The organism is Streptomyces marianii, assembly GCF_005795905.1.
GTDB classification, from domain to species: domain Bacteria; phylum Actinomycetota; class Actinomycetes; order Streptomycetales; family Streptomycetaceae; genus Streptomyces; species Streptomyces marianii.
In genome coordinates, this window is sequence record NZ_VAWE01000001.1 from 743601 (window position 1) to 799320 (window position 55720).

Here is a 55720-nt window from a genome sequence, read left to right on the forward strand (position 1 = left end):
ACGGTCTCGTGCCCCTCACCGCCGGCGAGACCCGGTCGGGCGCGAACCGCTTCGCCGAGGGCGCGGGCCGCCACGGGTCCTTCACGGACTGATGTGCGCCCCGTGCGCCCGATGCGCCGCCGGGCGGAGCGGCACCGGCGGCGATCCGCCGCCCCCGGCGTCCGCCGCCTGCGCGACCCGGCCGTGCCACCCCGTGGACGGCGGGGCAGCCGGCCGGGGCCGCACCGCCGGTGCAGGCGGCGGCCCGGTCCCTAACGCTTCACCTTGCGCGCGGCGCGCAGCCACTCGCGGTTCATCGCGGTGATCGACGGGAGCGGGATGCCCTTCGGGCAGGCCGTCGCGCACTCGCCGGTGAGGGTGCAGCCGCCGAAGCCCTCGTCGTCCATGGCCGCGACCATGTCGAGGACCCGGGTCTCGCGTTCCGGCGCGCCCTGCGGCAGCACGTTGAGGTGGTTGACCTTCGCCGAGGTGAAGAGCATCGCCGAGCCGTTGGGGCAGGCTGCCACACACGCGCCGCAGCCGATGCACTCGGCGTGCTCGAAGGCGGAGTCGGCGTCGGCCTTGGGGACCGGCGTGGCGTGCGCCTCCGGCGCGGAGCCCGTCGGGACGGAGACGTAGCCGCCGGCCTGGATGATCCGGTCGAAGGCCGATCGGTCCACGACCAGGTCCCTCACCACCGGGAAGGCGGAGGCGCGCCAGGGCTCGACGTCGATCGTGTCGCCGTCCTCGAACGAGCGCATGTGGAGCTGACAGGTGGTGGTGCGCTCCGGGCCGTGCGCCTCGCCGTTGATGACGAGCGAGCATGCCCCGCAGATGCCCTCCCGGCAGTCGTGGTCGAAGGCGACCGGCTCCTCCCCGCGCAGGATGAGTTCCTCGTTGAGCGTGTCGAGCATCTCCAGGAACGACATGTCCCGGGAGATGCCGTCGACCTCGTAGGCGACCATGGCGCCGGGTGCGTCGGCGTTCTTCTGGCGCCAGACGCGCAGTCTGAGCTTCATGCGTAGCTCCGCTGGGTGGGATGGACGTACTCGAAGACGAGGTCTTCCCTGTGCAGGACGGGCGGGGCGCCGGTGCCGGTGAACTCCCAGGCGGCGGCGTAGGAGAACTCCTCGTCCCTGCGCTCCGCCTCGCCGTCCGCGGTCTGGGACTCCTCCCGGAAGTGGCCGCCGCAGGACTCCGACCGGTGCAGCGCGTCGAGGCACATCAGCTCGGCCAGTTCCAGGTAGTCGACGACGCGGTTCGCCTTCTCCAGCGACTGGTTGAACTCCTCTCCGGTACCGGGCACCCTGATCCGGCGCCAGAACTCCTCGCGTATCCGCGGGATCCGGTCGAGGGCCTTGCGCAACCCGGCGTCGGTGCGGGCCATTCCGCAGAACTCCCACATCAGCTCGCCGATCTCGCGGTGGAACGAGTCCGGCGTACGGTCTCCGTCGACGGAGAGCAGCAGGTTCAGCCGGTCCTCGGTCTCGGCGAGCACCCCGGCGACCTCCGGGTGCGCCGCGTCGACCGCCTGCGTGTGCGGATGGCGGGCCAGGTAGTCGTTGATGGTGGACGGCAGCACGAAGTAGCCGTCGGCGAGACCCTGCATCAGCGCGGAGGCACCGAGCCGGTTGGCGCCGTGGTCGGAGAAGTTGGCCTCCCCGATCGCGAACAGGCCGGGCACGGAGGTCTGGAGGTCGTAGTCGACCCACAGACCGCCCATGGTGTAGTGCACCGCGGGATAGATCCGCATCGGCACCTCGTACGGGTTCTCCGCGGTGATCCGCTCGTACATGTCGAAGAGGTTGCCGTACTTCTCCTCGACCTCGGCCCTGCCCATGCGGCGGACGGCGTCGGCGAAGTCGAGGTACACGCCCTGGCCGCCGGGTCCGACGCCGCGCCCCTCGTCGCAGACGTTCTTCGCCGCGCGCGAGGCGATGTCGCGCGGGACGAGGTTGCCGAAGGACGGATAGATGCGCTCGAGGTAGTAGTCGCGCTCGCCCTCGGGGATCTGGTCGGCGGGGCGGGTGTCGCCCTTGGCCTTCGGCACCCAGATCCGGCCGTCGTTGCGCAGCGACTCGCTCATCAGCGTCAGCTTGGACTGGTGGTCGCCGGTGCGCGGGATGCAGGTGGGGTGGATCTGGGTGAAGCAGGGGTTGGCGAAGTACGCGCCGCGCCGGTGGGCCCGCCACACGGCGGTGGCGTTGGAGTTCATCGCGTTCGTCGACAGGTAGAAGACGTTGCCGTAGCCGCCGGTGGCCAGGACGACGGCGTCGGCGAAGTACGTGTCGATCCGGCCCGTGATCAGGTCGCGGGCCACGATGCCGCGGGCCCGGCCGTCGACGACGACCAGGTCCAGCATCTCGGTGCGCGGGTGCATCTCGACGTTGCCCGCCGCGATCTGCCGGGACAGCGCCTGGTAGGCGCCGAGCAGCAGCTGCTGGCCCGTCTGGCCGCGGGCGTAGAACGTCCTGGAGACCTGGACGCCGCCGAAGGAGCGGGTGTCGAGGAGACCTCCGTACTCCCGGGCGAAGGGCACGCCCTGGGCGACGCACTGGTCGATGATCTCGAGGGAGATCTGCGCGAGGCGGTGGACGTTGGACTCCCGCGCCCGGAAGTCCCCTCCCTTGACGGTGTCGTAGAAGAGGCGGTGGACCGAGTCGCCGTCGTTGCGGTAGTTCTTGGCCGCGTTGATGCCGCCCTGGGCGGCGATGGAGTGGGCGCGTCGCGGCGAGTCCTGGTAGCAGAACTGGACGACGTGGTAGCCCTGTTCGGCGAGGGTCGCGCCGGCCGAGCCGCCGGCGAGTCCCGTGCCGACCACGATCACGGTGTGCTTGCGGCGGTTGGCCGGGTTGACCAGCCTGGCCCCGAAGCGGCGCCGGTCCCAGCGGTCGGCGATGGGGCCGTCGGGCGCCTTGGTGTCGGCGATCGGGGCGCCGGTCTCGTAGTTCGGGTAACTCATGTCAGCTCACGACTCCGGTCATGACGGCGACGGGTACCGAGACGAAGCCCACCGTCAGCACCAGCGCGAGGCCGTCGGCCGCGGCCTTGAGCGCGCTGTCGCGGCGTGCGCTGCCCGCCCCGAGGGTCTGGGCCGCGCTCCAGAACCCGTGGCGGACGTGCAGGCCGAGAGCGAGCATCGCGGTGAGGTAGACGGCGTTGCCGTAGGGGGTGGAGAAGGTCGCGACGACGTTCTCGTAGGGCCTGCCCGGCTGGGCGTTCTCGTTGACGGTGAGCGTGGTCAGGTCCAGCAGGTGCCAGACGATGAACAGCCCGAGGATGATGCCGCCCCAGCGCATGGTGCGGGTGGCGTAGCTCGCGCGCCGGCGCTTGTGGACGTACGTGCTCGGACGGGCCCGGATGTCCCGCCTGCTGAGCTGGTACGCCGACACGCCGTGCAGGACGACGGCCGCGAGGAGCACGAGGCGGACGATCCACAGCGCCCACTCGTGGTGGAGGAACGGCTCACCGAGCGTGCGCAGCCAGTGGGCGTAGCCGTTGAACTCGTCGGAGCCGAAGAAGATCTTGAGATTGCCCAGCATGTGGACGACCAGGTAGCCGAGCATGATCAGGCCGGTCACGGCCATCACGGTCTTCTTGCCGACGGTCGATCCCCAGATCGTGCGCGTCATGGACGGCCGTCGGTCCGTCCGGGTTGCCAGAGCCATGGACACAGACGCTAGGCGCGGAGGCACCGAGAGGTCCAAGACATGGTCCGGCTGATCTCGATAGGCAGGGACTATCGTGGAGGGCGTGCAGTTCCAGCAACTCCAGTACTTCGTGGCCGTCGCGGAGACCCGGCACTTCACCCGGGCCGCGGAGCGGGTGCACGTCTCCCAGCCCTCGCTCTCGCAGCAGATCCGGTCGCTGGAGAAGGAACTGGGGGCGGAGCTGTTCAGCCGGGCGCGCGGCAACATCGCCCTCACCGACGCGGGCGAGGCGCTGCTGCCGCTGGCCCGGCGGATCCTCGCCGACGCGGACACCGCCCGGCACGAGGTGCAGGAGCTGGCACAGCTGCGCCGGGGGCGGGTGCGTCTGGGGGCGACGCCGAGCGTGTGTACGGGGCTGCTCCCGGACGTGCTCCGGGCCTTCCACGATCTGCACCCGGGGATCGAGCTGCTGATCGAGGAGGGCGGCTCGCACGACCTGGTACGGGAGCTTGCGCGCGGCGCGCTCGATCTGGCGCTGGTGGTACTGCCGCTGCCGACTCCGTCACCGGCGCTGACGACGGTGGAGCTGCTTCAGGAGGATCTGGTGGTGGTCTCCTCGGCGGCGTCCCCGGCACCGCGCCGGCCGGTGCGGATCGCGGACCTCCAGGGCGAGCCGCTCGTGATGTTCCGGCACGGCTACGACCTGCGAGATCTCACGGTGGCGGCGTGCCGCGCGGAGGGCTTCGAGCCGGCGTTCACGGTGGAGGGCGGGGAGATGGACGCGGTGCTCGGCTTCGTACGGGCCGGGCTGGGCCTGGCGGTCGTCCCCCGCATGGTCGCGGCACGCGCGGGCCGCGACCTCCGGGTCACCGCACTCGCCCGCCCCGGCCTGCGCCGTACGATCGCGCTGGCCCACCGCAGCGACGTCGCGCCACCGCGTGCCGCCCGTGAACTCCAGCGCCTGCTCCTGCGGACGCGGTCGGCTGCTCCGCAGGAGCCGGGCTCGGACGGGTGAGGCGCGGGGTCCCGGTTCCGGTTCCCCACCCCCTGCCGCTGCCGCTACCGCTGCTCAGTCGAGCATCGCGGTGGCTTCGATCTCGACCAGGTGCTCGGGGACGTCCAGGGCCGCGACGCCCAGCAGGGTGGCCGGCGGCACCGGGGTCACCTCCAGCTTCGCGGCCGCACGGGCAATGCCCTCCATGAGCAGCGGCATCTTCTCGGGCGTCCAGTCGACGACGAACACCGTCAGCTTCGCCACGTCGTCGAACGAGGCCCCGACCCCGGCCAGCGCGGTGCCGACGTTGAGGTAGCACTGCTCGACCTGGGCGGCGAGATCGCCTTCCCCGACCGTGACCCCGTCGGCGTCCCAGGCGACCTGTCCGGCGACGAAGACCAGTCTCGACCCGGACGCGACCGACACCTGACGGTAGGCGTCGATCTCCGGCAGTCCGCCGGGGTTCACCAAACTGACGGCCATGCTGCCGCCTCCTTGTCCTGGCTCACGAGGACGCCCCGGCCCGGATCCACCGGACAGGGCTCCTTCGGTCTCTTGTGGTTACTCGGTAACCGTAGGAGAGTGGCCCCTGACATGGAAGAACGCACTTTTCAGTGACTGGGGAACCTGATGGTGACCAAGCAGTTCACGGGCTCGCCCGACGAAGCGGACCTCCGGCGCGCGGACTCCCTGGCACGGGAGATATTCGCGGACGTCGCCAACAAATGGGCTCTCCTGATCATCGAGGCTCTGGGTGAGCGCACTCTGCGCTTCAGCGAGCTGCTCGGCGAGGTGGAGGGCATCAGCCACAAGATGCTCACCCAGAACCTGCGCATGCTGGAGCGCAACGGTCTGGCCCACCGCAAGGTGCACCCCACCGTGCCGCCGCGGGTCGAGTACAGCCTCACCGAGCCAGGGCTGGCCCTGCGGCGGACCGTTGACACGATGTGCGACTGGACCCACCGGTACCTCGGGCACATCGAGGCCTCCCGCAGCCGTTTCGACGCCTGACGGTTCTGCCCGCCCCCACTCCTGCCGCCTGGTTCCGAACGCTCGGTTCCGAACGCTCGGTTCCGAAGTCTCGGTTCCCGGCTCGAACGGGAACCGCGCGAAGGGGGGTGATCGAGCGCCGCAGCGCGGACACGGATCGCCCCCGGCCCCTGACCGGTCCTTACGGCAATCGCCGCGGGCCAGGCGGCGTTCGGGCCGGGCCACCGGTGCCCCTGCCCCGAGCCCCGCGCCTCGGCGGCGTCGGGCCCCGGGGTGGGGCCCTCGCGGGCCACCCGGTCGGGGCTCCGCGCCGGTCCGGCGCGGCACCGGCCAAGGGCTGTCCCGCGATCCCCGGCGGGCGCGCGACGACAGCCATGACGCCTCGCCGCGTTGTCGGATCATCCGAACACACCCGGTACGAGGACGGCTCTCCGCCTCCCGACGCACCGCGTCCGACGCCGCGCGCCGGTCCCTCAGGGACTGCGGGACAGCCCTTAGACCGCGTCCGCGAGCGACAGCGTGTGCAGACGGTCCGGCGGGCCCGGCCGGGCGTAGTACCAGCCCTGCGCCGTGTCACAGCCCAGCTCGCGCAGTTGCTCGGCCTGGACGCCCGTCTCCACGCCTTCCACCGTCACCGCCAGCTCCAGGCTGTGGGCCAGCGAGACGATGCCCTCGACGATCTTCCGGTCCACCGGATCCGCCGGGTGCTGCTGCATGCCCCGGGTGAAGGAGCGGTCCAGCTTCAGCACCCTCACCGGGAGCCGCCTCAGATTGGCCAGGTTCGAGTAGCCCGTGCCGAAGTCGTCGAGCGCGATGTCGACGCCCATCTCCGCGAGTTGCCGCAGCGGCTTGAGCAGGTCCTCGTCCGCTCCGATCAGAGCGGACTCGGTGACCTCCAGGCACAGCGCGCCGGGCGGCAGACCCGAGCGTTCCAGTACGTCCACGGTGTCTGCGACCAGCCCCGGGTGGTGCAGCTGGGTCGGGGACAGATTGACGTTGATCCGCAACGGCGGTACCGAACAGCCCGGTTCGGCCTGCTCGTGCCAGAAGCGCGCCTGCCGCACGGCCTCCTGCAGGACCCACCGGCCGAGCGGCACGATCAGCCCGGTGTGCTCGGCGAGCGGGATGAAGTGGTCCGGCCCGAGGACCCCGTGTTGCGGGTGCAACCAGCGCACCAGCGCCTCCGCGCCGTGCACCCGGCCGTCGCCGAGGTGCACCAGCGGCTGGTACTCGATGAAGAACTCGCCCCGCTCCAGGGCCGCAGGGAGCGCCGTGGTGAGCCCGTGCCGGGTGATCGCGCGGGCGTCCGCCTCCGGGTCGGCGAGCTCGAAGCGGTTCCCACCCGCGGACTTGGCCCGGTACATGGTGATGTCCGCGCTGCGCAGCACCTCCGCCGAGGTACGCTCCCCGGCCGGCCCCTCGACGATCCCGATGCTGCCCCGGACGCTGATCTCCCGGCCTTCGAGGGTGATGGGCGCGGCCAGTGCGGCGAGGATCCGGGCGGCGAGCTCGGTCACCTCGCACTGGGTCTCCCGGCCGGTCGTCAGCGCGACGAACTCGTCACCGCCGAGCCTTGCCACCATCTCCCCGGGGGCCGTGGCGCAGCTCTGCAGCCGGTCGGCGACCTCGACGAGCAGCCGGTCGCCGGCCGAGTGGCCGAGGCTGTCGTTGATCGCCTTGAAGCCGTCGAGGTCGAGGTAGCAGAGCCCGAAGCGGGCGCCGTCGCCGGCCGCCAGCGCCTTCTCCAGGCGCTCGAAGAACAGGGTCCGGTTGGGCAGCCCGGTGAGCGCGTCGTGCGTCGCCTCGTAGCGCAGCCGGAGGTTCAGCAGCCGCCGTTCGGTGGTGTCCTCCATCAGCGCCAGCTGGTACTGGGGCAGACCGTCGGCGTCCCGCAGCAGCGAGACGGTGAGGTTCGTCCAGAGCACCGTGCCGTCGTTGCGGTAGAAGGGCTTCTCGACGCGGTAGTGCTCGCGTTCGCCGCGCACCAGCTCTTCGTACATGTTCCAGGTCTGCGGGCGGTCCTCCGGGTGTGCCCATTCGTTGACCTTGCGTCCGCGGACATGGTGCTCCAGTCCGCCGAACATCCGGGTGAGCGTGTCGTTGACCTCCAGGACGTTGCCGTCCAGGTCGGCGATGCCGATGCCGATCGCCGCGTCCTCGAACACCGCGCGGAAGCGCGTCTCGGTGGCGTGCAGGGCCTCCATGGCCACGCTGCGGGCCGACAGCGCCGACCTGGCGATGGCCTCCTGCTCGCTGAGGGTGCGCTCCCGCAGCGCGAGGGCGTACCCGGCGGCGAGGGCGTGCTGCAGTCTGGCGCAGCGGGCCCGGCTGTCGTCGGCGGGCTCCTGGTCGTTCCCGCAGTACAGGACCAGGTAGGCGTCGACGACGCCGAGCGTGCGGCTGAGGGCGTCCGGGTCCGTGCAGTGGACCTCGACGAGGGCGGCGCCGACCCGCTGGGCGGGGCCCGGGTCGAACGGGCGCGTGTGCAGTGCGTCACTCAACTGCCTCGCCAGCGGCAGCAGATGCCCCTCGAACTCGGGACGGGTCAGCGATGTGGCGGTGACCGGGAAGATCGCCCGGCTCCAGATGGTCGCGAACCGTCTGAGCCTGTCCTCCAGGTCGTCCGGGCCCGCCGTCGAGCCCGCTGCCTGCGACGGCGTCATCACGCCTTGCGCCCCACCCCTGCGTAGCCGGAGAACGCATATGGGTCCTCCTGCGCGTCCGGTGTCTCGGGCCGCCAGTCCGGCATCGAGACCAGTCCGGGCTCGACCGTCTCGAACCCGTCGAAGAACCGTGCGATCTCCTCCCGTGAACGCATCACGAGCGGGTTGCGGATGTCCTTGTAGACCCTGACGGCGCCGCCCGCCTGCTCCTTGGGCAGCGGGATGCCCTCGTACGAGGCGTGGGTGACGACGACGAGGCTGCCGGGGGCGAGCGCGTCCCGCAGTGCGGCGACGGACCGCTGCGGGTCGTCGGAGTCCTCCAGGAAGTGGAGGACGGCGACGAGCAGCAGGGCCACGGGCCGTTCGAGGTCCAGCAGCCGGATGGTCTCGGAGTCCGCGAGGATGTCGGCCGGCTTGCGCAGATCGGCCTGGACGATCCCGGCTCGCTCGTTCCCCTCCAGCACCGCCTGGCTGTGGGCGACGGCGACCGGGTCGTGGTCGACGTACACCACCCGCGCCTCGGGGTCGGCCTTCTGCGCAACCTCGTGGGTGTTGCCGAACGTGGGTATGCCGGAGCCGATGTCCAGGAACTGGTTGACGCCCTCGCTCACGGCGTAACGTACGGCACGGCGCATGAAGGCCCGGTTCGCCTGCATGATCTTGGGAAGGCCCGGGAGGAACTGCATGGCCTTCCGGGCGGCTTCACGATCGACCTCGAAGTTGTGCGAGCCGCCCAGGTAGTAGTCGTAAATGCGGGACACGCTCGGCACCGAGATGTCGATGCCCGGCGGGGCCCAGGCGGGACGCTCCATTGATGTCTCCAACAAGTCGCCACGGGGATTAACGGCCATTCGCACGGCCGGTGTTCGAGCCGAGGCTACTGATCGCCCGCCAAGAGAGCGAGCAGAAACGGAAATTAACGGTCCGTTCTTGGTCACACGCCACCGGCACGTGCTGGCAGGAACCACCCCAAACAGCCGGCCCGCCGTACGCGGGGGCGTGACGGCGGGCCGGTGGCCGGAGCGCTGCGTGGGGACCTACTTGGGCGCTCCGACCGGCTTGCCCTGGGGCGACACGGCGTACCAGGTGCCGCCCACTCCCTGGCCGTTGGTGTCACCGGGCTTCTTGTCGCCGGCGAAGGTGTAGATCGGCCAGCAGTCGATGGTCTGCTGCTTGATTCCGTCGGGACGGTCGAAGGTGACGAAGCCCTTCTTCAGAATGCCTTCGGTGTCGTTCTTGTCGACAGGCGCTACGACCGGCCACTTCTCCAGGCAGCCACCCGTGCAGGCGGTCTTCATCGGCCAGGCCGAGTCCTTCATGAAGCGGTAGACAGTCATTCCGTTCTTGTCCACGACGATCTCGCCGAGCTTCGGGTCCTTGCGGACGGAAAGGCCGGCGAGGTCCGAGGACCCGCCGCCGGCCACCTCGCCGCCGCCACCACCGAGCGCTGCCTTCTTGCCGTCGGGCGCCGAGGCGAACCACGTGCCGCCGACCCCCTGTCCGTTGGCGTCCCCGGGCTTGGTGTCCTTCGCGTAGCGGTACATCGGCCAGCCGCCGACGGTGAGCTGCTTGGTACCGTCGGCACGGGTGACCGAGCCGATCAGCGAGGCGTCGGTCCCGGGAGCCGGCGTGACATCGCCGGCGGCCACCACCGGCCATGCCTTCGCGCAGTCGCCGTTGCAGTTGGACGTCACCGGGTCGACGGAGTCCTTGTCGAAGCGGTAGAGGGTCAGGCCGTCGCTGTCGGTGAGCACCTCGCCGAGCTTCTTGCTCTCCCACACGGCGAGTTGGCCCGCCGTCTTCGGCTTGGCGTCCGCGGCACCGGCCTCCGCACCGTACCCGGATCCGGGTCCGTAGCCACTGTTGGCGGCGGGCTGCCCGGCGGGGTTGACCGCTCCGACGGCCTGGCCGTTCGGCTGCGCCTCCGTCTCCTGACCGCACGCCGTCGTCAGCGCGAGTACGGCCGCCGCGGTCACCGCGAGCGAGGCGTTCCGCCAGGTCTTCATGTCAACTCCCGTAGCCCGGTGTCCGTTGTGGCGCCCTTGGTGCGCCGTTCATGGCCCTAGGTACGCGCGGCGAGGCGGGGTGTGTTCAACGGCCGGCGGAAAAAATCTTCGCGGGGCCGCAAACACGATCCCCGAACATCCCCACCATCAGGCGAATCGCCCCTCCTCCGGGCGTGTCCGGCCCTGGCGTGGATCATGCTCACCAGCGTGTACGGATCGCTCGTCGCGCGGCTGCTGTCAGCCGCCGCACTCGCCTGGCTGCTGACGGCCCCGCTGCCCGCCGCGGCCGACTCCTGCTCGTACGCCTCGATCGGCCCCGGCGGGCCGAACGAGCCGAACGGGCCGAACTCCTCCGTCGCCATCGCCGGCGGCGCCCACTGCACCGCGGGCCCGGTCCTCATTCCCGAACCGCCGCCACCACCGCCGCCTCCGCCACCACCACCGCCTCCGCCACCACCGCCTCCACCGCCTCCACCGCCACCGCCACCGCCACCACCGCCACCGCCGGCACCCACACCGCCACGGATCGAGCCCGTTCCCCCGCCACCGCCGCCACCGCCGTCGCCGCCCCCGAAGACCCGCCCCGCACCGCCGAGGCCGACCCCGGTCGCCCTCCCCCACTACCGCAGGCCCCAGCGCGCGGAGCCGCGCGGCGGACCCTCGCTGGTCTCCCTCACGCTCCTGGTCACCGCCCCCGCCGTGCTCGCCGCGGCGTTCCTTCGCCCCCGATCCCGCTAGCTCCCGGAGGTTCACTTGTCGGAGTGGGTCGTACTGTCCCTCGCCATGGCCGCGGCGTGTGCGGTCGTCCTCGCCATCACCTTCATCAACCAGCGGCGGGTCGGCGACGACGACGATCCGTCGGAGACCCCGGACGTCATCGAGTACATGACGATGATGATCGGCGTGGTCTACGCGATCGTCCTCGGCCTCGCCATCGCGGGTGTCTGGGAGGCGCGCGGCGCGGCGGAGGACTCGGTACGCCAGGAGGCCCAGGCGCTGCACGAGGTGAGTGCGCGCGCCGAGGTCTACCCGGCCGAGGCGCGCGCCCGGATCCGGGGCAGCGTCGACGCCTATGTCTCGCACGTCGTGAACACGGAGTGGCGCCACATGGTCGAGAAGGGCGAGCTGACGGAGGAAGGCACACGGCGGCTCGAACAGGTGCGCAGGGACGTGACGGACTACGTACCCAGGAACGACCACGAGGGCCAGGCGTACCAGCCCCTCGTCGACCAGGTGGCGGCGGTGGACGACGCCCGTGGGGCCCGGGGGCAGGGCGCCGAGGCGACGATGCCCGGGGTGGTGTGGTTCGGCCTGGTCGCGGGGGCCGCGGTCACCGTCGGGCTGATCTTCACCCTGCAGATCCGCCGGACTTTCCGGGAACTGCTGCTGGCCGGCCTCTTCAGTGCGCTGATCGCGTTCCTGCTCTTCCTGATCTGGGATTTCGACGCGCCGTTCGGACGGGGCCTCTCAGCCGCCCCCGGGCCGTTCACGGAACTCTTCCCGCACGTCCTCGGCTGAGCACGCGTCTCCGGGTGGCGCAAGCCGGGGAGACCGCCGGTGCGCCACCCGGGGGACAAGCGTGCCCCATTCGCCCGTCTGAGATCGCGGGGGTGAATGCGCACTTCTAGCGTTTCGGTCATCGAGGTGCATTACCCGCCCTTGTGGAAAACCCTTCCGCAACTGCTCCTCGGGGACCCGGAGGATTGCCATGCGCGCGATACCCGTCGCGTCCGCCGCTCTCATGGGAGCGGCCGCCCTCGCCCTGACCCTTCCCACCGCGGCGGCCGACACCGCCGACGGCGCCGGCGGCAGCGTCCGCAAGCAGCCGTTCTCGTTCGCCGTCACCCCCTCGACCGTCGCCCCGGGCGGTACCGTCACTCTGGGCGTGTCCGGCTGCAACACCACGGCCACGGCCTCGTCGGGCGTGTTCGACACCGTGACCATCCCGCCGCGCCAGACCGGCACGGCGCGGGTCGACCTGGACGCACGGCGCGGTGCCGTGTACTCGGTCCAGTTCACGTGCAACAACCAGACCGGCACCACGGACCTCACCATCTCCGGCGGCAGTGGCGCGGCGGCCACGCCCACCATCCGCTCCACCAGCACGGCCGCATCCCAGCCCCGGGGCGTCAAGGGCGGTATGGGCGGCAGCATCAGCGCCATGAACGCGGTGGAGATCGCGGCAGGCGTCGTGCTCGTCCTGGCAGCGTCCGGTGGCGTCGTCTACGTCGTGCGCCGCCGCTCGGGCAGCCGACTGCACTGACTTCTCCCTGCCGGCTCCCCCGTCCCGTTCGGGTCGGCCCGCAAAGCCCGCGTCTCCCCGAGTCATCCTGGTTGTCAGGACTCGGGGAGACGGGCTTTGCGGGCCGACCAGGGGGATTGGGCCGTTCAGACCTCTCCGCCGCTCATGCTGCGGCGACGCCGGAGGAGGTACACGGCGCCACCTACGGCCGCAGTGGCGACGAGACCGCCGCCCACGGCCATCTCGGTGCTGGAAGGGCTCTGCGAGCCACCGAGACCACCCTGGGCGCCGCGGCCCGAGAGCACGATGAAGGTGCGTGTCGCGATCCGGTTGCTGTCGTGGCACCGGACGGCCAGGTTGTACTGGCCCGGGGTCGCACGGTCGAAGATGCGGGCCGTGGCGACGGCGACGCCCGCCCCGCCCCGGAAGTTGTCGAAGCGATCGCGGTCGTTGCGACGGTTGTTGTCGTTGCGGCCGTTGTCGTTCCGGCGGTTGTTGTCGTTCCGGCCTTCGTTGCCGCGGCCGTTGTCGTTCCGGCGGTTGTTGTCGTTACGACCGTTGTTGTTGCGACCGTTGTTGTTCCCGCCCTGGTCGTTACGACCGTTGTTGTTGCGACCGTTGTTGTTCCCGCCCTGGTCGTTACGACCGTTGTCGTTGCGACCGTTGTTGTTCCCGCCCTGGTCGTTACGACCGTTGTCGTTGCGACCGTTGTTGTTCCCGCCCTGGTCGTTACGACCGTTGTCGTTGCGACCGTTGTTGTTACCGCCCTGATCCTGGCCGTTCCCGTTGCCGTTCCCGTTGCCGTTGCCGTTCCCGTTGTTGTTCCCGTTGCCGTTCCCGTTGTTGTTCCCGTTGTTGTTCTGGTCCTGACCGAAGCTGTTCGCGTTCGCGTTCCCGTTGACGTTCGCGTGCCCGTTCACGTCGACCTCGTCCCCGCCCGCTTGCCACTCGGGCCGTAGAACCCGCCGCGGTCGGCACTGAGGTTCGCGGCGGGAAAGGCGTTGGACGACACCGTGCCACCGCGGTGGCAGCCGTCGACCAGGATGGTCAGGGTCGAGCCCTGGTGGACCTCGGACGGGGAGAGACGGACGTTGGCCGGACCGTTGCCACCTCCGGTGGCGGTGGCGGCGACCACGGGAGAAGTGGCGCCCATGGCCGCACACGCGGTGATCGCCACCGCGACAGCGCGTGAAGCACGCATGGTTGAACCTCCATCGGAGGTGCGCCCCGGAACGGTGCTCCGGAGATTTCGACGAGAACGCCCTCCATGACGAAACCCTCACCGGCTTGCACATCCGTCGCATTTCGGGACTCGTCCACCCCGGTGATCGACACGCCGGGGCGAGCAGCCCGGATCTGACGGACTCGCAGGTCACGGACTGTCAGAGAAATTGCCCGACTGTCTACTCGTATGGGTCACCCCGACCGGCCGTACCACCCGTTCGCCCTTCTCAGGTCGCGGCCCCTCTGCCATGTGCTTAGCGTGCGGGCAGACGATGAGATGGGAGAACCATGCGCCGGCAGGAGTTCACGGGGGCGGATTCGAGGAGACGCTCCCCTTGGGGCGTACTGGCCCTTGTCATGCTCACAGGACTCGCCCTGGTGCGGAACGGCGTCGACGTCGGCATGGGGCCGCCCCAGCCCGCCGTGGCGGCTTCGCTGGACGACGTACGCGCCAACCAGGACTCCATTCCGCTGCCCGGCACCGTCGAGCCGCTGCCGTACGCCCCGGCCTCGCGGATCGCCATCCGATCCGTCGGCGTCGACGCGCCCGTCATCGACGTGGGGCTCGACACCAACGGCTGGATCGAAGCACCGCCGGCACAGGACACCAATCTCGCCGGCTGGTACCAGAACGGCATCGCCCCCGGCCAGCAGGGCACCGCCGTGGTCGTCGGACATGTCGACAACGCCGGCGGGCCCGCCGTGTTCTACGGGCTCGGTTCGATGCAGAAGGGCCAGCACGTCGAGGTGACCCGCTACGACGGCCGGGTCGCGGTCTTCGAGGTGTACGGCGTCGAGGTGTTCTCCAAGAACAACTTCCCGGGCGCCCGGGTCTACGGCGACACCGGCACCCCTGAACTGCGGGTGATCACCTGCGGCGGCGGCTACGCGCGGGGCACCGGCTACGACGGGAACGTCGTCGTCTTCGCCCGTATGGTCGCCACGCGCTGAGGCCGCTCCCCCGCCGGACGGCTGCCCGTGGGCGGTCCGTCCGGCGGGGGAGCGCGGTCCGGGCGAACAGCGGCGACGCGGTCCCGGCGACGGCAGGGCGGCGCGGCCGCGCGTCCTCCGCTCAGTGCCTGCGCACCAGGGGGAACGGCAGCGTCTCGCGGATGGTCAGCCCCGTCAGGAACATCACCAGCCGGTCCACACCGATGCCGAGCCCTCCGGTCGGGGGCATCGCGTACTCCAGGGCGTCGAGGAAGTCCTCGTCGAGCTCCATGGCCTCGGGGTCGCCACCGGCCGCGAGCAGCGACTGGGCGGTGAGCCGCCGCCGCTGCTCGACCGGGTCGGTCAGCTCCGAGTAGGCCGTGCCGAGTTCGGTGCCGAAGGCGACCAGGTCCCAGCGTTCCGCGAGGCGCGGGTCACGACGGTGCTGACGGGTCAGCGGGGACACGTCGGTCGGGAAGTCCTTGTAGAAGGTCGGCAGCTGGGTCTTCTCCTCGACCAGCCGCTCGTACATCTCCAGCACGACGTCGCCGCGCGTGTCCTCGGGGCCGTGCGGCACTCCCGCGAGGTCGCAGAGCCGTCGCAGCCGCTCGTCGTCGGTGTCGGCGTCCACCGGTTCGCCGAGTGCCTCGGACACTGCTCCGTACAGGGTCTTGACGGGCCAGTCGCCGGAGATGTCGTGGATGACGAGCTTGCCGTCGGGGCCCTTCTTGTGGGCGACCGGAGCGCCGAACGCGGCGGTGGCGGCGCCCTGGATGAGCTCGCGGGTCAGGTCGAGCATCACGTCGTAGTCGGCGAACGCCTGGTACGCCTCCAGCATCGTGAACTCGGGGTTGTGCTTGTACGAGACGCCCTCGTTGCGGAAGGTGCGGCCCAGCTCGAAGACCTTCTCCATGCCGCCCACGCACAGCCTCTTGAGGAACAGCTCGGGTGCGATCCGCAGGTAAAGGTCCATGTCGTAGGCGTTGATGTGGGTGGTGAACGGGCGGGCGTTGGCGCCGCCGTGGATCTGCTGGAGCATCGGGGTCTCGACCTCGAGGTAGCCGCGGTCGAGCAGCCCCTGCCGCAGCGCCTGCACCGCCGTGGAGCGGGCCCGGACGACGCTGCGGGCGTCGGGGCTGGTGACCAGGTCGAGATAGCGGCGGCGTACCCGTGCCTCCGGGTCGGCCAGTCCCCGGCGTTTGTCGGGCAGCGGACGCAGGCACTTGGCGGTGAGCTGCCAGGCGCCGGCGAAGACGGTGAGTTCGCCGCGGTCGCTGGCACCGATCTCGCCGGTGGCCGTGACGTGGTCGCCGAGGTCGACGTCGGCGGAGAAGGCGGCGAGCACCCCGGGTCCTGAACCGTCGCGGGTCAGGGCGATCTGGAGGTCGCCGGACCAGTCGCGCAGCACGGCGAAGAGGACTCCGCCGAAGTCGCGTACGGCCATGACCCGCCCGGCGACCGTGGCTCTTTGCCCGGTACGGGCCCCGGGCGGCACGTCCGGATGGGCGGCGCGTACGGCGGCGAGCGGGTCGGTCCGTGCGGCGATCCCCACGGGGTACGGGTCGACGCCCTGCTCGCGCAGCCGTTCGAGCTTGCGGTGGCGGACGCGTACCTGTTCGGGCAGCCGGCGCTCCCCCATGGGCCGTACGGTGTCGGGTCCGGCGAGTTCCAGCGCGTCGAGCGGCGGGAGGTCCCTGGTGCCGGCGACCGGCCCGGCGACGACGCCGCGCGGCCGCCCGTTGCCCCAGCGCTTGCGCAGCCGGGGCACGGAGACGAAGCCCTCGGCGATCGCCGAGGCGAGGCTGATACGGGCGAGGGCCCCGGCGTCCCCGTAGCAGAGGAAGCGCGGGTACCAGGCCGGCTGGTACTTGACGTTGGAGCGGTACAGCGCCTCCAGCTGCCACCATCTGGAGAAGAACAGCAGCAGCCTGCGCCAGAGCCGGAGGACGGGTCCCGCGCCGATCCTGGCGCCTTCCTCGAACACGGAGCGGAAGACGGCGAAGTTGAGGGAGATCCGGCGCACGCCGAGCTGCGGGGCCTCCGCGCACAGCTCGGCGACCATGAACTCCATGATCCCGTTGGGTGCGTGGTCGCGGTCCCGGCGCATCACGTCGAGGGAGATCCCGTCGCGGCCCCAGGGGACGAAGGAGAGCAGGGCGATGAGGTTCCCGTCGGCGTCGAGGGCCTCGACGAGCAGGCAGTCGCCGTCCTCGGGGTCGCCGAGCCGGTCGAGGGCCATGGAGAAGCCGCGCTCGGTCTCGGTGTCGCGCCACGCGTCGGCGCGGTCGATGATCTGCTTCATCTCGTCGGCGCCGAGGGCGGAGTGCCGGCGGATGCGGGTGGTGGCCCCCAGTCTGCGGACCCGGCCGACGGCCTGCCGGGTGACGCGCATGTCCCGGCCGTTCAGGTCGAAGCGGTCGACGTGCAGGATCGCCTCGTCCCCGAGCTGGATGGCGCCGAGCCCCGAGCGGGCGTAGGCACGCGCACCGTCCTCGGAGGCGCCCATGACGGCCGGCGCCCAGGCGTAGCGGCGGGCGACGTCGAGCCAGGCCTCGACGGCGGGGGTCCATGCCTCCGTGTCGCCGACGGGATCCCCGCTGGCGAGGGCCACGCCGGCCTCGACGCGGTAGGTGACTGCGGCTTTGCCGTTGGGCGCGAAGACGACGGCCTTGTCCCGGCGGGTGGCGAAGTAGCCGAGCGAGTCCTGGGAGCCGTAGGCGCCGAGCAGGGCGCGGATACGGGGTTCCTCGTCGCCGTGCAGCGCGGCCTCCATCCGTTGTGAGCGGAACAGGGTCCGGGCGGAGTTGAGCAGCGCGAGCGCGCCGAAGAGGCCGAGGAGGAAGAACAGGGCGCGGGGCGGAGTGCCGTCGAACTGAGCGTTGGAGACGAGCCCTCCGAGTACCCGGTTGGCGGCCCACAGCAGCCGCTGCCCCTGCGGGAGGTCGTTGGGGAAGAGCTCCACGAGCCCCCAGCCGACGAGCACGGCCAGCACGAGCCCGAGGACGAGCACGAGAAGGGCGTGCCGCAGGGCGCCGCGGCGGGTCAGGGCGTAGAACTCGCCGCGCGCGGCGAACAGCACGCCGAGGGCCATCAGGCACAGGACCAGATTGGGGATCCACGACCAGTCCCGCAGCAGGGCCAGGGTGAGGACGTCGGTGAGGACGAGCAGGGCGAGATAGGCGACGACCAGCCACCAGGCGGCCTTCTTGCGGGCGCCGATGGCCGCCGCCAGCAGGAGCAGGAAGACGGCGTAGGCCAGGTTGGCGCTGACGGGTACGGCCACCAGGTCGAGGAACGCGGAGACCGGGCTGAGCAGCCTGCGCAGCGGGGCGATCAGCGCGATCACCGCGCAGTACACGCCGAGCAGGGCGAAGAACATCGCGAAGGCGCCCGGCACCCTGGCCTTCAGGCCGCTCCGGGCGGCGGTCGCACGCTCCGCCACGCTGATGCTCATGTTCCGCACTCTAGGGAGACGGTCGCCGGGCCGCCTGTCGGGCGGGGCGGGGAGCCCCCCGCGGGGACGGGCCCTGCGGGATCCGCAGGGCCCGTCCAGCCTGGTCGCCTGAGTGGGCAGCCCCGGGGTTCCGAGCGCGGTACGGACGGTCCGAAGGTGATCGTCGCGGGTGTGGACGGTTCGGAGTCGTCGCTACGGGCGGCGTCGTACGCCGGCGGTCTGGCGCGGCGGCAGAACGCGCTTCTCGCCCTCGTGTACGTGCAGCCGCCGATGACGGCGGGCGCCGCCTTCGGCGCCCCGGTCGCGACACCACCGGGGAGACAGCGGAGGGGCTGGTCGCGGAGATCCGCGAGGCGGCCGAGCGGGTGCGGGGCATCCGGGACGTGCGCCGGGAGTTCCACACCTTCCGCGGCGACCCGTACAACGGGCTGGTGGCGGCCGCCGACGAGCTCGAGGCGGACGCCGTGGTGGTGGGCGCGTCGGAGTCGGCGGGACACCGGATCGTCGGCTCGGTGGCCGTACGGCTGGTGAAGGCCGGGCGCCGGCCCGTGACGGTGGTTCCGTAGCCTCCCGGAACCCTCACCTCGGCGCGACCGCATGTCGTCTTCCACCACTGCTCCACCTCGGCCATCATGAGCCGCCATCGGCCGACTGCAGTCCGCGAAGAGGTGTCTCATGGCACGGCTCCGGGTGGGGCAGGGCGTATTGCGCCGCAAGCCCATCGAACAGATCCAGGAGGGCGCTCCGAGCGAGCAGCTCACCAGAACGCTCGGCCTCTGGCAGCTCACCGCGATCGGCGTCGGCGGCATCATCGGCGCCGGCATCTTCGCCCTGGCGGGAGCGGTGGCCCACGACCGGGCCGGACCCGCGGTGGTGGTGTCGTTCCTGATCGCGGGTGTGGCGAGTGCCGCCGCGGCCTTCTCGTACGCGGAGTTCGCCGGCCTGATCCCGAAGGCGGGCTCGGCGTACACGTACGGGTACGCGGTGCTCGGCGAGTTGGCGGGGTGGTTCATCGGCTGGGACCTGCTGCTGGAGTACACGGCGATCGTCGCGGTGGTCGCCATCGGGATCTCCGGCTACTTCGGCTTCCTCCTGGGACAGCTGGGGCTCGATCTGCCCGCGTGGATGCTGGGCGCGCCGGGCACGGGTCCCGGGCACAAGGTCGACCTCTTCGCGATGGTCCTGTGTCTGTTCATCGCCTGTCTGCTGACGCTGGGCATCAAGAACGCGGCCCGTTTCGAGACGATCGTGGTGGTGCTGAAGGTCCTGGTCGTGCTGCTGGTGATCGCGGTCGGCTTCTTCCACATCGACACGGCGAACTACACCCCGTTCTTCCCGTTCGGGGTCGGCGGGGCCGTCACGGGGGCGGCGACCGTCTTCTTCGCTGTGTTCGGCTACGACGCCATGTCCACGGCCGCCGAGGAGTCCAAGGACGCACAGCGGCACATGCCCAAGGCGATCATCCGCTCGCTGGCGATCTCGATGGTGCTCTACGTGCTGGCCTGCCTGGTGCTGACGGGTATGCAGAACTACAAGGAGATCGATCCGGAGAGCGGCTTCTCGACGGCCTTCAAGGCGGTGGGATTGGAGAGTCTGGCCAACGTCATCGCGATCGGCGCCGTCATCGGGATCCTCACGGTGATGTTCACGTTCATGCTGGGCGTGACGCGCGTGTGGTTCTCGATGAGCCGGGACGGACTGCTGCCACGCTGGTTCGCGAAGACGCACCCCACGCGGCACGTGCCCGTGCGGGTGACGTGGATCGTCGGTGCCGGCTCCGCGCTGATCGCCGGCCTCCTGCCGATCGGCGAGGCCGCCGAGCTGACGAACATCGGCATCCTGCTGGCCTTCGTGGTGGTGTGCCTCGCGGTGATCGTACTGCGCTACCGGCAGCCCGACCTGCCGCGGACGTTCCGCTGCCCGGGCATGCCGTTCGTTCCGGCGATCGGCGTGGTGTTCTCCCTCTGGCTGATCACGTTCCTGGACCCGCAGACCTGGGTCCGGTTCGCGGTGTGGCTCGTGGTCGGGCTGATCATCTACTTCGCCTACTCGTACCGGCACTCGAACCTCGCGGGGGAGGAGTCCGCCGGGCCGGCGGAACCGAACGGGTGACCGTGGAGTGTCGCGCGCCGGACGTACTCGTGACGGCCCCTCCCCGTCCGGCGCCGTCCCACCGGATGCGCGGCCGTCGCGAGCACGTCCGGCCGACCGTCCGGCCGACCGTTCGGCGCACCACTCGCCGCTCTGTGCGACCGCTCGTCGCACACCCGTGCTCGACACCTGTCCCTCCGCTCGCCGTTGCGCTCGTATACGCCACGAAGCACACGGAGCACCGACCCCCCGGAAGATCCTGCGGAAAGGGAGCCGACGATGACGACGGCGACGACCGACGAGCGGGCCCTGGCGGAGCTGCAGCGCGAACACGGTCCCGCCCTGCTGAGCTTTCTCGTCGGCCTGACGTACGGGGACCGACAGCGTGCGGAGGACCTACTGCAGGAGACCCTGCTCAGGGCCTGGCAGCACCCCGAGGCGTTCGACGCGCCGTACGAGTCGATGCGGCCGTGGCTCTTCACCGTCGGACGGCGCCTCGCGATCGACGCGCGCCGCTCGCGGCTCGCGCGGCCGGCGGAGATCGGGGACGGCGTACTGGCCGCGACGCCGGACCCCTCCGACGTGACGGACCGGGCGGTCGCCGCGCTCGACGTGCGGGCCGCGGTCAGGTCGCTGAGCCCCGAGCACCGTGCCGTACTGGTGCAGATCTACTTCCAGGGCCGCAGCGTGGCCGAGGCCGCCCGAGCGCTCGGTATCCCGCAGGGCACGGTCAAGTCCCGTTCGCACCACGCGTTGCGCGCCATGGCCCGCGGTCTGCCGGGCTACAGCAGGAGGTCGCTCTCCTCGGCGGCGTGAGCCGCCCGCCCTCCTTGTGCCCACGAGACGGCGCCTCCGGCGACCGCCCGTCCCAGCGGAGCTCGGAACGACGGCCCGCCCGGTCGTCGCGGGCCGCTCCCGGCGCGGCGCCCCTCGTGCCGCACCGGTGCCGCACGAGGGGCGCCGGTGCGAGCACCGTCGGACACGGGCCGGTCACTTCCGCCCCCGGATTCCCACAGGGCACCTGTCCTCCCTGGTGCCACGTTCACAGGCGACCGGATTCGAAACCACCCGTTCGAGTTGAGTAAAGAGGAACCGTGACACGTGTCTTCAGGTGGAGGCTCGTCGTCGAGACCCGTGCCCGAACACGTCCCGGGAGAAGGTGGAGAGAGTGCGGCCCGAGAGTACGAACGGCACCAGCGGAGGCGGTCTGGCAGTCCCCATGGCATGGCTGTGCGCCGAGTACCTCGCCGACGAGGTGCTGCGCACCGGCGGTCTGGTGGAGCCGGGTTCACTGGAGTACAGAGCCGGCCGGGCGACGCTGGCGCTGACGGTCCACCTCTGCGGCGCCGAGGACGGCCCGGCCGGTGTCCCCACCGCGTCACGGCTGGACGAATGGCTGTCCGTCACGGCCTACGGCCATCCGTGGCAGGAGTGGGTGCGCGACCGCATGGCCGAACGGGAGACGTTCGACCGGGACGTCCCCGGCACGGACCCCGATCTCGCCCTGGCCCGCGACACCTGGGGATGGCTGGAGCGGACCGAACTCCTCGCCGCCGATCTGGGCGACACCGACCCGTGGCACCCGGCCCTTCCGGTGGACCCGGCAGCCGGCGAGAACGCCCAGGTCTGGACGCCGGCCTGGCGTCTCGGTCTCCCGCTGGGCCATCTGGCCATCCATCTGTACTGAGCTCTTCCCTGGAGTACCGACGCCGTCCCGGAGGTACCGGCCCCGTCCTCGAGCGCGTCCGCCGTCGGCCTCCGCCCCTGCCGCTCCCCGGTGCGGCCCGGCGCGTCCGCACCGCACCTCACCGCACCTCACCTCACCTCACCGCACCGCACCGCACCGCACCGCACCGCACCGCACCGCACCGCACCGCACCGGCTCAGGTTGCGCCCGCGTTCTTGTGCACGCCCGCGCGGTACTTGGGGATGCGCACGGTGATCTTCATTCCCGCCCCGACACCCGTCTCGATGACCAGTCCGTGGGCGTCCCCGTACACCTGACGCAGCCGCTCGTCGACGTTGGAGAGACCGATGCCGGAGGGGCGGTCGGCCTCCCGTGCGAGGATCCGACGCAGTTCGGCCGGGTCCATGCCGATGCCGTCGTCCTCGATCGTCACCACCGCCTCCGAGCCCGCGTCCTGGGCGGAGAGGGAGATCCGGCAGGTCCGACCGGTGTCCTCGAGACCGTGCTTCACCGCGTTCTCGACGAGCGGCTGGAGGCAGAGGAACGGCATTGCGACCGGGAGGACTTCGGGCGCGATCTGGAGTGTCACCTTCAGCCGCTCGCCGAAGCGGGCCCCGGCGAGGGCGAGGTACTGCTCGATGCAGCGCAACTCGTCGGCGAGATGGGTGAAGTCGCCGTGCCGGCGGAAGGAGTAGCGGGTGAAGTCGGCGAACTCGAGCAGGAGTTCCCGCGCCCGTTCCGGGTCGGTGCGGACGAAGGAGGCGATGGCCGCGAGCGAGTTGAAGATGAAGTGCGGGGAGATCTGGGCGCGCAGGGCACGGATCTCGGCCTCGATGAGCCGGGTGCGGGAGCGGTCGAGCTCGGCCAGTTCCAGTTGGACGGAGACCCAGCGGGCGACCTCGGTGGCGGCCCGTACGAGGACCGCCGACTCCCCCGTGCCGTAGGCGACGAGCGTGCCGAGCACGCCCTCCTCCCCGGTCAGCGGGGCGATCACGGCCCAGCGGAGCGGGCACTCCGCGTCGTCGCAGCCGGTACGGACGCTCTGGCTGCGACCGGATTCGAGGACGTCGCCGACGCGGTGCATCACGCGCTCCCGGTGATGGTCCGCGCCGATTCCGTCCCAGGCGAGGACGGTCTCCCGGTCGGTGAGGCACAGCGCCTGGGTGCCGAGCAGCGAACGCAGCCGGCGGGCCGCCCTGCGCGCGGTGTCCTCGGTGAGCCCGGCGCGCAGCGGCGGCGCGGCGAGGGAGGCGGTGTACAGGGTGTGGAAGGTGGCCCGTTCGACCGGCGTGCCGAGGTCCGGCCCACTGCCGGCCCCGCGGCCGGCCGTCACCCTGCCGAGGGCGAAACCGGCGGCGAGCAGTACGGCCGCGGCCGCGCCGAGTGCCGCCAGCGCCGTCCCGGTCATCGCTGTGCTCCTTCGTGCTGCGGCCGGCCGACGAGGTCCTCCGGCAGATGGAGGCGGGTGAGGATGGCGGCGGCGCCGGGAGGTATGTGGCGGGGCGTCGCCAGCGACACCAGGATCATGGTGAGGAAGCCGAGCGGCACGGACCAGACGGCCGGCCAGGCCATGAGCGTGTGCGGCCACCCCTCGGGCGCGAGTCCGGCCCGGGTGGCCATCACGGCGGTCAGTGCTGCTCCGCCGCCGGTGACCAGTCCGGCCGCGGCGCCCGGCGGGGTCAGTCCGCGCCACCAGATGCCGAGGACGAGCAGCGGGCAGAAGGACGACGCGGAGACGGCGAAGGCCAACCCGACGGCGTCGGCGACCGGCACGTTGGTGGCGACGACGCTGACGGCGAGCGGCACCGCCATGGCGAGGACGGTCGCGAGCCGGAAGTGGCGTACACCGCGCGAGGGCAGGACGTCCTGGCTGAGGACCCCGGCGACGGACATGGTGAGCCCGGACGCGGTGGACAGGAAGGCGGCGAACGCGCCGGCCGCGAGGAGCGCGCCGAGCAGATCGCCCGCGAGTCCGCCGACCATCCGTTCCGGCAGGACGAGCACGGCGGCGTCGGCGTCGCCGGTCAGGGCGAGTTCCGGAGCGTAGATCCGGCCGAGGGCCCCGTACACGGGAGGCAGCAGGTAGAAGGCGCCGATCAGGCCCAGGACCACGAGGGTGGTGCGGCGCGCCGCGCGGCCGTTGGGGCTCGTGTAGAAGCGGACGGCGACGTGCGGCAGGCCCATGGTGCCGAGGAAGGTGGCGAGTATCAGGCCGTACGTGGCGTACAGCTGGTAGCCGTCGCGCCCGCCCGCGAGGGGCTGGGACCAGCCGGCGGGGTCGGCGCCGGTGGACGCCCGTTCGGGTATGTCCGCACCCGGAGGGAAGGTGAGAGTGGTGCCCGACTCCACCTGGTGGGTGCCCTCGTCGAGGGTGGTCCGACCCCCCTCGTGGCGGGTGCCGTCGATCGTGCCGGTCACCCCGACGGACAGCGGTGCGTCCAGTTCGATCCGTACGGTGGCGTCGAGCCGGACCTCCGTGTGCTCGCGCAGGACGGCGGGCGCGTCGAAGCGCGCCCGGGGCGCGTCGTCCCCGGCCCAGGCGGCGACGAGGAACAGGGCGGGGACCAGCAGCGCCGTCAGCTTCAGCCAGTACTGAAACGCCTGTACGAAGGTGATGGAGCGCATCCCGCCCGCGGCGACGGCGCCCGTGACGACGACGGCGACGAGGAGCCCACCGAACCAGTCGGGGGCGCCGGTGAGGATCTCCAGGGTCAGTCCCGCGCCCTGGAGCTGGGGCAGCAGATAGAGCCAGGCGATGCCCACGACGAACAGGCTGGCGAGGCGCCGCACCGCGGGCGACTCGAGCCGCGCCTCGGCGAAGTCCGAGAGCGTGTACGCGCCCGAGCGCCGCAGCGGAGCGGCGACGAGGACGAGCAGCACGAGATAGCCCGCCGTGTAGCCGACCGGGTACCAGAGCATGTCGGGGCCCTGGAGGAGCACCAGCCCGGCGATGCCGAGGAACGAGGCGGCGGACAGGTACTCGCCGCTGATGGCGGCGGCGTTCAGCCCGGGGTTGACGGTGCGTGAGGCGACGTAGAAGTCGGAGGTCGTCCGGGAGATGCGCAGGCCGAGGGCGCCGATGAGGACGGTCGCCAGCACCACCGAGGTCACGGCCGCCACCGCGTAGGTCTGGTTCACCGGTCGTCCCCCACTGGCGGTCTCAGCGGCCTTCGACGAGCCCGGTGAAGTCCTCTTCGTTGCGCTCGGCGCGGCGGACGTACCAGCGGGCGGTCAGCCACATCAGCGGGTAGACACCGACCCCGAGCACCACCCACACGAAGGGCTCGGGCGAGGAGAAGGAGCCGAGGACGGCGGCCGGGAAGGCGAAGAGCAGTGGGAGCGTGCCGACGAGGACGGCCAGCGTGCCCAGCGCGTACAGGGCGGCACGCAGCTGGCTGCGCATCAGGGAGCGCACGTAGACCGCGCCGATCGTGGTCTGCTCGCTGATCTCCGAGTGGGCGGGGGCGTGTCCGGGGCGGCGGCGGGTGCCGCGGGGCACGCCCGTGACGACTTCACGGCGGGGTGGCTGTGCTGCAGACATCGGCGTCCGCTCCCGGCGTTCTCTCGGCGGCTCGTACGGGACGGCCGCTCACTGCGACGGGCGGCCTGCCCGCAAGGGTCGTTGGAGTCTACGCAGGTGGGGCGAGGCAGGGATAGGCGCCGGGGGTCTCGGCGCGATCTCACCGGGGCGCCGGTCCGGGGTACGGCTCGGCCGGCGGGGCAGGCTCTCCCGTCGCCCACGACTGCGGGAGAGCCGCACCGCCCGGCTTCCCCGGAGCGAGGCGTCCGGCGCGGTTGTCGGGGCCCGGCTCGCCGCCACGCGGCGAACTCGCCCTTCCCGAGCGCGACCGGATTCCGCGGTGGAGCCGGGTCACATCCACTGTGCGGCGTCCGTCCGGGCCCCGGGGAGACTCGCGTCGTTGGCACAGCGGTTTCCCCACCGGCGGCACACGGCGCGTCCTCGGCGGTCGCCGCCGTGGGGCCACGGAGGGGCGGCGGTCAGCCCCGGGCGTGGCGCATCAGCAGCTCCCGCAGCTGACGGGCGTGGCGGCGGCTCACGGCGAGTTCCGCCGCGCCCACGCGGACGGTCGTGGCACCCGCGTCCAGTCGGAGTTCGTCGATCCGGCCGAGGGCCACGAGGTGGCTGCGGTGTATCCGGACGAAGCCGCGGGACGCCCAGCGCTCCTCCAGCGTGGAGAGGGGGATCCGGACGAGATGACTGCCGTCGGCCGTGTGCAGCCGCGCGTAGTCGCCCTGAGCCTCGACGTAAGCGATCTCGTCGATGGGGACGAACCTGGTCACGCCACCGAGTTCGACGGGGATCTGCTCGGGCGCGGTGCCCGGTGCGGTCGACCCGGTGACCAGGGGACCGGTGGCGGCGGAGCCCGCCCGGTCCGGGGCCGGCCCGCCCGCCGCGCCCGCGTCCGCGCCGGCCACCGGCGGGGACTGCCGGGCACCGCGCGCCGCGGCGGTCAGATCGCTGACCCGGCGGACGGCTTCGGCGAGCCGTTCTCTGCGCACCGGCTTGAGGACGTAGTCGACGGCCTTGAGGTCGAACGCCTGCACGGCGAAGCCCTCATGGGCCGTGACGAACACGATCAGCGGCGGCCTGGCGAACTCCGAGAGCAGCCGGGCGACGTCGAGCCCGGTGAGCCCCGCCATGTGGATGTCGAGGAAGACGACGTCGATGCCGTCGCCGCCGTCCGGTCCCGCGTCCAGCGCCCGGCTGATGCGGCGCAGCGCCTCCGTGGCGTCGGTGGCACCGTCCGCGCTGCGCACCCGCGGGTCGGATCGCAGCAGGTACAGCAGTTCCCCCAGCGCCGGCTTCTCGTCGTCGACGGCAAGTACGCGCAGCATGCTGCGGATTTTAGGCACGGGCCGCCCGTGCGGCCACGGGCGTGTCCATCACCTCGTCCACCGGGCGCGGCCGCCGGTCCCTCCCGACCCGGCGGCTCCGGTGCCGAAGGAGTCGTCCTCCGCACACGCCGCCCGCAGCTCCTGGGCGTCGGCCATGCCGAGGTACGTGGCACGGCACCGGTGGCAGTGGGTGAGGTGCCCCGCCACCCGGGCCTCCTCGTGGGGGACGAGCACACCGAGGACATACGCGCCGAGCAGCGGCTCCACATGAGGACTGCCGGAAGGTCGCCCGGTCATACGGACGCCCGAATCTCCACCGTTCACCCACCCATTCTGACGGTCCTCTCCATAACTCCGCGCCAGAGTCGCAGCACTGCACGACCCGGTCGCACTTTCCCCTTCCGCCGCTGAGCACGGCACTGCTCCGCTGCGTATTCCAGGGCGACACCCACGGTGCATACGCCTCGTATGCACCGTTCGTAGCCGACGAGCCGAAGGATTGGTCCATGAATCTGCGGGAGCAGCACCGGGATGTGGCCGCATACGCGCTCGGTGTCCTCGACCCCGCGGACGCCTTCCGCTTCGAGGAGCATCTGGCGGACTGCGGCCTCTGCGCCCTGTGGCTCTCCGACTTCGCCCCGGTCGCGTCCGCGCTGGGCGATCTCGCGGGTCCCGGCCGGGCCGACGAACCGCCCGCGCCGCGGCTGCTGGAGCGCCTGCTCCACGAGGTCGCGGCCCGGCGCCGGCGCGCTTCGCGCCGCAGGCTGCGGCTCGTGGCCGCGGCGGCCGCGTTGGTCGTGGCGCTGCCCGCGGCTGCGGTGAGCCTGTCGCGCGGGCCGGACGGCCCGCTCACGGGAGGCCCCGACGAGCGGATCACGGCCACGGACGGCGCCACCGGTGTCTACGGCGCGGTGGACCTGCGTTCCAAGGGCTGGGGCACGGCCGTGGCCCTGCGCATGGCGAAGCTGCCCGGTCCGCGGACCTGCCGGCTGGTCGCGGTCGCCAAGGACGGCACGGAGTACGCCGTCACCAGCTGGTCGGTGCCTCCTGCCGGTTACGGGACAGACACCCCGGGGGCGGAGGAGGAGATGGACATGGAGGCGGGGACGGCGCTGCAGCGCGAGGAGATCGGCCGCTTCGAGGTCCGCACGGACAGCGGCGAGCACCTGGTGTCCCTGGACCGCTGACCGTCGGCCCGGGGCCCGCCCCCGGCGCCCGCGCGCCGTCATTTGAGCAACCGTGACAGCCTGCGGTCCGCCAGCGGCTTGCCGCCCGTCTGGCACCTGGGGCAGTACTGCAGTGACGAGTCGTGGAACGACACCTCGCGGACGGTGTCGCCGCACACGGGGCAGGGCTCGCCGGTGCGGCCGTGAACCCTCAGACCGCTCTTCTTCTCGGCCTTCAGCCGGCCGGCGGCCAGGCCCCTGGAACGCTCGACGGCGTCGGTGAGCGTCGTGCGCATCGCCTCGTAGAGACCGGTGATCTCGTCCTCGCCGAGTCTCGAGGTGAGCTTGTACGGCGACATCCTCGCGGCGTGCAGGATCTCGTCGCTGTACGCGTTGCCGATTCCGGCGATGAGGCTCTGGTCGCGCAGCGCGCCCTTGATCTGCCGGCGCTCCCCGGCGAGGAGCGCGGCGAACGCGTCGCGGTCGAAGTCGTCCGCGAGCGGGTCCGGTCCGAGGCGGGCGACGCCGGGCACCTCGGCCGGGTCGTGCACGAGGTGCACGGCGAGCCGCTTGGTCGTGCCGGCCTCGGTCAGGTCGAAGCCGTCCCCGCCGGTGAGCGCGGCGCGCAGGGCCAGCGGACCCTTGCCCGGGCGGGGCATGCCCGACGGGAGGACGTCCTTCCACTGAAGCCAGCCGGCCCGGGCGAGGTGGAAGACGAGGTGCAGTCCGCCTGCGGTCCCGATGTCCAGGAACTTGCCGTGCCGGCGCACGGAGGTGACCTCGCCGCCTTCGAGGGCGGTGAGCGGCGGGTCGTACGTCTTCAGCACACTGATCGCCACGGGCATCATCCGGGCGATCTCCTTGCCGAGCAGGTTCTCGTCGAGGAAGCCCCTGAGCGCTTCGACTTCGGGCAGTTCCGGCATGGCTCCAGCCTGCCGTACCGGGTCCGCTCGCGCAGGCCCGCCCCGGGCACCGGTCCGGTCCCTGGGGCGGGTCTCGAGAGTCCCGTCCGGCCGGGAACGTCCGCACCGCGCCCCAACGGGCTCGCTGAGAGCTGTTCCGCAAACCCCGGCGGGCGCGCGACGACGGCTACGGCGCCTCGCCGCGTTGTCGGATCATGCGAGTACACCCAGTGTGAGGACGACTCTCCGAGTTGCGATGCACCGCGTCCGACGCCGCGCGCCGGCCCCCGGGGACTGCGGGGCAGCCCTCAGCGGACCAGCTCCAGCAGCGCGGCCATCTCCTCCTCGATCGCGCGGGCCAGCCGGTCCACGTCGGGCAGGGCCTTCCCGTCGGCGACCAGGCCGAAGTACACCCGGCCGCCGTACGTGGACATCGCCACGGCGAGGGACTGGCCGCGGGCGAGCGGGGCCATCGGGTAGATCTCGCGCAGCGGGCAGCCGCCGAGCGACAGTGCGGAGCGGGGCAGCGGCACGCTGGTCGCGAGGAGGTCGAACAGCATCCGGGCGGCGTTGCCGGCGATCGGTGCCCCGAACCGGTGGGCGAGCGGCGGCAGTTGGTCGGCGAGCACGGCGACGGCTCCGGCCCCGCGCAGTGGCCCCGCCGCCTTGTTGCGGTCCATGCCGTCGCGGACCGCGTAGAGCCGGGCCCAGGGGTCGGGCTCGGTGACGGGGAGGTCGAGCAGGTACGCGGACAGCTTGTTGCCGGAGCCGGGCGGGCCGCCGGGACGGCGCCTGGACACCGGGACGAGGGCGCTGGGGTCGGTGGGCGGCAGGGCGTCACCCCGCTCGGTCATCCAGCGGCGCAGCGCCCCGGCGACAGCGGCGAGGAGCACGTCGTTCGCGGTGCCGCCGGCGACCCTGCGGACCTCGTGGACCTCGTCGAGGTCGAGTACGGAGGTGGCGAGCCTGCGAGTGCCACTGGAGCTGGCGCTGAGCGCCGCGGCGCCGCGGGGGTCGAGCCGGCCGGCCCGGGCGAGCGAGGCGCCCAGGAGGGAGGCGCCGACTCCGAAGGCCCGGCCCAGTTCCTCGATGCGGCCGCGGGCCATCCCGGCGACCTGCCAGGGACCGGGCAGCCAGGACCGGGGCGGTACGGCGGCCGGGCCCCGGCCGGACCTTCGGCCGTGCCTGCGGGCGCGCGCCGCGAGCGGCCCGGCGATCTCGTCGAAGATGCCCGCCCCGATGGCGACGGCCCGCATGCCGTCCGCGAGAGCGTGGTGCAGTTTGACCAGGACGGCGAACGGATCGCCCGGACCTCCGGTGAGCAGGTACATCTCCCAGGGCGGCAGCCCCCGTTCGAGCGGGCGCTCCATCAGCTCCGCGGCGAGCGTGGCCGCGGACGCCGCGAAGTCGCCCGCCGGCAGCCGGACCTGACGCAGATGCCGCCGTACGTCGAAGTCCTTGTCGGCCGTCCAGGCGGCGCCGCCCACGGGCAGCAGGACGTCGGTGACGCGCATGCGCAGGCGGGGGATCGCGGAGGCACGGGCGGCGAGCAGCGCGAGGATCTCCTCGCTGCCGGCCGCGGCCGTGCCGGCGTCCCCGGACGCGGGCGGGGTGAAGTGGGCGAGCGCGCCGAGGTGCATCGGGTGGTCGGCGGACTCAAGGTGCCAGAAGGCCAGATCCAGGGGTGCCAGCAGCTCGGTGCTCAAGGGTGTCCTCATGTCCTAGGAGGCCGGAACACAGGAATCAGCAGTCAATCGCCTGCGGTCGGTTACGGTCAAGCGCAATCAGGTTACATAGGGTTACTGTCGGGTGGTCTTCAGGTTGCCGCCCGGACCGGGACGACGAACTCGCACCACACGCACTTGCCGGTGCCGCGCGACTCCACTCCCCAGACGTCCGCCAGCCGGTCCACCAGCATCAGTCCCCGGCCCGAGACCCCGGCGTCCCCCGCCTCCCGGCGCCGGGGCAGGGCGCTGGAGGAGTCCTCGACCTCGGCGCGCAGCCGCCGTTCGGGCCCCGTCAGCACGCGCACGGTCACGATCGCCCCGCCGTCGGTGTGCATCAGGGCATTGGTGATCAGTTCGTCCGCCGCCAGCTCGATCTCGTCCGAGCGGTCCGCCGCACCCCAGGCCCGTACGGCGGCCCGGATCATGTGCCGGGCGGAGCTGAGCGCCTCGGGGTCGTTCTGGGCGACATGCTGCTGGAGCCGCCCGCCGGTGCGCGGGGCGTAGGCTCCGCGGCGCTGGAGCAGCAGCAGCGCGACGTCGTCGTCGCCACCCCGTTCGTCGACCTCCTCGCAGAGCTGGTCCGCGAGCATCTGGAGGTTCTTGGAGCCGCCCCGGATCGCGGTCGTGAGCTGCCGCATCCCGTCGTCGAGGTCGGCACCCGGCTGTTCGACGAGCCCGTCGGTGTAGAGCAACAGGGTCTGCCCGGGGTCGAGTTCCAGGGTGGCGACGGGGTACTCGAGCCGGCCGAACTCCGCGGACAGGCCCAGGGGCAGCCCGCCCTCCACCGGGATCCGGCGGCCCTCCCCGTCGGAGTCGAGGAGCAGCGGGTCGACATGGCCGGCGCGCACCATCTGCACGACGCCCGTGGTGAGGTCGGCCTCCGCGTAGATGCAGGTGGCGAAGCGGTCGGTGTCGAGCTCGTGGAGGAAGACCGAGGCGCGGGCCATCACGGTCGCGGGAGTGTGCCCCTCGGCCGCGTACGCGCGCAGCACGATGCGCAGTTGGCCCATGACCGCCGCGGCGTGGGTGTCATGCCCCTGGACGTCGCCGATGATCGCGCCGACCCGGCCGCCGGGCAGGGGGATGACGTCGTACCAGTCGCCGCCGATGTCGCGGCCGAGGCGGGCCGAGCGGTAGCGCACCGCGATCCGGGCGCCGGGCACGGAGGGGATGCGGCGGGGCAGCATCGCCTGCTGGAGCCCTTCGGCCAGGTCGTGCTCCTGCTCGAAGAGCATGGCCCGCTGCAGGCTCTGCGCGATGCTGCTGCTCAGCGCCACCAGCAGATTGCGCTCCTCGGTGGTGAAGCCGGTCTTCTCCCGGTACAGCAGGCCGAGCGCACCGATCGGCCTGCCCTGGGCGATCAACGGCATGTAGGCCGCGGAGGTGATGCCGAGTCCGCTGATGTGCGGCCAGAGTCGCGGGTACGAGCCGGCGAAGTCCTCCTTGGACTCGATGAACCGGGGCACCAGCGTGCGGATGACCTCGCTCATCGGGTACTGCTCGTCGACCCGGGTGAAGCGGGTACCCGGGACGAAGGAGCCCTCCGGGCCCTCCGCGACGAGATGGATACGTCCGGACTCCAGCAGCCCCATCACCAGGCTGGTGGCGCCGAGGTGTTCCAGCCCGTGCGAGTCCTTGAGCACGTCGATGACGTCCTTGACGGTCCTGGCGTCGGCGAGGGCGGCCGTGGTGCTCTCCACGACACTGGTCTGACGTCGGCGTTCCGCGTCGAGTTCGAGCCGGGCGGAGGATTCGGCGAGCTCCTGGGTGGCGTCGCGGACGATGCCGATGATGCGGTGGGGGCGGCCCTCGGCATCACGGAGCACCGATCCCTGGGTGTGCGTCCAGCGCAGGGTGCCGGTGCGGCAGCGGATGCGGAAGTACGCACCGTAGTGGGAGCTGCCGTTCTTCAGCGCCTGCGAGACCAGCTCGTCCAGCCGGGCCGCCTCGCCGCGCGGGAAGCGCCGGGCCAGGGTCTCCGGGCGGCCGTCGTACTGGTCGGCGGGCGTGTCGAACACGTCGAGAGCGGGCTGATCCAGATGCATCAGCCCGCTGTCGAGGTCCCAGTCGAAGCTGCCCATGCGGTTCAGGGCCAGGCTCAGATCCGGGTTGGCGGGCCAGTCGTCGGGAAGCGACAGGGCCCCCGCTGCCCGATCAGCCATGGTGACACTCTGCCATCATTTGTCCGATTTATCGAGCGAACGGGGCGCTGCGGCCTCAGCGCTGAACACTCCCACCGGCGGCGGGCAGGCCGGCGCCGGTCCCGGCACCGACACCGGCGGGAAGCGGCGCGTCCGGAAGGATGACGCCGGGTCCGCCCTGGGGCTCACCCGCGCCGCCGACGGCACCCGAACCCTGGTCCACGCCGCCGACGCCGCCCGAACCCTGGTCCACGCCGCCGACGCCGCCCGAACCCTGGCCGGCACCGCCGCCGGAGTCCGGCGAGATCAGGATGTCGCTGTCACTCAGACCGGCACCGCCCTGGTCGAACCCGCCCTGGCCTCCGGCGTCCTGCCCGCCGGTACCCTGGCCCGCCCCGTCGGGCAGTGGCGCGTCCGGAAGGATCGGCGGCGGGCCGTCGGGGCCACGGGGCGGCGAGCTCGGGACAGCGGGACGGACCGCGCTCGGAGACGCCGGCTGCGGCCCGGAGGCGTCGGGACTCGGTGGCGGCGGTTCGCTCGGCGACCCGAGCCCGGCCGGCTGGGGCCCCTGAGGAGCGTCGGTGACATGGAGCCCGGGGTCGTACGCCGGCGGCACCTGCGGATTCTGGTCCGCCTCGCCGTCAGAGCCGCTCCTGCGCTCCATCCAGGTGTTCGCGCCGATATCGACGAGCACCAGGCCGTCGATCACGTGCGCGGCCCGGGTGATCACGACCACGCGGTCACGGTCGTACCCCTGCCAGGGCTTGCCCTGCTCGTTCACCGCCCCGGCGGTCACCACGGGGGAGGCGAGCGGGCTCCCGGACCCACAGCGGACCCGTGGTGAGCCGTGCTCGTCGACGAGCACGGCGGTCCCGCCCTGGAGCACGGCCTGCCGGCGCTGGGCGACACCGTCGCGGTAGCCGTGGTTGGTGACCCGGGCGTCGGCCCGCAGCACCACGGGCGTGAGACCCCGCAGGAACCCCGGCAGGTCCTCCTGGCCTACGCCGACGCCCTCGGCGAACGCCTGCGCCTTGCCCTGGTCGGCGACCAGGAACCGGATCTGCTGCTCCACGTCACAGCTCGCGACGGACCGGGTGCCCCCGTACAGTCCGGGCGTGGAGCCCAGCACGGTGCGGATGGACCGCACATCGGGGTCCTGCTGCACGGAGCTGGACGCACGCGGCGTCGGCAGCTGACGGGACACCGCCGTCACGGTGGCCGTGGAGGGCGTGAACGGATCGGGGCCGGGCTCCGCGGCCGGCTGCAGACGGACCTCCTGAGAGGGGGTCGAGCCCGACTGCCCCTGATCCGTGAGACTGCTGCAGCCAGTGACCAGCAGTGCGGCCGACAAGCCGGCCGACATCGCGGCCAGCCCGGCGTGCCGGCGATACATCGGTGAGCGCACGAACATGCCCCGCCATCTCCCGCCTGTTGTGAGGGTGTACCCGGAGTGATCACTCCCTGTCTTGCACCACACTCTCCGGAGCCGCGACTTGAACACGTTCAAGAATCACCTTAGGCTCGAGCGCGGAACTGAACGCGTTCAAGATGGGGGGTGGCGCGATGACCGCGCTGGTCAACGCGATCGTGATGCTCGGGATGCTGGTGATCGTTCCGCTGGGACTGCGACTGCTGCCGGGCCCGGACCCGGGCGCCGTCCGGCGGCTCTGGCCCTTGCTCGCCCTGCCCGGCGCCGTCAGCCTGTGGTTGCCCCGGGGCGCCCTCGCCACGGCCCTGGCCTCGGTCTACGCCCTCGCCACCGCCGCCCTCGCCCTGCACGCCCCGGCCCGGCTGCGGCGCACCCGCTCGCTCGCGCCGGCGGAGATCGCCGTCCTCACGGCCCTGGCCGCGCCGGCCGTGGCAGGAGTGGCCCTGGTGGCCGAGCGCTCCGGCCACGAGCTGCTCGGATTCGACCTGGAGATCCTGGCCCTGACCGTGCCGCACTTCCACTTCGCGGGCTTCGCCGCGGCGCTGGTCGCGGGCCTGGTCTGCCGTTCCGCCGGGGGTTCCACCGGCCGGTTCGCGGCGGTCAGCGTGCCTGCGGGAACCCTGCTGGTACTCGCCGGCTACTTCACGGGCGACCGGGTCGAACTGGCCGGGGCGGTGGTGCTGACCGCCGGGATGTGGGCGGTTGCACTGCTGACCTGGCGCGATGTGCGCACAGGCAGGGCCGAACGGCTGATTCGCACATTTCTCGGGGTATCGGCGGCCGTTCTGGTGGCGACGATGCTCCTCGCCCTGAGCTGGGCACTCGGCGAGGCCACCGGCCTGCCGCACCCCGACCTCACCTGGATGGCCGCGACCCACGGCCTCGGCAACGCCCTGGGCTTCGCCCTCTGCTCGCTGCTGGCCTGGCTGCGGCTGGAGGAGACCACCGCCCAGAAGGCCGACGGCCGCCGCACCACCGCACGAGCCGGATCGACAGGACCCGGACCAAGAGGACCGGAATCGACGGGACCGGAAAGGACCGCCACGTGACCCTCGCCGACGGACTCAACTACGCCGAGACCGGCGCCACCCGCCGCACCCCCCTGCCCGAGGGCTACCACCACCTCCACGTCCGCGTACACGTGGGCCACGGCCCCGCGGCCCTGGAGACCGCGGGCGCCGCCATCACCGGCTGGGCGGTGCACCGCGCGTCCGGAGCGCGGGTGGCCGCCTCCACCGCCCGCGCCGAACCGGGCACCTCGGTCGAGATCTCGCTCGGCGTGGGCCCGCTGCGCTTCCGTGCCCCGTGCCGGGTGATCTGGACCGCGTACGGACCGGACCGCATCGGGTTCGCCTACGGCACGCTGACCGGCCACCCCGAGTGCGGCGAGGAGAGCTTCCTCGCGGAGGCGGCGGAGGACGGCTCCGTGTGGTTCACGGTGACGGCGTTCAGCAGGCCCGCCCGCTGGTACACCCGGCTCGCCGGGCCGCTCGTACCGGTGGCGCAGCGGATGTACGCGCGACGGCTCGGCGCCGGCCTGCGGCGGCTTGTCGCCGAGGCGGATACTGGGGGTACGGGAGGTCCGCGATGGAGTGGTTCTCGGCACCCGACTACTGGTTGAGCAGACTCGTCTTCCAGCGGGCGCTGGCCGCGCTGTACCTGGCGGCCTTCGTCGGGGCGGCCCTTCAGTTCCGCGCCCTCATCGGTGAGCGCGGCATGCTCCCGGTACCCGAGTACCTGCGGTACGCCCCGATGCGGCGGGCGCCGAGCATCTTCCAACTGCACTACTCGGACCGGTTCTTCGCCTGCTGCGCCTGGGCGGGGGCGGTGCTCTCGGCCGCGCTGCTCGGGGGCGCGGCCGACCACCTGCCGCTGTGGACGGCGATGCTGTGGTGGGCGGCGCTGTGGGCGCTGTACCTCTCGATCGTCAACGTCGGGCAGACCTGGTACGCCTTCGGCTGGGAGTCGCTGCTGCTGGAGACCGGGTTCCTCGCGGTCTTCCTCGGGAACGAGCGGGCCGCGCCCCCGGTGCTGGTGCTGTGGCTGCTGCGCTGGCTGCTCTTCCGGGTGGAGTTCGGCGCCGGGCTGATCAAGGTCCGCGGAGACGAGTGCTGGCGCCGGCTGACGTGTCTGTACTACCACCATGAGACCCAGCCGATGCCCGGCCCGCTCAGCTGGTTCTTCCACCGTCTGCCGGGGCCGCTGCACCGGGCCGAGGCCGCCGCCAACCATGTGACCCAACTGCTGGTGCCGGTGCTGCTGTTCACCCCGCAGCCCGTAGCCTCCGCGGCGGCGGGGCTGATCGTCGTCACCCAGCTGTGGCTCGTCCTGTCCGGCAACTTCGCCTGGCTCAACTGGCTGACGATCGCCCTCGCGCTCTCCGCCGTCGACTTCTCCGCGCTCACCGGGCCGCACCCCCTGCCCGCCCCGCCGCTCTGGTACGAGGTCCTGGTGATCGCGGCGACCGTCCTCGTCCTCGTTCTGAGCTACCGCCCCGTGCGCAACCTGATCTCCCGGCGGCAGGCGATGAACCGGTCCTTCGACCCGCTCCACCTGGTGAACACCTACGGCGCGTTCGGAACCGTCGGGAGGGTCCGGTACGAGGTCGTGATCGAGGGCACGGACGAGCCGGTGCCCCGCCCGGGCACCGTGTGGAGGGAGTACGAGTTCAAGGGGAAGCCGGGCGGCCTCCGCCGGCTGCCCCGGCAGTACGCCCCGTACCATCTGCGCCTCGACTGGCTGATGTGGTTCGCCGCCCTCTCCCCCGCCTACGCCCGGTCCTGGTTCGGCGGCTTCGTGGAGCGGCTACTGGAGAACGACCGGGACACGCTGAAGCTGCTGCGCCGCAATCCCTTCCCGGACGCACCGCCGTCGTACGTCAGGGCCCGGCTGTACCACTACGCGTTCACGGACTGGCGGCAACTGCGCTCCACGGGCGCGTGGTGGGAGCGCCGCTATCTGCGCGAGTACCTGCCGCCGACCCGGCTGAGCAGCACGCACGTCCCGGCGGAACGGGTCTGACCCGGCCGTGGGGACCGGCCCGGCCCGCGCTGCGGGCGGGGACGGGGAGATTCGTCCCGTCGCGCCGCCCCGGCGTCCCGCGTGCGGCCGGGGGGGAGGACGGGATGCAGGGACCCCCGGTCCGGAGCGGACCGGGGGGGTGACAGCCCTGGGGCGCGAGATCAGTCGATGCCCTGCAGGATGTGCGGCTCGGCGAGGTCGTCCTCGTAGCCGGCCAGTCTGATCGGCGCGGAACGGGCCCAGACCTCGAGGCTTCCGAGCTCGTCCGGCCGCCCCGGTCGTTCGCCGGGTTCCGCCGCGGGCTTGGTCTTCTTCGTTTCAGTCGTCACCGCGCACTCCTTAGTGTCGCGTCACAGGGACAAGGGCGGTTCGGTCGCGGTGGCGCCGTTCTTCGGGCGGGATCGCGGCCGAGGTTGCGGACCTGTCCCGGGGCGGTCTCGGGAGGTTTCGTGACCCCTTGCCGACCGTCCGTTGGATCCAGACTAACCAAATGAGCGCGGCTGCGCTCGATGGATTACGTCACATTGGGCGTTTCTTTACGGGAAAGCGTCCTAAGGTGACGGCCCATCGGGTACAGGAAACCCCCGGGGAGTCCTGCTCGCCCGGGGGAATCCGCCGTTCGGGTTACCTCGCGACTCACCAGTTCGCGCGGTCGTAGTCCTTCAGGAAGCAGCCGAAGAGCTCCTCGCCGGCCTCGCCGCGCACGATCGGGTCGTACACCCGGGCCGCGCCGTCGACCAGGTCCAGCGGAGCGTGGAAGCCCTCGGCCGCGAGGCGCACCTTGTCCGGGTGCGGACGCTCGTCGGTGATCCAGCCGGTGTCGACGGCGGTCATCAGAATGCCGTCGGCCTCGAACATCTCCTGGGCGCTGGTGCGCGTCAGCATGTTCAGGGCCGCCTTGGCCATGTTGGTGTGCGGATGGCCGGCACCCTTGTAACCGCGACTGAAGACGCCCTCCATGGCGGAGACGTTCACGACGTACTTGCGCCGGGCCGAGGACGCGGCCATCGCTGCTCGGAGCCGGCTGATCAGGATGAACGGCGCCGTCGAGTTGCACAGCTGCACTTCGAGGAGCTCGACCGGGTCGACCTCGGAGACGGTCTGGATCCAGCTGTTGGTGTCGTGCAGATCGGGCACGAGCCCGCCGGCGTCGATCGCGGTGCCGGCCTCGATCCGCGCGAGCGACGCCGACCCGGAGACGAGGGCGAGACCGGTGACGTCCTGGGCGCTCAGCCCTTCCGAGCGGGGCCCGGGCAGGGCCGCGACCCGGTCCACCCCACCGCTGCCGAAGGTGCCGATCACCTCGGCGGCGGGCAGTTCGCCCGCGGGCAGCGGGGCCCCCTCGGCCGCGACGAGCTCGCTGTACGCCTGCGGGGAACGACGCACGGTCTGCGCCGCGTTGTTGATCAGGATGTCCAGCGGCCCCTCGGCCGCGACCGAGTCGGCGAGCGCCACGACCTGCGCGGGGTCACGGAGGTCGATACCGACGACCTTGAGCCGGTGGATCCACTCGTCGCTGTCCGGCATCGCCTTGAAGCGGCGGACCGCGTCGTTGGGGAAGCGGGTGGTGATGGTGGTGTGGGCTCCGTCGCGGAGCAACCGCAGTGCGATGTACATGCCGATCTTGGCCCGGCCACCGGTGAGCAGCGCCCGCCGGCCGGTCAGATCGGTGCGGGCGTCGCGACGGGCCCGGTTCTCGGCCGCGCACTTCTGGCACAGCTGGTGGTAGAAGGCGTCGACCTCGACGTAGCGGGTCTTGCAGATGTAGCAGGACCGGGGACGCTGGAGTATGCCCGCGATCTCCCCCGTCACCGACGAGGACGGCAGCAGCCCCTGGGTCTCGTCGTCGATGCGGTCCGCGGAGCCGGTCGCCGTGGCCTCGGTGACGACCTTGTCGTGGGCGGTCTTGGCGGCGCGGCGCTCCTGGCGGCGGCGCTGCTTCACGGTGCGGTAGATCCCCGCGGTGGCCCGGCGGACCGCGACCGCGTCGGGGTGGTCGACCTCCAGGCGGTCGAGCTCCTCGAGAACGCCCAGGCAGACGGCCAGTCGCTCGGGGTCGATGCCGGGGCCGAAGTCCAGGCTGTCGTCTGTCACCGTCATCGCCGCTGCCGTTCCCTGTGTTCTTCGCATGCCGCTTGGGGGTTTCCAAAAGCGGAACTTTACTTCAGAGGCGGGCGTGCGGGCCAAACCGTTGCAGGGCGAGACCGGCACATGACGTTCCGCATCCAATCCTGCACGGTGCGGAACGGCGATGGGTGTCACCTCATCCGCCGCCCCTTGCCCAACGCGATCACCCCGGGCTTCGAGAGGGTGTACGGCTCCCGGTCCCGTTCCGGATCGACGCCGGGCGTGGCTCCCGGCGGGAGCCGACGTTCTCGTCGAGCACCGCTGCGCGCACGACCGCACCCCGACCGACGCGTACGCTGCCGAGTCCCACGGGTGCCGCGGCCGCCGATGCAGACGGGTGGCCGAAGCCCCCGTACGCTACGGCCGTTGCCCGCCGGGCGGACGGTCGAGGACGCAGTCGCCGCACAGTCCGCCGCCCGGGCAGCGGTAGTAGAGGCAGCAGCTGGTGCGGCGCAGCGCCGGACCCCTCACGGTGCCGGAGAGGTCCGGGTGGTCCAGCAGTCCCGCGGTGAGTGCGGTGGCGCGCTCGGCCACGTCGGGCCGGTCTCGTTCCCGCGCCCAGCGCCGGATCTCGCGCAGGGCGCCGGCGAGGGCGGAGCCGGCGTTGCCCCACAGCAGCCGGTGCGAGATGCGGACGTCGCTCCGCAGGGCATCGGCGAGCGGGACGAGGTGGCCGTACTGGACCGCCTCCCGGATGCCGTCGACGGTACCGGGGAGCATCCCCGCCCCTGTCCAGCAGAGATCGTCGGGTGAGCTGAGCTCCGGGTCCCAGTACAGCGCTGCGGCGGCCGGGTCGGGGAACTCTCCGTGGAGCGCGGCCGGGCCGAGCGCCGCGGACCAGAGCCGGGCGGCGAGCCCGAGGTGGGCGATGGAGGCGGCGACGCGGCGCTCGGGGGTACGCAGCCGGGCCGCGACCCGGTCGACGCGGGCGGTCAGGGGCGCGAGTTCGCCGGCGTGGAGCCTGGACAGCGGCAGATGGCCGGGACCTGGCTCTGCGGTCCGGGTCGCGAAGAAACCGCCGATCGACTCCGTCTCCGTCCGCTCCACGCGCCCCGCCCGGTTTCGTTCCGTCGTCCGTCGTCCCGCTGTCCGGCCGGGACCCGAGCGCCGCTGGCGGGGCCGGGTTCCTGCCTCGTGTGCAGCATACGGCGGCGGCCACGAGGCTCGTCCCCGATTCCGGCACCGGGCTCACCGCCCCCCGTGCCGGCGCCGCCGGAACGCCGTCAGATGCTGACACCGCCCGCACGGAGGTACCTGAGCGGATCGATGTCGGACCCGTATCCCGGCCCGGTACGCACCTCGAAGTGGAGGTGCGGTCCGGTGCTGTTGCCGGTGGACCCTGAACGGGCGATCCGCTGACCGCTGTTGACCCGCTGCCCCTCCCGCACGGTGAGCGCGGACAGATGGGCGTACTGGCTGTACTTCCCGTCGTCGTGCCGGATGACGATCTGGTAGCCGTACGCGCCCGCCCAGCCGGCCGAGAGCACCCGGCCCCGGGCCACGGCCTTCACCGAGGTGCCCGTCGGTACGGGGAAGTCCACGCCCGTGTGATAGCCGCTGGACCAGGACGAACCGGCTCTGCCGTACGGGGTGCCGGTGCCGGCGGCGACGGGTGCGCTCAGGCCGGCGCCGCGCTGGGCGCGATCGGGACGCTCCTGCTGCCGGGGCTTCGGCTCGGTCTTCGCCTGCTGTTTCTGCTGCTTCTGCTGCGGCTGGGCCGCGGGCGGCGCGGCCTTCGGCGGCTGCGTCTTCGGAGCGGACTTCGGCGGGGTCGCCGGCCGGGTCCGGGGAACGCTCTTCGACGGTGCGGGGGCGGCGCCCCGCACGACCAGCTGCTGGCCGGGGTAAATGAGATCGGGGTCGGCGCCGACGACCTTCCGGTTGGCGTCGTAGAGCGCCTGCCAGCCGCCCCTGACCCGTTCGGAGGCGGCGATCCCGGAGAGGGAGTCGCCGGTCGTCACCGTGTAGCTCTCGCGCAGGGCGGGGACGGTGGTCGGGGTCGCCTGCTGGACGGTCGGCCGGGATAACGCTGCCTGAGCCCGGAGCTGCCGTTCGGATGAGACGTCCGGTGTGTCGTCGTCTCGGGTCAGTCCCGCCCGCGCCGAGCAGACCGGCCAGGCGCGGGGCCCCTGACCGTCCAGCACCTTCTCCGCGACGGCGATCTGCTGGTCGCGGGTGGCGAGGTCGGCGCGCGCGGCGTAGGCCGTTCCGCCGTACTCCTCCCAGGTGGACCGGCTGAACTGGAGTCCGCCGAAGTACCCGTTGCCGGTGTTGATGTGCCAGTTGCCGGTGGACTCGCAGGCCGCGACCTTCTCCCACACGTGCTCGGGAGCCGCGGCTGCCGTTCCCGCGCCGATGAGCGGCAGCGCCATGCCCGCACCACCCACGGTGACGGTGAGCGAGGCCCGGTTGATACGGCTCGGCTGGTACCGGCGGTGTCGTCCACGAACGGCCATGAGTTCCCCCTCGAACGCCTCGGCGGCCGCCCAAGCTATTGGCTCGCCGCAAGACATGACAAGGGGGTGCATGCGGGCGCCCCGACGCAGGGCGCACGGCCGTCCGGAGGGAATACGGTGGACGGTGCGCCCCTCGCGCGACTCGTCGCCCATGAACGCCGCACTCCGGTGACGCGTATTCATACTGGCCACGGAGAGGCGCACTTCCGCATGACCGCACGCAGTCGACGGATTCCAGGAGCACACGTATGAGTGGTACCGCCCAGATCGGCGTCACCGGGCTCGCGGTGATGGGCCGCAATCTCGCCCGCAATTTCGCGCGCAACGGCTACACGGTCGCCCTGCACAACCGGACCAACGCCCGCACCCGCGAACTCGTCGAGTCGTTCGGCGACGAAGGGTCCTTCGTCCCCACCGAGTCCGCCGAGGAGTTCGTCGCCGCGCTGGAGCGGCCCCGGCGACTCATGATCATGGTCAAGGCGGGTGCCCCGACGGACGCGGTGATCGAGGAGTTCGCCCCGCTGCTGGAGCCCGGCGACCAGATCATCGACGGCGGCAACGCGCACTTCGAGGACACCCGCAGGCGTGAGCGCGAACTGCGCGAGCGCGGTATCCACTTCGTGGGCGTGGGCGTCTCCGGCGGTGAGGAGGGCGCGCTGCACGGCCCGAGCATCATGCCGGGCGGTTCCCCGGAGTCGTACGACACGCTCGGCCCGATGCTGGAGAGGATCGCCGCGAAGGCCCCGGACGGCACGCCCTGCACCACGCACATCGGCCCCGACGGCGCGGGCCACTTCGTGAAGATGGTGCACAACGGCATCGAGTACGCCGACATGCAGCTGATCGCCGAGGCGTACCACCTGTTGCGGTCGGTCGCCGGGTACTCACCGGAGAAGATCGCCGAGACCTTCCGCGAGTGGAACACGGGCCGGCTCGACTCGTACCTGATCGAGATCACCGCCGAGGTGCTGGCCCACACGGACCCGGTGACCGGGAAGCCGTTCGTCGACGTGGTCGCCGACCGGGCGGAGCAGAAGGGCACCGGCCGCTGGACCGTGCAGATCGCCCTCGACCTGGGCGTACCGGTGTCGGGCATCGCGGAGGCCGTCTTCGCCCGTTCGCTGTCCGGGCACATCGATCTGCGCGAGGCCTCTCAGTCGCTGCCGGGACCGACGCCCCAGCCGCTGGACGAGGCGGACGCCGCCCGCTTCGCGGCGCAGGTCGAGCAGGCGCTCTACGCGTCGAAGATCGTGTCGTACACGCAGGGCTTCCACCAGATCCGGGCCGGCGGCGACACCTACGACTGGAACATCGACCTGGGCTCGGTGGCGGCGATCTGGCGGGCGGGGTGCATCATCCGCGCGGCCTTCCTGGACCGGATCCGGACGGCGTTCGACGCGCGGGCCGACCTGCCCAGCCTGCTGTCGGACAAGCAGTTCGCCGAGGAGATCGGCGCGGCCCAGGACGACTGGCGCGCGGTGGTGGCCACCGCGGCACGCCAGGGTGTGCCGACGCCGGGCTTCTCCGCGGCGCTCGCGTACTACGACGCGCTGCGCGCACGCCGGCTGCCGGCGGCGCTCACCCAGGCACAGCGGGACTTCTTCGGCGCGCACACCTACCGGCGCACCGACCGTGAGGGGTCGTTCCACACCCTCTGGGGCGGCGACCGGTCGGAGGTGGGCACCGGCTGAGCCGTGGGCCGGCGCATCCGGGTCGCATGGTGGCGCGCCGACGCGGCGGATCACCACAGGTCGTGATCCGTCGCGTCCGTGGTGTGGCGCCGGCCCTTACGGCGTCAGCTCAGCGGGCCGGGCTGGGGGTCCGGTCCGGGCACCGGGTCCGGTCCCGGCGGTTTGGGAATCGGGTCCGGTGCGGGGCCCGGCGGCGGCTGCGGCGGGGGTACGGGTCCGGGCGGAGGCCCCGGCGCCGGCCCCGGACCGGGCTCCGGTGGCGGCGTGGGAGCCGGGGGCACGGGGTCGGGTGGCGGCGTCGGTGGCACGGGGTCGGGTGGTACGGGGTCGGGTGGCGGCGCAGGGGGTGCCGGGTCGGGCGGGGGTTGTGTCATGACGGTCTCCCCGGGGATTCGGTCGGCCGGGCGTCGGCTAGGCCGGACGCGCGTTTCGGGTTCCACGCATGCGGCTTCCCACACGCGTCCGGTCCAGTCATCGGCACGTGTGGGGCAAGGGTTGAGGGCGCGGCCGGGGGCGGACCCGTCGGTGCAGCCCGGGGAACGCGCGGTCCGGGCAGGCCGCCGGTCCGCTTGCCTCGAGGTGCCGGCCGACCGGGGAACACGAGGTCCGCGCCCGCCGCCGGCGCTCCCTCGCGCAGGCCGGGGGTGCCGGCGGCTCGCGCAGGCCGGGGGTGCTCACCCGTGTACGCCGGTCGACGGTGCCCGGAACCGCAGGGCAGGGGCCCCGGGACCTCACGGCTCGCGGCGGACCGCCGTCTCCGGTGCCGAAGGGGCTGCCGACGGCTCCTCGCCGTCGACCGCCCCTGCCGCCACCGCCCGTACCGCTGCCGCGAGGCCGGGGCGGGGGCTGGAGAGCACGGGGATGGACGTGGTCACACGGGCGGCCGCGGCCGCCATGGACGCCTGGGCCAGGACGGTCACATCGGCGTCGCGGACGGAGTCGACGGCGGCGGCGACCAGGTTCAGACAGCCGTCGTGGTCGCCGGACTCGAAGCGCTCCCAGGCTCCCCCGACGAGATGGGTGCGCACCGTTCCGGAGCCGTCCGGAACGGCGGGCTCCATCATCCGCTCGCGGTCCGCCGGGTCCAGGGCTTCCCACAGGGGTTCCGCGCGCACCACGGCCCCTCGGCCCACTTCCCCGCGAACCCGTTCCTCCCCGATCAGCGCGACCGTGGGCGCCAGGGTGGTCGCGACCGCCGCGACGACCGCGATCCGCCGGTGGGCGGCGGCGGCCGCGGCCATGGGCCGGTCGACCCGCAAGACGGGCACCCCGACGTCCGCCGGGCACCGCTCGGCCACCGCCCCGATGGTGGAGCAGGTACACAGGACCGCATCCGCTCCCCCGGCGACGGCCCCGGCCAGAACCGAGCGGACGGCGTCGGCCACCGCTGCCGCACCGTGCGACCTGGCCCGGGCCAGCAGGTCCTCGTCGACGGTGTGCCGCAGCCGCAGACCCGGGTGGTGGCGGCCCTGCAGGGCGTCGAAGACGGGCACATGAACCGGGGAGGTGTGCAGCAGGGACAGCACGGGCTCCGCTGCCTCCGGCGGGCCGGCCTCGGGCGAACGCTCCGCCAGCGGGCCGGCCCTGTGCGAGCGGTCGGCCCACGGCGGCAGGGCCGTCACAGCCCCGGGTGCTCCTTCGTCTGCCGCTCGGCCTCCTTGACCAGTTCGGCGGACGGCACGGGAGCCTCGTCCGGGTGCCGCTGCGCCCACTTCGCGGCGTACGGGCAGAGCGGCACGACCGGCACCCCCTCACGGGCGGCCATCGCGTAGAACTCTCGCACCAGGGTGCTGCCGATGCCCTTGCCCTCGTGCGCCGGCTCGACGATCGTGTGCACGGGAACCAGCGCCGCAGGGCGGAAGTCCAGTGTGAAGTACGCGATGTGGCCGACGAACTCGCCGTCCTCGTGCGCCTCCAGCCGCCCCTTCTCACGATCGTCACGGAGTTCGGAGTCAGCCATCGTGCTCTCCTCGGTCAGCGGACGTGCCGTCGGTCGGTTCAGTATCGGGCCACGGGAGCCGGCACGGCGTGCGGGCTGCTCTCCGTGTCGCTCCCGGGGACCGGCCGGGACGGGTCCGAGCCCAGCTCGACGATGCGGTTCCGCCCGTCGACATGGACGACGCGGGGCACCAGCGACCTCGCCTCGGCGTCCTCGACCTGTGCGTAGCTGATGAGGATGACCAGGTCACCGGGGTGCACGAGATGGGCGGCGGCGCCGTTGATCCCGATGACGCCCGAGCCGCGCTCCCCTTCGATCACGTACGTCTCCAGCCGGGCGCCGTTGTCGATGTCGACGATGTGGACGAGCTCGCCGGGAAGCAGGTCGGCTGCTTCCATCAGCTCGGCATCGACGGTGACGGAGCCGACGTAGTGCAGGTCGGCCTGGGTCACGGTGGCCCGGTGGATCTTGGACTTGAACAGAGTACGCAGCACTTTGGACTCCTGAAAGACGGCTCCCTGCCTGCTTTCTGCAGGTCAAGGGCGGTCTTCACTTTACACGGGCACGCGTCGGAGTCGACGGTTGTGAGGAACATCGCTTCTCATCGGGACAGGGCTCCCTGCCTGGGATTCCGCGCCTGACGGCCGCCCCGGCCCTCCAGCCAGCCCGGAACCGGCATCGACGCCCGCACCACCTGCCACTCGGCCTCGGTCATGTCCGACGCATAGCACGGGACATGGTCCGGACGGTCCGCGGCATTCCCGAACCTGTGCACGAGGCAGCCACACGACCGGGACACCACGTTGGACTCGGCAGGCCCGAGCGCGAAAGACTGTGACAGCAGGGCCTCCTGGTGCTGCTCGGTTGGAATCGCAACCCCGAGCTACCAAGAGGCCCTTCCTTCATGCATCAACCTCGCGACCATCACCCGAACAGGAACCCTGTTCGACTGGCCAAGCCCGCTGAACGGAAAGCGGAAGCCTTCTCAGGCGTTCTCGTCATGGATCCGCGCACCCAGATCCTCCGCCCACTCCAGCGCCCACGCCTTGAGCTCTTCGATCTGCCGGGAGGTAAGCCCGTACGCGGTGTAGTCCTCATCCTCGTACCAGTCCGCGCCGATCAGCCGATCCCGGAGGTCTTCGAGGCTGAACTCGTCGTGGGCGCGACGGCGGCCCAGGGATTCGAGGTCGGCGATGGAGCGGTGGCGGGAGGCAGCCTGCACGTCGATGAGGTCGCGGACGGTGCCGCGGTCGGCGAGGGCACGGTGGCGACGTCGAGGTCGCGGCTGAAGCGCTCGACCAGGCCGTGGGCCTGCACGGCGTATCCGCCGGTGAGGACCAGAGGGTAGGGGGAGCCGAGATCGAGGATGTCGGCGAGGAGACGCCCGTGGAGCGGAGTGAGCTTCATGCGGCGGTCGTGTCGGCCGGAGCGGTGCGGAGCAGCTCGGGGAAGGCGTCCTCCCAGACCTCGCGGATGTAGGGACTGATCAAGCGCCGCAGCACGGGCCACTGCTCGGCGAGCAGCCGGTGGTGCAGGAGGGTCACCAGGTCCTCACTCAGTCCTTCGGCGAGGACGGTCCGGTAGAGCGTCATGCGGGACTTCGGACGGTCCAGGCTGTAGCTCGTCCGCCCGGACCAGACGATGTGGAGCGGCAGGTCAACGTCGCCCTCGACGGGGCCGGCCAGCTCCTGCAAGCGCTCGGGCAGCCGGCTGCGGTAGCGGTGCCGCAGCACCTCGGCGCGGGGTGCGGTGATCGTCGTGTCCATGCATCCAGTATCGCTGCTGGGAGGCGGCGGCATGGCGGATACGGGGCGCCCTGACGTACCGCACGGGTCGGGCACCGCCTGCCCTGCTCTCGGCCATCTCATCCCGTGGGCGCTTTGGCTCCGGGGCCTGGATCGTGGTCGGCATCGCCCTGCCGGCGCTGCTGGGCGGTGTCACGCCCGCACTCGTGTTCGTTGCGGTCGAGCTCCGACCTCGGTCCGCTCGGTCGACGGAGCATGATCGACGCCGGCGCGTGAGGGCCGGGGCCGAGTTCCACACCGTGACCCCGTGCCGGACCGCCGACTCCGCCCAGTGCCGAGGGTCCTTGGCCCGGTCCGGCGAGGGAACGACCACGGTGCCGCCCGCCGCGGTGGTGCCGAGGAACTCGACGAAGGACATGCCGAAGCTGGGCGACGAAAGGGCCAGGACCGTGTTGAAGTTTCCCTGGGAAGCTTCACGCGGGGGCGTCGTCGGGTTTCTGGCCAGTGGTGGAACTACGCGCAAGGGTCCAGAACAACACTGCGGTGACGGTGCAGAATGCCGCGCCGACGGCGACGCTCAACTGACTGGCTCGGATGAAGTCCTCTTTGGCCGCCGTCACGATGGCCTCGCGCTGGCCGGGAGTGGGTGCGGGAAGCGGCCTGCCTGGTCCGACCTCGGCGACGTACGCGTACGGGTTGGCCTCTTGGATGATGCGGTCGGTGACCGCCTGACGCGCCCGTGACTCTGGTACCGCCTCCCGCAGTGCGGCGTCGAGGGTGCCTCCCAGCCAGACCGCGAGGATGGTGCCGAGGACCGCGAAGCCGAACGTTGAACCGATGGCCCGCTGGGCATTGAAGATGCCGGAGGCCATTCCGGCCCTGTCCGGCGGGACCGATCCCACGGCCAGAGAGGTGATCGGAATGACGAGCAGAGCGGTGCCTGCGCCTGTGACGAACAAGCCTGCTGCGACCAGGTACACCGAGACCGGCATGCTCACAGCGATGATGGCCAGCCCCACGACCAGCAGGGGTTGACCGATTCTGGCGATTGGCAGAGCCTCGAACCGTGCGACCAGTCGGCCCGCGACCGGCGACAACACCATGAGGGTGAAAGCGAACGGGAGAATCAGCAGCCCGGCCAGTTCAGGCGAATAGTCCTCGACGTTCTGGAAGTACTGCGTGACGACCAGCAGCATGCCGTACACGCCGAAGAACGCGGAGAAGGCCGTGACGATGGCCACGGTGTAGGTGCGGTTTCCGAACAGCCTCACGTCCATCATCGGGTTCGGCGACCCGTACTCGTACCGACCGAAGACTGCAAACCCGGCCACGCCGACGGCCAGCAACGCCAGGACAAGAGGCGACGTCCAGCCGAGGTTCTGGCCCTGGATGAAAGCGTATGCCAGTGCACCGACGGACACGGCGAACAGCATCTGCCCGCCCCAGTCGAAGCCACGGGTCTGCTCCGCACGGGACTCGCCGACGTATCCGAAGGTCAGGGCGAGTGCCAGCACGCCGACAGGGACATTGATCAGGAAGACAGCCCGCCAGCTGACGGCCTCGGTGAGGAAGCCACCGAGCGTGGGCCCCAGAGGTGAGGCGATGGTGGCCACACCGGTCCACAGCCCAATGGCCTTTGCCCGGTCGCCCTTGTCAGGGAAGGCAGAGCTCACCAGGGCCAGCGAGCTCACGATCACCGCCGCTGCGGCAACGCCCTGAACAGCTCGGGCGACCGCCATGACTCCGAGGTCCGGAGCCAGGCCGGCAGCCACGGAGCAGACGGTGAAAACCGAGATCCCCACGACGTAGACGAGACGGCGCCCGAAGCGGTCGGCGAAGGTGGCGGCGGCCATGACGAACACGGACATGCCGATGGAGTACGCCGTGACCACCCACTGCAGGCCGGACTCGCCCACACCAAAGTTCCGCTGGATGTCGGGCAGGGCCACGTTCGCGATCAGCACGTCGAGGGCCACCAGGAAGACACCCAGCGCCGTCGCGACGACCGTCAGCATCTGGCGCGTGTGCAACTGTTGTGCGGGGAGAGCCGGCCCCGCTCCCTGACCGCCGTGACGCCACAGATGACGCGGACCGGGCACGTGTCTCCCTCTGTCTGCCCCGCAAGGGGCGCCGACCAGCAACCTGCCCTGAGCCTGACGACATGGACTCACGGAGGGTTCAAGCAAGTCCGAAAGGCAGAGGAAGGTTCGGGCATGTCCCGGAAGGACACTCGCAAGTCCGATGTTGTATCAGTGGACCGGCAGGAAGTCCTCCCGCCGCGCCGCTGAAGCCTTCCTCCCGCAGCAGATCGCCAACGGTGTCCGCGCCGACCTGGTGCCCGGTCCGGGTCAGTTCTCCGGCGAGTGAACGGGGCGACCTCACCGTCCGTCGGCACAGAGCGCCTATCGATCAGAAAATCATGGGGTTCTCGTCGAGGATGTGACGGACGTGCGGGCCGCCGAAGGAGCAGCAGACGATGTGTGGCTGACGCTGGTGTCTGCGGAAGAAGCGGCGGGTTTCGGCGGCGAGTTCGGCTTGATCTCGGGCTCGGTGCCGCCTGGGCAGGCTCTGTTTGCGGTCGGCGTGACCAGCTCGTCGAAGTTGAGTTCCGGTGAGTACGGCGGCAGGAAGTGCAGCTCGACGTCGTCGGGATGGTCGGCCGGCCACTCCCGGGCCTTCTTGGAACGGTGGGCGGAGTGCCCGTCGACCACGAGGTGGACCTTGCGGTCGAAGTGGCCGGCGAGGCGGTCCAGGAAGCGGCACATCACCTCGGGTTCCGGCGGGGCGCGCGTCAGGCGGACTGCCGGCACGGTCCACGGGTCGGCGGTCAGGGCGGCGAACAGAAGGGCCGGCCCGTGGCGGCCTCGAAGAACGGCCGCATGCCCACCCCCCGTTCGTCCCGCCCCGCGACGGCAACGGCCACGGCCACGGCCAGACTCTGCTGCCCAATTCGGTTGAGCAGCAGAGTCATGCCGGGAAGGCCGCAACGGTCACCGCGTTGTCGCAGGTCATGGTCCGCGTGTCGGAGTTGCCCCGGAATTGGGCAGCAGAGTCGGCCACGGCACAAAGCCAGGTCCTGGTGCCGGTTCACCTGCCGGTGTCCGGCATCAGGACCTTGGCGCGTGCTCCCCTGAGGCTGCCGGTTGCCGGCAGCTGCTCGGAGAGGTGTTCCCCAGGCCCGGCCGTCAGTGCCCGCGGGTCGCGTCCACCGGGCGGCCGGGCCGTGTCCGGCCGGCGTGCCAGGCGTGCTCGGTCAACAGCACGGTGGAGGCCGTGGCGAGGCAGATCGCCCACTGGGCGGGGCTGAGCGGCACGGTGTCGAAGACTCCCCGGGCCATGGGCACGTGCACGGCGATGATCTGGAGGGCCAGGACGGTGGCCAGGCAGATCCACAAGGCGCGGTTGTGCAGCTGGTGGCGGCCGAGGACGGGGCCGTCCTCGGCGCGTGCGGCCAGGGCGTTGCACAGTTGGAAGAGGACGAACGTGGTGAAGGCCATGGTGGCGGCGGTCTCGGTGTCGGTGAGGTGCCGGGCGCCGACGAAGACGGCCAGGGTGCCTGCGGCCATGACCGCGCCGGAGCGGGCGATGGCGACCAGGCGGCGGGCGTTCAGGATGCGCTCGCCGGGCGGGCGGGGCGGACGCCGCATCACGTTGTCCTGCGGCGGGTCGATGCCCAGAGCCATGGCGGGCGGTCCGTCCATGATGATGTTGACCCACAGCAGCTGGATCGCGGACATGGGCGCGGGCAGTCCGGCCAGCACGGTGGCGAGCAGGGTGAGGATGGCGCCGATGTTGGTGGACAGCTGGAAGCGGACGAACGTGACGATGTTGTCGTAGACGGAACGGCCCTCGCGGACCGCGCGGACGATGGTGGAGAAGTCGTCGTCCGTCAGGACCATGTCGGCCGCCTCTTTGGCCACGTCGGTGCCGGCCATCCCCATCGCGACGCCGATGTGGGCGGCGCGCAGGGCGGCGGCGTCGTTGACGCCGTCTCCGGTCATGGCCACGATGTGGCCCTTCTCGGAGAGCGCGCGGACGACGGTCACCTTGTGTTCGGGGGCGACGCGGGCGAAGACACCGACGTCCTCGATGCGGTCCGCGAGTTCCTGGTCGCTCATCCGGGCCAGTTCTGTGCCTGAGACGACGTCGCCGGTGATGCCGAGTTCGCGGGCGATGGCGGCGGCGGTGTCGGCATGATCCCCGGTGATCATCTTGACGGTGATGCCGGCGGCCTGTGCCAGGGCGACGGCTTCGCGGGCCTGAGGACGCGGAGGGTCGGCTATCCCCGCGATCGCGGTCAGGGTCAGTCCCGTCACCTCCCGGGGGTCCGACCGGTCCGTGGTGCCGGTGGCTGCCCCGAGGACCCGCAGGCCCTGACCGCCCATCCGCCGGGCGGCGTCGGTGACCTCACGGCGGCGCTCGGCGTCGAGGGGGACGCGGCACTGTTCGATCAGGACGTGGGTGCAGCGCTCCAGCAGGACGTCGACGGCACCCTTGGCGTGGACACGGACGCGACCGTCCTCCGCGTCGGTGTGGAAGGTGGCCATGTACTTGGCGGCCGGGTCGAAGGGGATCTCACCGGTACGCGGCATGCGGTCGCGGAGCCCGGCGTCGACACCGGCCTTGGCGGCGAGTACGGCCAGGGCGGCCTCGGTGGGGTCTCCTAACACGCCGGCCGGGGTGACGCGGGCGTCGTTGCACAGCGCGAAGGGCAGCACCGCGTCGCACAGGGCAGGCGGGGGCGCGTCATGCGGGGTCACATCGCGCTTGGCCTCGTCGTGCAGGGCCGCATCGTGCGGGTCCCGGCCGTGCCGTTCGTCCACAGGGCGGACGTTGCCCTCGGTGCCGTATCCCTCCCCGGTCACCTCATAGGCACGCCCGGCGGCCCACAGGGCGCGGGTGGTCATCTCGTTCAGGGTCAGGGTGCCGGTCTTGTCGCTGCACACCACGGTCGCCGAGCCGAGTGCCTCGACGGAGGCCAGGAGTTTGACGATGGCGCCGCGGCGGGCCATGCGGTGGACGCCCAGGGCCAGGGTGAGCGCGAGAACGGCCGGCAGACCCTCGGGAATCGCGGCGACGGCCAGGGCCACCGCGCGCAGTGCGAGGTCGGCGAGTTCCTCACCGCGCAGGAGGGCCACGAGCGCGTAGGCGGCCACGGCGATGCCGCTGACCAGGGCCAGGCGTCGGCCCAGGCTGTCCATCTGGACCTGGAGCGGGCTGGGCGGTTCCGCGCCGGTGCGCAACGCCTCGGCGATCGCGCCGACCTCGGTGCGCATGCCGGTGGCCGTGACGATCATCTCGGCGCGGCCGCGGGTCAGCGCGGTGTTCATGAAGAGCATGCCGGTGCGCTCGGCAACGGGTACGGGCTCGGCACCGTCGGCCTCGGTGGGCGCGGTCGTCTTGGCGACGGGCTGGGACTCTCCGGTCAGCGCGGCCTCGCCCGCCTCGACCGACTCGGCGACCACCAGGCGCCCGTCGGCCGGGACACGGTCGCCGGCTTCCAGCAGGACGACGTCGCCGGGCACCAGGGTGCCGGCCGGGATCTCCTTCACCTGGCCGTCGCGGCGCACGCGTGCGATGGGGACCAGCATCTGGCGCAGGGCCTCCAGGCTGCGCTCGGCGCGGCGTTCCTGCAGGTAGCCGATGGTGGCGTTGATGAGCAGGACGACCGTGATGACGAGAGCGTCCTTGATCTGGCCGATGATTCCGGCGACGACGGCTGCGACGAGCAGGATGCCGATCAGCCAGCTGCGGAACTGGTCCAGCACGCGCAGCCACTGCGGTCGGCGCACCGGTTCGGCCAGTGCGTTGGCGCCCCAGGCGGCGGCCCGCTGCTCGGCGTCCGCCGTGGTCAGGCCCGTGGCCGGGAGCACGGCCAGTAAGCCCGCCACTTCGGCGGCGTCGCGCCGGTAGGCGTCCGGCTGCGGGGGCGTCGGTACCGGCAGGGCGTGGTTTACGGCCGTGGTCTGCTCGGGCAGGGTGTCATTCCCTGCCGTGGACTGCTGCTCAGGCAAGGTCACTCCCTGCCGCGGACGACGGTGACGGGGCAGTGGGCGTGGTGCAGCAGGGCTTGGCTGACGGAGCCGAGCAGCAGGCCGGTGAAGCCGCCCCGGCCCCGGGCTCCGGTCACCACCAGCTGGGCGCCGCGACTGGCGTCGATCAGGGCCGGGCGGATCCGGGAACGCACCAGACACCGCTCGACCACGACCTGGGGATGGACCTTCTGCCAGGAGGCCACCGTCTCGTCCAGCAGGTGCTGCTCGGCCTCGCGGACACGGTCGGCGTCTGCCACCACGGCGGTGAGGGGGTCGCCGGGGCCTTCGTAGGCGCGCTCGCTGAAGGTGTTCCACACATGGAGGGCGACCAGCGGCGCCTTGCGCAGTGCCGCCTCGGCGAACGCGAACTCCACTGCCGCCTCGCCGGCCGTGGAGCCGTCCACGGCCAGGATCACCGCACCGGCCGGATCGGGGCGGCCCCGCACCACCATCAGCGGGCATTGGCCGTGGGCGGCCAGATGTACCGCCGTCGAGCCCAGCAGCAGCCCGGAGAAACTGCCCAGGCCCCGGCTGCCGACCACCGCCAGCGACGCCGACCGTGACTCGATCTCCAGCACCTCAAGCGCCTCCCCGGCCACCACCGACCGGGTGATCTCGATGTCCGGCGCGATCGTGTACGCCCGTTCCTCTGCGCGGGCCAGCGCACCCCGCACCATCGGCTCCAGGCCGTGGTCGGCGGCGTTCCACGGTGGCGCGCCGACCGGCCGATGTCCGGACGCCTGCCCGAAGGCGTGCACGATCCGCAGCCCCACCCCGCGCAGATGCGCCTCACGCGCGGCGACCTCGACCGCGACGATGCTGGAGGCGGAACCGTCCACGCCCACGATCACGGGATCACTCACCGGGTCACGGTCACTCACCGGGTAACTCACTGGATACTCCCATCCCGGACCATCGCCGACGCGCGGCCCCTCGGCTTCCAGCCTCGGTGCGGCCGGCCCGGTACGCCCAGGGGCCGTCAGTCCGGGCCAAGAGGCCACTCGGCCCTGTCGGGCCCCGAGGGTGCTCACGACACTGATCACCTGCCGTGCTGCTCCGGCACCTGCCGTGCGCCCTGTACGACGACTTGAGCGCTCCGCGACGCGTGCCGAAAACCTGTGCACGGCGGGCCGCCGCGACGCCTGCCGAAGACCGTCTACGGCGGGCCGGGGCCATGGCCCGGTGCGAAGACTCCGGATACGTGACGACGGGGAGATCCACATGGACGTCAACGAGGTGCTGCTGCCCGGCGTGGGGCTGCGCTACGAATTCGTCAACCACGAGGGTGACCGGATCGGGGTCGTCGCCCAGCGCTCGGGTGACTTCGAGCTGGTGGTGTACCCCGGCGACGATCCGGACGAGGCTCACCCGATCCTCCGGCTCACCAGCCAGGAGGCCGACACTCTCGCCGAGATCCTCGGGGCCCCGCGCATCGCCGAGCGGTTCGCCGATCTGACCCGTGAGGTGCCCGGTCTGAGCGCGGGTCAGGTCGAGGTGCGTCCCGGCAGCCCGTTCGCCGACCGGGCCCTGGGGGACACCAGGGCCCGGACCCGCACCGGTGCCTCGATCGTGGCCATCGTCCGCGGCGAGGACGTGATCGCCTCCCCCGGACCGGGCCAGACCCTGCGGGCCGGGGACATCCTGGTGGTGATCGGCACCCGCGAGGGCATCGCCGGAGTCCAGCGCATCGTCCAGGGCTGAGCGGTGCACACGCCCATCGCCCTGCTGCTGGAACTGGGCATCATCCTGGCCGTGCTGAGCCTGCTCGGCACCGTCGCACGGCGTTTCGCCCTCTCTCCCGTACCGCTGTACCTGCTGGCCGGACTGGCCCTGGGCGACGGCGGGCTCGCTCCGGTTCCGGCCGCCCGGGACTTCGTCGACACCGGCGCCGCCATCGGTGTGATCCTGCTGCTCCTGGTCCTCGGTCTGGACTTCACCGTCCGGGAGTTCACCGTCAGCCTTCGCCGCCACCGTTCCTCCGCCGTCATCGACCTCGTCCTCAATGCCGCCCCGGGCGCCGTGGCCGGCTGGCTGCTCGGCCTGGACGCCGGCGGGATCCTGGCGCTCGCGGGCGCCACCTACGTCTCCTCCTCCGGGATCGTCGCCCGCCTGCTCGGCGACCTGCGCCGGCTGGGCAACCGGGAGACCCCCGCGGTGCTGTCCGTGCTGGTGGTGGAGGACTTCGTGATGGCCGCCTACCTGCCGCTGCTCGCCGTCGTCGCCTCCGGAGGCACCTGGTGGCAGGCGCTGCTCGCTGTCGCGGCCGCCATGACGGCCGTCACCGCGGCCATAGCCGTGTCCTGGCGCTGGAGCCAGCATGTCGGCCGTATCCTGTCCCACCCCGACGCCGAGCAGGTACTGCTCCGCGTTCTCGGCATCACCCTGATCGTGGCCGCGCTGGCCGAGATCATCCACGTCTCGGCCGCCGTCGGCGCTTTCCTGATCGGACTCGCGCTGACCGGGACCGCCGCCGACCGGGCACGGGCCGTGCTCAGCCCGCTGCGCGACCTGTTCGCCGCGGTGTTCTTCCTCGCCCTGGGTCTGACCGTCGATCCGGGCGACCTGCTGCCGATG

General features: G+C 71.9%; 50 protein-coding genes and 4 pseudogenes (2 of these 54 only partly in view). 18 read left to right on the forward strand and 36 right to left on the reverse strand.

The window, feature by feature from the left end:
- Positions 1-92, forward strand: partial view of a crotonase/enoyl-CoA hydratase family protein gene (locus FEF34_RS03400; protein WP_138051794.1) — the final stretch only. 688 nt of this gene lie to the left of the window's left edge; the window shows 92 of its 780 coding nt (coding positions 689-780); its start codon lies off the left edge, out of view; it ends in the stop codon at positions 90-92.
- A 159-nt stretch (positions 93-251) separates the two neighbouring features.
- On the opposite strand, the gene FEF34_RS03405 is transcribed toward FEF34_RS03400, so the two are convergent.
- From FEF34_RS03405 to FEF34_RS03415, 3 genes are read right to left on the reverse strand one after another with little or no spacing between them, the layout of a single operon-like run.
- Complete coding sequence (locus FEF34_RS03405) at positions 252-998, reverse strand: succinate dehydrogenase/fumarate reductase iron-sulfur subunit (protein WP_138051795.1); 747 nt, start codon at positions 996-998, stop codon at positions 252-254.
- A complete protein-coding gene (locus tag FEF34_RS03410) occupies positions 995-2941 on the reverse strand; it encodes a fumarate reductase/succinate dehydrogenase flavoprotein subunit (protein WP_138051796.1) in 1947 nt (648 codons plus the stop codon). Before FEF34_RS03410 ends, FEF34_RS03405 begins: the two co-directional genes overlap by 4 nt.
- A 1-nt stretch (position 2942) precedes the next feature.
- Entirely contained in the window at positions 2943-3647 is a 705-nt protein-coding gene (locus FEF34_RS03415; RefSeq protein WP_138051797.1) for a succinate dehydrogenase cytochrome b subunit, read from the reverse strand.
- Positions 3648-3732: 85 nt separating this feature from the next.
- Here FEF34_RS03415 and FEF34_RS03420 point away from each other — a divergent pair, with 85 nt between their 5' ends.
- Positions 3733-4644, forward strand: coding sequence for a LysR family transcriptional regulator (locus tag FEF34_RS03420; RefSeq protein WP_138051798.1), 912 nt, complete (start codon positions 3733-3735; stop codon positions 4642-4644).
- 54 nt (positions 4645-4698) lie between these two features.
- Here the strand turns inward: FEF34_RS03420 and FEF34_RS03425 are convergent, their stop codons facing one another.
- Positions 4699-5106, reverse strand: coding sequence for a RidA family protein (locus FEF34_RS03425; protein ID WP_138051799.1), 408 nt, complete (start codon positions 5104-5106; stop codon positions 4699-4701).
- Positions 5107-5253: 147 nt separating this feature from the next.
- Between FEF34_RS03425 and FEF34_RS03430 the strand changes: the two genes are divergently transcribed.
- A complete protein-coding gene (locus FEF34_RS03430) occupies positions 5254-5634 on the forward strand; it encodes a winged helix-turn-helix transcriptional regulator (RefSeq protein ID WP_138051800.1) in 381 nt (126 codons plus the stop codon).
- 473 nt (positions 5635-6107) lie between these two features.
- Here FEF34_RS03430 and FEF34_RS03435 read toward each other — a convergent pair whose 3' ends face one another.
- From FEF34_RS03435 to FEF34_RS43600, 4 genes are all read right to left on the reverse strand, one after another.
- Positions 6108-8276, reverse strand: a complete 2169-nt coding sequence (locus FEF34_RS03435) for a putative bifunctional diguanylate cyclase/phosphodiesterase (RefSeq protein WP_171052797.1) — start codon at positions 8274-8276, stop codon at positions 6108-6110.
- Positions 8276-9088, reverse strand: coding sequence for an SAM-dependent methyltransferase (locus FEF34_RS03440; RefSeq protein WP_138051802.1), 813 nt, complete (start codon positions 9086-9088; stop codon positions 8276-8278). The genes FEF34_RS03435 and FEF34_RS03440 overlap by 1 nt, the downstream gene beginning before the upstream one ends.
- Positions 9089-9313: 225 nt before the next feature.
- Positions 9314-10282, reverse strand: coding sequence for an SCO0930 family lipoprotein (locus FEF34_RS03445; RefSeq protein ID WP_138051803.1), 969 nt, complete (start codon positions 10280-10282; stop codon positions 9314-9316).
- A gap of 397 nt (positions 10283-10679) precedes the next feature.
- The gene (locus FEF34_RS43600; protein ID WP_267905175.1) at positions 10680-10805 is read right to left on the reverse strand and encodes a hypothetical protein; all 126 of its coding nucleotides are present in this window, start codon (positions 10803-10805) and stop codon (positions 10680-10682) included.
- A gap of 230 nt (positions 10806-11035) precedes the next feature.
- On the opposite strand from FEF34_RS43600, the gene FEF34_RS03455 reads away from it, so the two are divergent.
- A complete protein-coding gene (locus FEF34_RS03455) occupies positions 11036-11800 on the forward strand; it encodes a bestrophin-like domain (protein WP_138051804.1) in 765 nt (254 codons plus the stop codon).
- A gap of 190 nt (positions 11801-11990) precedes the next feature.
- On the forward strand, positions 11991-12545 hold the full coding sequence (locus FEF34_RS03460) for a hypothetical protein (RefSeq protein WP_138051805.1): 555 nt from the start codon (positions 11991-11993) through the stop codon (positions 12543-12545).
- Between the two features lie 125 nt (positions 12546-12670).
- On the opposite strand, the pseudogene FEF34_RS41950 reads toward FEF34_RS03460, so the two are convergent.
- Positions 12671-12937 (reverse strand): annotated as a pseudogene (locus tag FEF34_RS41950) (hypothetical protein); the annotation flags it as partial.
- Positions 12938-13440: 503 nt separating this feature from the next.
- Positions 13441-13725 carry a hypothetical protein gene (locus FEF34_RS03470; RefSeq protein ID WP_138051807.1) on the reverse strand — a complete coding sequence of 95 codons (285 nt, stop codon included), beginning with the start codon at positions 13723-13725 and terminating at the stop codon, positions 13441-13443.
- 380 nt (positions 13726-14105) lie between these two features.
- Between FEF34_RS03470 and FEF34_RS03475 the strand changes: the two genes are divergently transcribed.
- On the forward strand, positions 14106-14699 hold the full coding sequence (locus FEF34_RS03475) for a class F sortase (RefSeq protein ID WP_138051808.1): 594 nt from the start codon (positions 14106-14108) through the stop codon (positions 14697-14699).
- Between the two features lie 121 nt (positions 14700-14820).
- Here the strand turns inward: FEF34_RS03475 and lysX are convergent, their stop codons facing one another.
- Positions 14821-18132: a bifunctional lysylphosphatidylglycerol synthetase/lysine--tRNA ligase LysX gene (gene lysX / locus FEF34_RS03480; RefSeq protein WP_138051809.1), complete on the reverse strand. Its 3312-nt coding sequence runs from the start codon at positions 18130-18132 to the stop codon at positions 14821-14823.
- A gap of 156 nt (positions 18133-18288) precedes the next feature.
- On the opposite strand from lysX, the pseudogene FEF34_RS03485 reads away from it, so the two are divergent.
- From FEF34_RS03485 to FEF34_RS03500, 4 genes and pseudogenes are all read left to right on the forward strand, one after another.
- Positions 18289-18698, forward strand: a pseudogene (locus FEF34_RS03485) (universal stress protein).
- Positions 18699-18807: 109 nt separating this feature from the next.
- Positions 18808-20244 carry an amino acid permease gene (locus tag FEF34_RS03490; protein ID WP_138051810.1) on the forward strand — a complete coding sequence of 479 codons (1437 nt, stop codon included), beginning with the start codon at positions 18808-18810 and terminating at the stop codon, positions 20242-20244.
- 258 nt (positions 20245-20502) lie between these two features.
- A complete protein-coding gene (locus FEF34_RS03495; protein ID WP_138051811.1) occupies positions 20503-21039 on the forward strand; it encodes a sigma-70 family RNA polymerase sigma factor in 537 nt (178 codons plus the stop codon).
- Between the two features lie 352 nt (positions 21040-21391).
- Positions 21392-21910, forward strand: a complete 519-nt coding sequence (locus FEF34_RS03500) for a cytochrome c maturation protein CcmE (RefSeq protein WP_138051812.1) — start codon at positions 21392-21394, stop codon at positions 21908-21910.
- Between the two features lie 196 nt (positions 21911-22106).
- Here the strand turns inward: FEF34_RS03500 and FEF34_RS03505 are convergent, their stop codons facing one another.
- From FEF34_RS03505 to FEF34_RS03525, 5 genes are all read right to left on the reverse strand, one after another.
- Entirely contained in the window at positions 22107-23318 is a 1212-nt protein-coding gene (locus FEF34_RS03505) for a sensor histidine kinase (protein ID WP_138051813.1), read from the reverse strand.
- Complete coding sequence (locus FEF34_RS03510; protein WP_138051814.1) at positions 23315-25048, reverse strand: sodium/solute symporter; 1734 nt, start codon at positions 25046-25048, stop codon at positions 23315-23317. The genes FEF34_RS03505 and FEF34_RS03510 overlap by 4 nt, the downstream gene beginning before the upstream one ends.
- A gap of 22 nt (positions 25049-25070) precedes the next feature.
- Complete coding sequence (locus FEF34_RS03515) at positions 25071-25451, reverse strand: DUF485 domain-containing protein (RefSeq protein ID WP_138051815.1); 381 nt, start codon at positions 25449-25451, stop codon at positions 25071-25073.
- Between the two features lie 458 nt (positions 25452-25909).
- Positions 25910-26767: a LytR/AlgR family response regulator transcription factor gene (locus tag FEF34_RS03520; protein ID WP_138051816.1), complete on the reverse strand. Its 858-nt coding sequence runs from the start codon at positions 26765-26767 to the stop codon at positions 25910-25912.
- Between the two features lie 48 nt (positions 26768-26815).
- A complete protein-coding gene (locus tag FEF34_RS03525) occupies positions 26816-27091 on the reverse strand; it encodes a zf-HC2 domain-containing protein (protein WP_234042256.1) in 276 nt (91 codons plus the stop codon).
- Positions 27092-27273: 182 nt separating this feature from the next.
- Between FEF34_RS03525 and FEF34_RS03530 the strand changes: the two genes are divergently transcribed.
- Positions 27274-27954: a zf-HC2 domain-containing protein gene (locus FEF34_RS03530; protein WP_138051817.1), complete on the forward strand. Its 681-nt coding sequence runs from the start codon at positions 27274-27276 to the stop codon at positions 27952-27954.
- Positions 27955-27992: 38 nt separating this feature from the next.
- Here FEF34_RS03530 and FEF34_RS03535 read toward each other — a convergent pair whose 3' ends face one another.
- From FEF34_RS03535 to FEF34_RS03550, 4 genes are all read right to left on the reverse strand, one after another.
- A complete protein-coding gene (locus tag FEF34_RS03535) occupies positions 27993-28856 on the reverse strand; it encodes an Fpg/Nei family DNA glycosylase (RefSeq protein WP_138051818.1) in 864 nt (287 codons plus the stop codon).
- Positions 28857-29143: 287 nt separating this feature from the next.
- Positions 29144-30541 (reverse strand): wax ester/triacylglycerol synthase family O-acyltransferase, encoded by a 1398-nt coding sequence (locus FEF34_RS03540; RefSeq protein WP_138051819.1) that lies wholly within the window; start codon positions 30539-30541, stop codon positions 29144-29146.
- 110 nt (positions 30542-30651) lie between these two features.
- Positions 30652-32724 carry a SpoIIE family protein phosphatase gene (locus FEF34_RS03545; protein WP_138051820.1) on the reverse strand — a complete coding sequence of 691 codons (2073 nt, stop codon included), beginning with the start codon at positions 32722-32724 and terminating at the stop codon, positions 30652-30654.
- 55 nt (positions 32725-32779) lie between these two features.
- Positions 32780-34114 carry a DUF6777 domain-containing protein gene (locus FEF34_RS03550; RefSeq protein ID WP_138051821.1) on the reverse strand — a complete coding sequence of 445 codons (1335 nt, stop codon included), beginning with the start codon at positions 34112-34114 and terminating at the stop codon, positions 32780-32782.
- A gap of 152 nt (positions 34115-34266) precedes the next feature.
- Between FEF34_RS03550 and FEF34_RS03555 the strand changes: the two genes are divergently transcribed.
- The 3 genes from FEF34_RS03555 to FEF34_RS03565 are packed head-to-tail and all read left to right on the forward strand — an operon-like array spanning position 34267 to position 37153.
- Positions 34267-35181 (forward strand): YndJ family protein, encoded by a 915-nt coding sequence (locus FEF34_RS03555; protein ID WP_234042257.1) that lies wholly within the window; start codon positions 34267-34269, stop codon positions 35179-35181.
- Positions 35178-35753: a DUF1990 family protein gene (locus FEF34_RS03560; RefSeq protein ID WP_138051822.1), complete on the forward strand. Its 576-nt coding sequence runs from the start codon at positions 35178-35180 to the stop codon at positions 35751-35753. Before FEF34_RS03555 ends, FEF34_RS03560 begins: the two co-directional genes overlap by 4 nt.
- On the forward strand, positions 35720-37153 hold the full coding sequence (locus tag FEF34_RS03565; protein WP_138051823.1) for a lipase maturation factor family protein: 1434 nt from the start codon (positions 35720-35722) through the stop codon (positions 37151-37153). Before FEF34_RS03560 ends, FEF34_RS03565 begins: the two co-directional genes overlap by 34 nt.
- Before the next feature lie 161 nt (positions 37154-37314).
- Here FEF34_RS03565 and FEF34_RS40995 read toward each other — a convergent pair whose 3' ends face one another.
- From FEF34_RS40995 to FEF34_RS03585, 5 genes and pseudogenes are all read right to left on the reverse strand, one after another.
- Complete coding sequence (locus tag FEF34_RS40995; RefSeq protein ID WP_171052799.1) at positions 37315-37482, reverse strand: hypothetical protein; 168 nt, start codon at positions 37480-37482, stop codon at positions 37315-37317.
- Positions 37483-37789: 307 nt separating this feature from the next.
- Entirely contained in the window at positions 37790-39253 is a 1464-nt protein-coding gene (locus FEF34_RS03570) for an SDR family NAD(P)-dependent oxidoreductase (RefSeq protein WP_138051824.1), read from the reverse strand.
- A gap of 158 nt (positions 39254-39411) precedes the next feature.
- A pseudogene (locus FEF34_RS42520) lies at positions 39412-39578 on the reverse strand (GlgC family sugar phosphate nucleotidyltransferase); the annotation flags it as partial.
- A gap of 59 nt (positions 39579-39637) precedes the next feature.
- Positions 39638-40327, reverse strand: coding sequence for a (2Fe-2S)-binding protein (locus tag FEF34_RS03580; RefSeq protein WP_138051825.1), 690 nt, complete (start codon positions 40325-40327; stop codon positions 39638-39640).
- 176 nt (positions 40328-40503) lie between these two features.
- Complete coding sequence (locus tag FEF34_RS03585; RefSeq protein ID WP_138051826.1) at positions 40504-41736, reverse strand: transglycosylase family protein; 1233 nt, start codon at positions 41734-41736, stop codon at positions 40504-40506.
- Between the two features lie 248 nt (positions 41737-41984).
- Here FEF34_RS03585 and gndA point away from each other — a divergent pair, with 248 nt between their 5' ends.
- Complete coding sequence (gene gndA / locus FEF34_RS03590) at positions 41985-43427, forward strand: NADP-dependent phosphogluconate dehydrogenase (protein ID WP_138051827.1); 1443 nt, start codon at positions 41985-41987, stop codon at positions 43425-43427.
- Between the two features lie 731 nt (positions 43428-44158).
- Here gndA and FEF34_RS03600 read toward each other — a convergent pair.
- The 7 genes and pseudogenes from FEF34_RS03600 to FEF34_RS03635 all read right to left on the reverse strand — a co-directional run bounded on the left by FEF34_RS03600 (position 44159) and on the right by FEF34_RS03635 (position 49126).
- Positions 44159-44953, reverse strand: a complete 795-nt coding sequence (locus tag FEF34_RS03600) for a hypothetical protein (protein WP_234043049.1) — start codon at positions 44951-44953, stop codon at positions 44159-44161.
- A 92-nt stretch (positions 44954-45045) separates the two neighbouring features.
- On the reverse strand, positions 45046-45387 hold the full coding sequence (locus tag FEF34_RS03605; RefSeq protein WP_138051828.1) for a GNAT family N-acetyltransferase: 342 nt from the start codon (positions 45385-45387) through the stop codon (positions 45046-45048).
- A gap of 38 nt (positions 45388-45425) precedes the next feature.
- Positions 45426-45860 (reverse strand): aspartate 1-decarboxylase, encoded by a 435-nt coding sequence (gene panD / locus FEF34_RS03610; RefSeq protein WP_138051829.1) that lies wholly within the window; start codon positions 45858-45860, stop codon positions 45426-45428.
- 491 nt (positions 45861-46351) lie between these two features.
- Positions 46352-46773: pseudogene (locus FEF34_RS03620) on the reverse strand (hypothetical protein).
- Entirely contained in the window at positions 46770-47132 is a 363-nt protein-coding gene (locus FEF34_RS03625) for a hypothetical protein (RefSeq protein WP_138051830.1), read from the reverse strand. The pseudogene FEF34_RS03620 and the gene FEF34_RS03625 overlap by 4 nt, the downstream one beginning before the upstream one ends.
- On the reverse strand, positions 47023-47634 hold the full coding sequence (locus FEF34_RS03630) for an AMP-binding protein (protein ID WP_267905176.1): 612 nt from the start codon (positions 47632-47634) through the stop codon (positions 47023-47025). Before FEF34_RS03630 ends, FEF34_RS03625 begins: the two co-directional genes overlap by 110 nt.
- A complete protein-coding gene (locus FEF34_RS03635; protein ID WP_138051832.1) occupies positions 47585-49126 on the reverse strand; it encodes a DHA2 family efflux MFS transporter permease subunit in 1542 nt (513 codons plus the stop codon). Before FEF34_RS03635 ends, FEF34_RS03630 begins: the two co-directional genes overlap by 50 nt.
- A 226-nt stretch (positions 49127-49352) precedes the next feature.
- On the opposite strand from FEF34_RS03635, the gene FEF34_RS43605 reads away from it, so the two are divergent.
- Positions 49353-49478, forward strand: coding sequence for a hypothetical protein (locus tag FEF34_RS43605; protein ID WP_267905177.1), 126 nt, complete (start codon positions 49353-49355; stop codon positions 49476-49478).
- Between the two features lie 50 nt (positions 49479-49528).
- On the opposite strand, the gene FEF34_RS03640 is transcribed toward FEF34_RS43605, so the two are convergent.
- The 4 genes from FEF34_RS03640 to FEF34_RS03650 all read right to left on the reverse strand — a co-directional run bounded on the left by FEF34_RS03640 (position 49529) and on the right by FEF34_RS03650 (position 54009).
- A complete protein-coding gene (locus FEF34_RS03640; protein ID WP_325063616.1) occupies positions 49529-49921 on the reverse strand; it encodes a transposase in 393 nt (130 codons plus the stop codon).
- Positions 49922-49938: 17 nt separating this feature from the next.
- Positions 49939-50082 (reverse strand): hypothetical protein, encoded by a 144-nt coding sequence (locus FEF34_RS41000; protein ID WP_171052800.1) that lies wholly within the window; start codon positions 50080-50082, stop codon positions 49939-49941.
- A 214-nt stretch (positions 50083-50296) separates the two neighbouring features.
- A complete protein-coding gene (locus FEF34_RS03645; RefSeq protein WP_407698338.1) occupies positions 50297-52984 on the reverse strand; it encodes a cation-translocating P-type ATPase in 2688 nt (895 codons plus the stop codon).
- Between the two features lie 143 nt (positions 52985-53127).
- A complete protein-coding gene (locus FEF34_RS03650) occupies positions 53128-54009 on the reverse strand; it encodes a universal stress protein (protein WP_234042259.1) in 882 nt (293 codons plus the stop codon).
- 358 nt (positions 54010-54367) lie between these two features.
- Here FEF34_RS03650 and FEF34_RS03655 point away from each other — a divergent pair, with 358 nt between their 5' ends.
- Complete coding sequence (locus FEF34_RS03655; RefSeq protein WP_138051833.1) at positions 54368-54847, forward strand: cation:proton antiporter regulatory subunit; 480 nt, start codon at positions 54368-54370, stop codon at positions 54845-54847.
- A 3-nt stretch (positions 54848-54850) separates the two neighbouring features.
- Positions 54851-55720: the 5' portion of a cation:proton antiporter gene (locus FEF34_RS03660; RefSeq protein WP_138051834.1), read on the forward strand. 390 nt of this gene lie beyond the right edge of the window; only the first 870 of its 1260 coding nucleotides appear in the window; the start codon lies at positions 54851-54853; its stop codon lies off the right edge, out of view.

What these genes read in the sequence shown, in the direction of transcription:
- FEF34_RS03530 (WP_138051817.1), top strand. Translation starts at nt 27,274, where the DNA reads ATGAATCTGCGGGAGCAGCACCGGGATGTGGCCGCATACGCGCTCGGT.
- FEF34_RS03635 (WP_138051832.1), bottom strand. Translation starts at nt 49,126, where the DNA reads ATGCTGACGGTCGTCGCGACGGCGCTGGGTGTCTTCCTGGTGGCCCTC.
- FEF34_RS03585 (WP_138051826.1), bottom strand. Translation starts at nt 41,736, where the DNA reads ATGGCCGTTCGTGGACGACACCGCCGGTACCAGCCGAGCCGTATCAAC.
- FEF34_RS03410 (WP_138051796.1), bottom strand. Translation starts at nt 2,941, where the DNA reads ATGAGTTACCCGAACTACGAGACCGGCGCCCCGATCGCCGACACCAAG.
- FEF34_RS03495 (WP_138051811.1), top strand. Translation starts at nt 20,503, where the DNA reads ATGACGACGGCGACGACCGACGAGCGGGCCCTGGCGGAGCTGCAGCGC.
- FEF34_RS03520 (WP_138051816.1), bottom strand. Translation starts at nt 26,767, where the DNA reads ATGCTGCGCGTACTTGCCGTCGACGACGAGAAGCCGGCGCTGGGGGAA.
- FEF34_RS03430 (WP_138051800.1), top strand. Translation starts at nt 5,254, where the DNA reads ATGGTGACCAAGCAGTTCACGGGCTCGCCCGACGAAGCGGACCTCCGG.
- FEF34_RS03415 (WP_138051797.1), bottom strand. Translation starts at nt 3,647, where the DNA reads ATGGCTCTGGCAACCCGGACGGACCGACGGCCGTCCATGACGCGCACG.
- FEF34_RS03460 (WP_138051805.1), top strand. Translation starts at nt 11,991, where the DNA reads ATGCGCGCGATACCCGTCGCGTCCGCCGCTCTCATGGGAGCGGCCGCC.
- FEF34_RS03625 (WP_138051830.1), bottom strand. Translation starts at nt 47,132, where the DNA reads ATGGACACGACGATCACCGCACCCCGCGCCGAGGTGCTGCGGCACCGC.
- FEF34_RS03655 (WP_138051833.1), top strand. Translation starts at nt 54,368, where the DNA reads ATGGACGTCAACGAGGTGCTGCTGCCCGGCGTGGGGCTGCGCTACGAA.
- FEF34_RS03435 (WP_171052797.1), bottom strand. Translation starts at nt 8,276, where the DNA reads ATGACGCCGTCGCAGGCAGCGGGCTCGACGGCGGGCCCGGACGACCTG.
- FEF34_RS03440 (WP_138051802.1), bottom strand. Translation starts at nt 9,088, where the DNA reads ATGGAGCGTCCCGCCTGGGCCCCGCCGGGCATCGACATCTCGGTGCCG.
- FEF34_RS03555 (WP_234042257.1), top strand. Translation starts at nt 34,267, where the DNA reads ATGACCGCGCTGGTCAACGCGATCGTGATGCTCGGGATGCTGGTGATC.
- gndA (WP_138051827.1), top strand. Translation starts at nt 41,985, where the DNA reads ATGAGTGGTACCGCCCAGATCGGCGTCACCGGGCTCGCGGTGATGGGC.
- FEF34_RS03570 (WP_138051824.1), bottom strand. Translation starts at nt 39,253, where the DNA reads ATGACGGTGACAGACGACAGCCTGGACTTCGGCCCCGGCATCGACCCC.
- FEF34_RS03535 (WP_138051818.1), bottom strand. Translation starts at nt 28,856, where the DNA reads ATGCCGGAACTGCCCGAAGTCGAAGCGCTCAGGGGCTTCCTCGACGAG.
- FEF34_RS03475 (WP_138051808.1), top strand. Translation starts at nt 14,106, where the DNA reads ATGCTCACAGGACTCGCCCTGGTGCGGAACGGCGTCGACGTCGGCATG.
- FEF34_RS03505 (WP_138051813.1), bottom strand. Translation starts at nt 23,318, where the DNA reads ATGACCGGGACGGCGCTGGCGGCACTCGGCGCGGCCGCGGCCGTACTG.
- FEF34_RS03425 (WP_138051799.1), bottom strand. Translation starts at nt 5,106, where the DNA reads ATGGCCGTCAGTTTGGTGAACCCCGGCGGACTGCCGGAGATCGACGCC.
- FEF34_RS03445 (WP_138051803.1), bottom strand. Translation starts at nt 10,282, where the DNA reads ATGAAGACCTGGCGGAACGCCTCGCTCGCGGTGACCGCGGCGGCCGTA.
- FEF34_RS03605 (WP_138051828.1), bottom strand. Translation starts at nt 45,387, where the DNA reads ATGGCTGACTCCGAACTCCGTGACGATCGTGAGAAGGGGCGGCTGGAG.
- FEF34_RS03470 (WP_138051807.1), bottom strand. Translation starts at nt 13,725, where the DNA reads ATGCGTGCTTCACGCGCTGTCGCGGTGGCGATCACCGCGTGTGCGGCC.
- FEF34_RS03550 (WP_138051821.1), bottom strand. Translation starts at nt 34,114, where the DNA reads ATGTTCGTGCGCTCACCGATGTATCGCCGGCACGCCGGGCTGGCCGCG.
- FEF34_RS03490 (WP_138051810.1), top strand. Translation starts at nt 18,808, where the DNA reads ATGGCACGGCTCCGGGTGGGGCAGGGCGTATTGCGCCGCAAGCCCATC.
- FEF34_RS03545 (WP_138051820.1), bottom strand. Translation starts at nt 32,724, where the DNA reads ATGGCTGATCGGGCAGCGGGGGCCCTGTCGCTTCCCGACGACTGGCCC.
- FEF34_RS03515 (WP_138051815.1), bottom strand. Translation starts at nt 25,451, where the DNA reads ATGTCTGCAGCACAGCCACCCCGCCGTGAAGTCGTCACGGGCGTGCCC.
- FEF34_RS43605 (WP_267905177.1), top strand. Translation starts at nt 49,353, where the DNA reads ATGTTGTATCAGTGGACCGGCAGGAAGTCCTCCCGCCGCGCCGCTGAA.
- FEF34_RS03405 (WP_138051795.1), bottom strand. Translation starts at nt 998, where the DNA reads ATGAAGCTCAGACTGCGCGTCTGGCGCCAGAAGAACGCCGACGCACCC.
- FEF34_RS03565 (WP_138051823.1), top strand. Translation starts at nt 35,720, where the DNA reads ATGGAGTGGTTCTCGGCACCCGACTACTGGTTGAGCAGACTCGTCTTC.
- FEF34_RS41000 (WP_171052800.1), bottom strand. Translation starts at nt 50,082, where the DNA reads ATGACTCTGCTGCTCAACCGAATTGGGCAGCAGAGTCTGGCCGTGGCC.
- lysX (WP_138051809.1), bottom strand. Translation starts at nt 18,132, where the DNA reads ATGAGCATCAGCGTGGCGGAGCGTGCGACCGCCGCCCGGAGCGGCCTG.